45 protein-coding genes are annotated in these 57,671 nt (G+C 57.9%); 32 read left to right on the plus strand and 13 right to left on the minus strand.

The window, feature by feature from the left end:
- Positions 1–104: 104 nt before the first annotated feature.
- Positions 105–377: a hypothetical protein gene (locus ACQUSQ_RS09260; protein ID WP_435068502.1), complete on the minus strand. Its 273-nt coding sequence runs from the start codon at positions 375–377 to the stop codon at positions 105–107.
- Positions 370–822: a hypothetical protein gene (locus ACQUSQ_RS09265; RefSeq protein WP_435068504.1), complete on the minus strand. Its 453-nt coding sequence runs from the start codon at positions 820–822 to the stop codon at positions 370–372. Before ACQUSQ_RS09265 ends, ACQUSQ_RS09260 begins: the two co-directional genes overlap by 8 nt.
- Positions 823–1,089: 267 nt before the next feature.
- Here ACQUSQ_RS09265 and ACQUSQ_RS09270 point away from each other — a divergent pair, with 267 nt between their 5' ends.
- Positions 1,090–1,575 (plus strand): hypothetical protein, encoded by a 486-nt coding sequence (locus ACQUSQ_RS09270; protein WP_435068506.1) that lies wholly within the window; start codon positions 1,090–1,092, stop codon positions 1,573–1,575.
- A 225-nt stretch (positions 1,576–1,800) separates the two neighbouring features.
- Here the strand turns inward: ACQUSQ_RS09270 and ACQUSQ_RS09275 are convergent, their stop codons facing one another.
- The gene (locus tag ACQUSQ_RS09275; RefSeq protein WP_435068507.1) at positions 1,801–2,682 is read right to left on the minus strand and encodes a DUF4238 domain-containing protein; all 882 of its coding nucleotides are present in this window, start codon (positions 2,680–2,682) and stop codon (positions 1,801–1,803) included.
- Positions 2,683–2,776: 94 nt separating this feature from the next.
- Entirely contained in the window at positions 2,777–3,088 is a 312-nt protein-coding gene (locus tag ACQUSQ_RS09280; protein ID WP_435068509.1) for a hypothetical protein, read from the minus strand.
- A 217-nt stretch (positions 3,089–3,305) separates the two neighbouring features.
- Between ACQUSQ_RS09280 and ACQUSQ_RS09285 the strand changes: the two genes are divergently transcribed.
- A complete protein-coding gene (locus tag ACQUSQ_RS09285) occupies positions 3,306–4,034 on the plus strand; it encodes a recombinase family protein (protein WP_435068511.1) in 729 nt (242 codons plus the stop codon).
- 90 nt (positions 4,035–4,124) lie between these two features.
- Here the strand turns inward: ACQUSQ_RS09285 and ACQUSQ_RS09290 are convergent, their stop codons facing one another.
- From ACQUSQ_RS09290 to ACQUSQ_RS09300, 3 genes are all read right to left on the minus strand, one after another.
- Entirely contained in the window at positions 4,125–4,343 is a 219-nt protein-coding gene (locus tag ACQUSQ_RS09290) for a hypothetical protein (RefSeq protein ID WP_435068513.1), read from the minus strand.
- 92 nt (positions 4,344–4,435) lie between these two features.
- Positions 4,436–4,633: a hypothetical protein gene (locus ACQUSQ_RS09295; protein WP_435068515.1), complete on the minus strand. Its 198-nt coding sequence runs from the start codon at positions 4,631–4,633 to the stop codon at positions 4,436–4,438.
- A gap of 26 nt (positions 4,634–4,659) precedes the next feature.
- A complete protein-coding gene (locus ACQUSQ_RS09300) occupies positions 4,660–5,424 on the minus strand; it encodes a hypothetical protein (RefSeq protein WP_435068517.1) in 765 nt (254 codons plus the stop codon).
- A gap of 135 nt (positions 5,425–5,559) precedes the next feature.
- On the opposite strand from ACQUSQ_RS09300, the gene ACQUSQ_RS09305 reads away from it, so the two are divergent.
- The gene (locus ACQUSQ_RS09305; RefSeq protein ID WP_435068519.1) at positions 5,560–6,315 is read left to right on the plus strand and encodes a hypothetical protein; all 756 of its coding nucleotides are present in this window, start codon (positions 5,560–5,562) and stop codon (positions 6,313–6,315) included.
- A 19-nt stretch (positions 6,316–6,334) separates the two neighbouring features.
- On the opposite strand, the gene ACQUSQ_RS09310 is transcribed toward ACQUSQ_RS09305, so the two are convergent.
- Positions 6,335–7,744, minus strand: a complete 1,410-nt coding sequence (locus tag ACQUSQ_RS09310; RefSeq protein WP_435068521.1) for a ParB N-terminal domain-containing protein — start codon at positions 7,742–7,744, stop codon at positions 6,335–6,337.
- Positions 7,745–7,902: 158 nt separating this feature from the next.
- Here ACQUSQ_RS09310 and ACQUSQ_RS09315 point away from each other — a divergent pair, with 158 nt between their 5' ends.
- Genes ACQUSQ_RS09315 through ACQUSQ_RS09330 form a run of 4 tightly spaced genes read left to right on the plus strand, consistent with a single transcriptional unit; the run spans position 7,903 to position 16,842 of the window.
- The gene (locus tag ACQUSQ_RS09315) at positions 7,903–8,745 is read left to right on the plus strand and encodes a hypothetical protein (protein ID WP_435068523.1); all 843 of its coding nucleotides are present in this window, start codon (positions 7,903–7,905) and stop codon (positions 8,743–8,745) included.
- On the plus strand, positions 8,742–12,425 hold the full coding sequence (locus tag ACQUSQ_RS09320; RefSeq protein ID WP_435068524.1) for a hypothetical protein: 3,684 nt from the start codon (positions 8,742–8,744) through the stop codon (positions 12,423–12,425). The genes ACQUSQ_RS09315 and ACQUSQ_RS09320 overlap by 4 nt, the downstream gene beginning before the upstream one ends.
- Positions 12,422–13,003 carry a BREX protein BrxB domain-containing protein gene (locus tag ACQUSQ_RS09325; RefSeq protein ID WP_013878505.1) on the plus strand — a complete coding sequence of 194 codons (582 nt, stop codon included), beginning with the start codon at positions 12,422–12,424 and terminating at the stop codon, positions 13,001–13,003. The genes ACQUSQ_RS09320 and ACQUSQ_RS09325 overlap by 4 nt, the downstream gene beginning before the upstream one ends.
- Positions 13,000–16,842 carry a hypothetical protein gene (locus ACQUSQ_RS09330; RefSeq protein ID WP_435068525.1) on the plus strand — a complete coding sequence of 1,281 codons (3,843 nt, stop codon included), beginning with the start codon at positions 13,000–13,002 and terminating at the stop codon, positions 16,840–16,842. The genes ACQUSQ_RS09325 and ACQUSQ_RS09330 overlap by 4 nt, the downstream gene beginning before the upstream one ends.
- A 122-nt stretch (positions 16,843–16,964) precedes the next feature.
- Here ACQUSQ_RS09330 and ACQUSQ_RS09335 read toward each other — a convergent pair whose 3' ends face one another.
- Entirely contained in the window at positions 16,965–17,813 is an 849-nt protein-coding gene (locus ACQUSQ_RS09335) for a hypothetical protein (RefSeq protein ID WP_435068527.1), read from the minus strand.
- A gap of 275 nt (positions 17,814–18,088) precedes the next feature.
- Here ACQUSQ_RS09335 and ACQUSQ_RS09340 point away from each other — a divergent pair, with 275 nt between their 5' ends.
- Positions 18,089–18,688, plus strand: coding sequence for a homing endonuclease associated repeat-containing protein (locus ACQUSQ_RS09340; protein ID WP_435068528.1), 600 nt, complete (start codon positions 18,089–18,091; stop codon positions 18,686–18,688).
- Positions 18,689–18,838: 150 nt separating this feature from the next.
- On the plus strand, positions 18,839–19,882 hold the full coding sequence (locus ACQUSQ_RS09345; protein ID WP_435068530.1) for a hypothetical protein: 1,044 nt from the start codon (positions 18,839–18,841) through the stop codon (positions 19,880–19,882).
- A gap of 2 nt (positions 19,883–19,884) precedes the next feature.
- Here the strand turns inward: ACQUSQ_RS09345 and ACQUSQ_RS09350 are convergent, their stop codons facing one another.
- On the minus strand, positions 19,885–20,895 hold the full coding sequence (locus ACQUSQ_RS09350) for a Kiwa anti-phage protein KwaB-like domain-containing protein (protein ID WP_435068532.1): 1,011 nt from the start codon (positions 20,893–20,895) through the stop codon (positions 19,885–19,887).
- Complete coding sequence (locus ACQUSQ_RS09355; RefSeq protein WP_435068533.1) at positions 20,895–21,464, minus strand: hypothetical protein; 570 nt, start codon at positions 21,462–21,464, stop codon at positions 20,895–20,897. Before ACQUSQ_RS09355 ends, ACQUSQ_RS09350 begins: the two co-directional genes overlap by 1 nt.
- Before the next feature lie 152 nt (positions 21,465–21,616).
- Between ACQUSQ_RS09355 and pglX the strand changes: the two genes are divergently transcribed.
- From pglX to ACQUSQ_RS09380, 5 genes are read left to right on the plus strand one after another with little or no spacing between them, the layout of a single operon-like run.
- Positions 21,617–25,954, plus strand: a complete 4,338-nt coding sequence (gene pglX, locus ACQUSQ_RS09360) for a BREX-5 system adenine-specific DNA-methyltransferase PglX (RefSeq protein ID WP_435068535.1) — start codon at positions 21,617–21,619, stop codon at positions 25,952–25,954.
- Between the two features lie 9 nt (positions 25,955–25,963).
- Entirely contained in the window at positions 25,964–26,395 is a 432-nt protein-coding gene (locus tag ACQUSQ_RS09365) for a hypothetical protein (protein WP_435068537.1), read from the plus strand.
- 2 nt (positions 26,396–26,397) lie between these two features.
- Positions 26,398–28,590, plus strand: coding sequence for a BREX-5 system phosphatase PglZ (gene pglZ, locus ACQUSQ_RS09370; protein WP_435068539.1), 2,193 nt, complete (start codon positions 26,398–26,400; stop codon positions 28,588–28,590).
- A gap of 22 nt (positions 28,591–28,612) precedes the next feature.
- Positions 28,613–29,890 carry a hypothetical protein gene (locus ACQUSQ_RS09375; RefSeq protein ID WP_435068541.1) on the plus strand — a complete coding sequence of 426 codons (1,278 nt, stop codon included), beginning with the start codon at positions 28,613–28,615 and terminating at the stop codon, positions 29,888–29,890.
- A gap of 55 nt (positions 29,891–29,945) precedes the next feature.
- Entirely contained in the window at positions 29,946–32,864 is a 2,919-nt protein-coding gene (locus tag ACQUSQ_RS09380; protein WP_435068542.1) for a helicase-related protein, read from the plus strand.
- A gap of 38 nt (positions 32,865–32,902) precedes the next feature.
- Here ACQUSQ_RS09380 and ACQUSQ_RS09385 read toward each other — a convergent pair whose 3' ends face one another.
- A complete protein-coding gene (locus ACQUSQ_RS09385) occupies positions 32,903–33,490 on the minus strand; it encodes a hypothetical protein (protein WP_435068544.1) in 588 nt (195 codons plus the stop codon).
- A 248-nt stretch (positions 33,491–33,738) separates the two neighbouring features.
- On the opposite strand from ACQUSQ_RS09385, the gene ACQUSQ_RS09390 reads away from it, so the two are divergent.
- From ACQUSQ_RS09390 to ACQUSQ_RS09430, 9 genes are all read left to right on the plus strand, one after another.
- Positions 33,739–34,839 (plus strand): DNA-methyltransferase, encoded by a 1,101-nt coding sequence (locus tag ACQUSQ_RS09390; RefSeq protein WP_435068546.1) that lies wholly within the window; start codon positions 33,739–33,741, stop codon positions 34,837–34,839.
- A 139-nt stretch (positions 34,840–34,978) separates the two neighbouring features.
- Positions 34,979–35,767, plus strand: a complete 789-nt coding sequence (locus tag ACQUSQ_RS09395) for a hypothetical protein (protein ID WP_435068548.1) — start codon at positions 34,979–34,981, stop codon at positions 35,765–35,767.
- 306 nt (positions 35,768–36,073) lie between these two features.
- Positions 36,074–37,033: a hypothetical protein gene (locus ACQUSQ_RS09400; RefSeq protein ID WP_435068550.1), complete on the plus strand. Its 960-nt coding sequence runs from the start codon at positions 36,074–36,076 to the stop codon at positions 37,031–37,033.
- 83 nt (positions 37,034–37,116) lie between these two features.
- Positions 37,117–38,031, plus strand: coding sequence for a hypothetical protein (locus tag ACQUSQ_RS09405; protein WP_435068552.1), 915 nt, complete (start codon positions 37,117–37,119; stop codon positions 38,029–38,031).
- Positions 38,032–38,208: 177 nt separating this feature from the next.
- The gene (locus tag ACQUSQ_RS09410) at positions 38,209–40,305 is read left to right on the plus strand and encodes a phospholipase D-like domain-containing protein (RefSeq protein ID WP_435068554.1); all 2,097 of its coding nucleotides are present in this window, start codon (positions 38,209–38,211) and stop codon (positions 40,303–40,305) included.
- A gap of 158 nt (positions 40,306–40,463) precedes the next feature.
- Complete coding sequence (rdfA, locus tag ACQUSQ_RS09415; protein WP_435068556.1) at positions 40,464–41,102, plus strand: rod-determining factor RdfA; 639 nt, start codon at positions 40,464–40,466, stop codon at positions 41,100–41,102.
- A gap of 137 nt (positions 41,103–41,239) precedes the next feature.
- The gene (locus tag ACQUSQ_RS09420) at positions 41,240–42,157 is read left to right on the plus strand and encodes a hypothetical protein (protein WP_435068558.1); all 918 of its coding nucleotides are present in this window, start codon (positions 41,240–41,242) and stop codon (positions 42,155–42,157) included.
- Positions 42,158–42,493: 336 nt separating this feature from the next.
- A complete protein-coding gene (locus ACQUSQ_RS09425) occupies positions 42,494–42,664 on the plus strand; it encodes a hypothetical protein (RefSeq protein ID WP_435068560.1) in 171 nt (56 codons plus the stop codon).
- Positions 42,665–42,825: 161 nt separating this feature from the next.
- Positions 42,826–43,776 carry a DUF7342 family protein gene (locus ACQUSQ_RS09430; protein WP_435068562.1) on the plus strand — a complete coding sequence of 317 codons (951 nt, stop codon included), beginning with the start codon at positions 42,826–42,828 and terminating at the stop codon, positions 43,774–43,776.
- A gap of 328 nt (positions 43,777–44,104) precedes the next feature.
- On the opposite strand, the gene ACQUSQ_RS09435 is transcribed toward ACQUSQ_RS09430, so the two are convergent.
- Complete coding sequence (locus ACQUSQ_RS09435) at positions 44,105–44,866, minus strand: hypothetical protein (protein WP_435068564.1); 762 nt, start codon at positions 44,864–44,866, stop codon at positions 44,105–44,107.
- Between the two features lie 686 nt (positions 44,867–45,552).
- Here ACQUSQ_RS09435 and ACQUSQ_RS09440 point away from each other — a divergent pair.
- The 9 genes from ACQUSQ_RS09440 (at position 45,553) to ACQUSQ_RS09480 (ending at position 57,538) form a co-directional block, all read left to right on the plus strand.
- Positions 45,553–48,123, plus strand: a complete 2,571-nt coding sequence (locus ACQUSQ_RS09440) for a PD-(D/E)XK nuclease family protein (protein WP_435068567.1) — start codon at positions 45,553–45,555, stop codon at positions 48,121–48,123.
- A complete protein-coding gene (locus tag ACQUSQ_RS09445; protein ID WP_435068569.1) occupies positions 48,116–51,001 on the plus strand; it encodes a UvrD-helicase domain-containing protein in 2,886 nt (961 codons plus the stop codon). Before ACQUSQ_RS09440 ends, ACQUSQ_RS09445 begins: the two co-directional genes overlap by 8 nt.
- 325 nt (positions 51,002–51,326) lie before the next feature.
- Positions 51,327–52,751 carry a hypothetical protein gene (locus tag ACQUSQ_RS09450; protein ID WP_435068571.1) on the plus strand — a complete coding sequence of 475 codons (1,425 nt, stop codon included), beginning with the start codon at positions 51,327–51,329 and terminating at the stop codon, positions 52,749–52,751.
- A gap of 118 nt (positions 52,752–52,869) precedes the next feature.
- Positions 52,870–53,190: a hypothetical protein gene (locus ACQUSQ_RS09455; RefSeq protein WP_435068573.1), complete on the plus strand. Its 321-nt coding sequence runs from the start codon at positions 52,870–52,872 to the stop codon at positions 53,188–53,190.
- Positions 53,183–53,545 (plus strand): hypothetical protein, encoded by a 363-nt coding sequence (locus ACQUSQ_RS09460; protein WP_435068575.1) that lies wholly within the window; start codon positions 53,183–53,185, stop codon positions 53,543–53,545. The genes ACQUSQ_RS09455 and ACQUSQ_RS09460 overlap by 8 nt, the downstream gene beginning before the upstream one ends.
- Before the next feature lie 75 nt (positions 53,546–53,620).
- Positions 53,621–54,259, plus strand: a complete 639-nt coding sequence (locus tag ACQUSQ_RS09465) for a hypothetical protein (protein ID WP_435068577.1) — start codon at positions 53,621–53,623, stop codon at positions 54,257–54,259.
- A 298-nt stretch (positions 54,260–54,557) separates the two neighbouring features.
- On the plus strand, positions 54,558–55,070 hold the full coding sequence (locus ACQUSQ_RS09470) for a hypothetical protein (RefSeq protein ID WP_435068579.1): 513 nt from the start codon (positions 54,558–54,560) through the stop codon (positions 55,068–55,070).
- Between the two features lie 237 nt (positions 55,071–55,307).
- On the plus strand, positions 55,308–56,372 hold the full coding sequence (locus ACQUSQ_RS09475; protein ID WP_138651616.1) for a hypothetical protein: 1,065 nt from the start codon (positions 55,308–55,310) through the stop codon (positions 56,370–56,372).
- Entirely contained in the window at positions 56,372–57,538 is a 1,167-nt protein-coding gene (locus ACQUSQ_RS09480) for a hypothetical protein (protein ID WP_435068581.1), read from the plus strand. The genes ACQUSQ_RS09475 and ACQUSQ_RS09480 overlap by 1 nt, the downstream gene beginning before the upstream one ends.
- Positions 57,539–57,671 lie beyond the last annotated feature (133 nt).

A 57,671-nucleotide genomic window follows, 5' to 3' on the forward strand; every position in this document is an offset into this window, starting at 1 on the left:
GCGTGCGTGTCGCGCCTGAATCACCTCTGTAGCGTCGTTCTCGTCTGAAGCTCGCCGGGGGAGTCGAACCCCCAAGATGGCCGCCGGGTCGGCCGCGAGTGAGATCAGATGGTGTAGACGGAGTACTTCTGTATCTCGTCGTTACTCATCGTCCAGCCCGAATCGCCGTCGCCCATTCGCCAACCGATGTGCGGCTTCAGTTGAATGATGATCTCGCCATCGCACGCGCGATGGTGGACTTCGACGCAGTTGTTCGTCATACCGATCACCTCGTCAGCATCCGAGACGATGTTCCGTCGACCTTCGTCATCGCGCCGGAGCTGCTTTGCAATCTCTTCCATCGGTGGGGCATCCGGGTTCGTGTCGTAGTCACTCATCGCTACCACCGCTCTCGCGAGCGAGTTCTTCCCGCATCAGCTCGATGGCTTCACCTTCTCGCTGCACCTCGATGTACGATTTCTCGAGTATCGGCGCGAAGCTCGTGAGGACAGCGCGTACGTCGCCGACATATGTCGCATACTCGCCCATCGGGCCGACCGTACGCTGCTGGACTACGGCACTCTCTTGCAACAGGCCGATCTCGAGAGTGAGGTAGGGCTCATCACTCGTCGTCGCCGGGATCGACGCCGCCAGACGCGATCCCAGAGACCTGTTGAGGAGTTCGGTGAAGGCTTCGAACTCTGGGTCGTCCCACTCGTACTCGTTCGCAGGCTCGAGGCGGAACCGGATGTCGTCGTGAATTTGCTGGGCGGCTTCTTTCGCGTCGAGACCAGTCAGTTCGTTCTCGTGCTGTGCTTCTGGATTGTCGTCGTTGTCGCTCATAGGTTGTCACTTGTTTGGCAGCGTCACCTCCATCGCGGCGTCTTTCTCTTCACAAGAATCGATTGGGCAGGAGCGATGGATAAACGGATTGTTGATAGGGGTGTTTTGTGAAGGTACAGCTGCTATTGGAGCAGATTAAAGATTACTACCGCAGGGGTTCAGATCGTCTAGCTCTGGTGAAACCCGCAGAAGGTGACACTTCCTGACCCGGTTACGATCAATACCGACACTATACAGAACTATTTCCCACCGTGTTCTCTGTTGGATATGGCTCGAATCGAGATAGATTCCAACACAAAGGGAGCGATCGGGGAGTCGCTTGTTCTCGGAAACAGAGCACCACCGGAACCAATAGTCGACGAGCTCTTCGGGTACCTATCTGGCCTTGAAGACGTCGGAGAAAATCCCCGACCTACGGCACGGGTACGTCGAAATGTGTACTTCAACGCCACAGGCGAGGACGGGGAGAAGATGGTCTGGAACGCAGATGGACGAATTACAATCAGTTGGGCTTCGAAAGACGCTCAACAAGAAGTTGATCATGACTTCGCGCATCACGATGAGGAAGCAGTGTTTCCGGTCGATGTGAAAACGGGCCCCCACGCAAAACTTGAGCGAAATCAGCGGGAAGTCGCACGAGTAATCGCAAGAACGCCGAATAATGTATTTCCAACCATGATCGGAGTCACCATCGATGAGCTTCCGGAAGCATTCGACGCCGATACGAGGATCTTCGGTAGAGATTTCGACTAAGGGCGTGCAACTAATACACCTTCCTCGTCGCTGAATTAGCTGCTGCCGCTTCAGGTATAACGATGCCCCCTAGAGATCGCGATACTTGAATTTGAAAAGCAGGTAAATGGGCAGTCCTACGTAACGGCTGTTCCAGCGGTAGAAGTATCGAACCAAGAGGATTTCTACACAACCAATCGTCGATCGATTACCTCATGGACTGGGTTCCGGCTCGGCGGTCAGTCCCTACTCAACATTTGTTCTCTCCGAAAGAGGCTCCGCTACCTCTGGAGACGTTTTGATCCGCCTTTCTGCCTGATCAAAGTCGTCCCGGTAAGAGTACACGAAACGATTCGACCGCTGAACTTGCAGATCACGCTGGAAGACCACATTTTCTCGATCGGTAGTGTCCGAGACTTCCGGTAGATCAGGGTACACGCTGGGTTCTACAATCAAAAGAAGCATCCACGGACTCAACGGGAAGTAGATTTGAACACCGCGATTTCTCAATCCAAGGTTCCCGTAAGGCCCGAAATCAAGCTCATTATGCCTGACCACGGGAAAATCAGAGGTGTAGTATGGCAGATCAGTTTCGTTCAGGAACAAGTGCCAGTCCAGTGCCGCCAGAATATTCGCGAAGTCGCTACTGGCGTCCTTGATCAAGTTGTTCTGCAACTCTCTCAACGATTCCTCGTCCTTCATCTCATCGAGTTCTTCCTTGAACTCTTCAGCCATGTTCTCCCGGCCTACGCTCTCCTCAATACCTTCAACCATGCCCTGCATCGACGACCTCGACCCCCGCGTTCTAACCATCTGTACCCCGAGAAACAGGGCGATTGTCATTTTCTCCTTCTTAGTAAGACAAGAGATGGATTGGTTTTCAACTACCTTGTCGTAGGGAGTGCCAACGCGTCCTTCCAGATTCTCCAGAAAATTCTCCATCTCCGGCACCAGCTCGGTCTTGCCGTCGTAGAAGAAGTCTTCAGTTGCGGTACTATCGACACCCGTTGGGAAGCTGCGTTTATTCTGCTTGTCGTAACAGTAGACGGAGTTACTGTCAGGGTTGGTTGAGAATCTCCGAAGATGAAGACGGGGGACATAGTGCTGGGAGACCTTCTCGTCTCTCATACCCTGAGGTACTCTACGCGATTATGATAAAATCCGTTATGACTACCGCGTTTCCTCTTTGCGGGGACTCTTTGATTGCCTCTGTTGAGGACTCTCAGGCCTGCTGGGGTTCGACCAACACGAGATTCTGAACTGGGAACGGATTGTTCGCTTCGTCGTATTGTTCCTCGGGGACGTAGTGCCAGAGATGATCTTCTACTCGATATAGAAAGGACTCGCTGCCTTCTGCCTCAACTCTTAGACGCTTCCCAACACTCTCATCATCCTCCCAACCGAGGACAGTAAGCGGTTCGACTGGCCACTCGAAGAACTTCAGAGAATCCCCCGGCTCCAAGCCTTCAAATGCCTCTAAATCACCCTCCCGAGGTTCCCGAGCATCGAGCGACGGGTCATGCACGATTTCCATGGAATCGTGATAGACCCCTCCTCACTTAATGATGTCATCAAGGAACTCTGCGCGCCGGCGTTTATCACTCAGAAGACATCAGTATCAAGTGCGTGTTGGGCCAGAACCGGATGATTTTCGCCCGCGAGATGTTCACACGGGCGAGAAGTCCCGGTCTTTATATCGGCTCCCTCGGTGGGCAGCCGGGTAGCCCAGCACCACCCAGAACCAGCCAAATATGCGATACCCGACCACAATCTACGCACGCGTCTCTACCCCCGAACAGGACATCGCTCAGCAGAAGGAGAAGCTGTGGAACCACGCCATCGACGAACTCGAGATCGAGCCCTCGGACATCGACGTGCTCGAAGACGAGGCCACCGGCAGTAACACAGACCGCGACGGCTACCAAGAGATGATGCATCGCGTGCGCGAGGGAGAGACCGAACGCGTCATCGTCCGATCGATTACTCGCCTCGGGCGCAACATGCGTGACCTCAACGATGCCGTTCACGAGATCGTCGAGGACAACGGCTGCGGACTCGTCGTCGTCAACGACGGCCTCCACATCGAACCAGAGACAGAGGAACTCAACCTCGAGCAGAAGGCCATCCTCTACGGTCTCTCCTTCGCAGCCGACATAGAACACGAGATGATCAAGCAGCGAACTATCGACGGCCTCCGCGCCGCTGAAGAGGCCGGGAAGCGCATCGGTCGACCGATCTACGGCTTTACCTCTGAGGACGGGAACCTCCGGCCAGACGACGAGGAGTACGAGCAAGCTGTACAGGCAATCGTGGCCAAAAAGGAGCTCGGCTGGTCAGACCGCCATATCCAACGCCAGATTGGTGTGCCGCGACGAACAGTTCCTCGAGTCGTCGAACGACGCGACATCTACCTTGGAGACCGAGGCGACGACGACCTTGCCGAGCAGGCACGTGATGATCTGGAGGCGATTGGCCAGTAACAACGGTATCTGGCCATCTATGAGCATCACTCACTGATATTCGTAACCACTGCCTGAGTCAAAAGAGGGTCGACACCCTACGCTAATGGACTACTCTTCGGAAACTATCTCGACGACTTCCAACCGAGACTTATGTCGCGTGCAGGAAGGGCACTGTTCCCGAAACACGTCGCCTTCTTTCACCGGCGGTAGTTCGTCGGCGTCGATGAGAACTGTGTCACCACAACCGGGTAGCTTCTCGGAGTTTACCTCGTCGTTGTAGTCGGGCCGTTCGGGATTTGGGTGCAGGGCTCGGATGTAGTCTGCCATGCGGTTCCCCATATCCAATCACCGTATGTAAATGTAGAACCGGAAAGGCTGCTAATTCAGGACAGAATTCTTCCTTGCCCACTCGAAAAGGTCTACAGGTCATCAACCTGCTTCCAGCTATGGAAGAACGCGCCTTTCTCCGTTACGCAGACCCGAATACGTCCGATCGGCGAGCCCTCGTACCGCTCACCGGATTCGACGTGATCGTAGGCCTGTTCGCCACACTCGGGGCACTCGTCCACGGGAGTCTTATCGATTCCCATGCTCGCCATTCCCGTACGGAAGACCATAGAGGCCGGCACACGTCCGCAGGAGATCAGTACGACTCCAGCAGGAACGTCGGTACGTCCTTCCCCAACACCTCGTCGAATCTTGCCACGACCTGCTGGCTCTCGCGTTTGATGAATGGCCCCGCGGATGTGTCGTTGTACGTCTTGAGCAACTCCTTGCATAAGCCGTAGGACAGGTACAACCCCCACGTTAGCAACTCTTCTTCCAACCCCTCACTCCACGAACCATCGTCCCACGCCCCATACAATCGAACAGGGTGCGTGCTCCGATTGCTGACATAGTTGTAGTACTGCCTCACCTCCGGCCACACCTCCTTCGCCCTGCCACGCTCGTCCCGCCACACGTCGAACAGGTCGTCCACGGCATCGAACTCGTGCAGCGCAACTTCGCGAGCGTCCGCGTCAAGACCCAACTCTTCCACTTCTTCACGGTACGCGTTGTAGATGGCCGCCGCCTCGTCTTTGTCTCGGTTCAATCCACGGACGCAAAAGTAGGTCTCGAGGAGAAACCTAACCTCCCGGTGCGCGGCGTCGTACCGATACCGCTTTACCAGCCAGTGTAGCGAGTAGAGACTGTGTAGGCCTCGGGTGAAAAACACGTCCTGATACTGGTGTCGTTCGCTGGCCTCATTCCCGTACTCCTGATCGACAGCCCGGTGAATGCGGGCCAATTCCTGCGTCGTAATTAGGAGCGTCCGGGCCATCTCGTCGTTGGGGTGATCTCCGTCAAAATCTCTCGCTGATGAGCGGAACTGTTCCTCGATCTCGCGGTACCTGTCTTCCGTGTACATTCTTGCTTCGGGTTCGTACCCATGAGTCTTGTAGCCCGCCGTCACGACATCCGCGTCCGAGGAACACTATCCGCGCTGTAAACACCCCCGAACCAACCATACATTTAATCTGAACATCTGCTCCATCTGAACGTAATGCCGGTCACACCGCTTGGAATCGCCACAGGCATCCTAATCGGCGCAGTCGGGGGTATCATCGTCCAACGCTACCGCTACCACCTCGATCGCAAACAGACTGCGGAAGAATGGTATAGAGACGCCCTCGGCCTAATCTCCCGTACAGAACGTGTCGGCCGCCGAACCACCGAATACCAACAGGAAACCGACACCGAAGCCCTCCGCTCAAAACTCGATCCTCTTTCCGAAGACCTCAGAGAACAGGCCGCCAGCGCGCCTTCCACCATTCCCCAAGAAGCACGTGATCGGCTCAAATTTCTTTCCGACATTACCACCGGACTCGTCATCGTGTCCGAGAAGGACGACGAAATGACTGGTACCGAGATGCTTGCCAACCTCCAGAAATTCGTCGGCGAATATGCCGACAGTGAGGATAAAGACCTCCCCGACATCGATCTGGTCAACGAAATCATCTCCCCTGTCAACACAGATTCTATGGCCGAAGACCTCCCCGCCGAAGGTGTGGACTTCGACGAGAAGGAACTAGAAAGCCTTCTCGTACAAGTCAGCGATGATACCCTCCAAACACAGCAAATCCAATCCATCGACGATGTGCTTAACTTCCCCTTTGAAGAGGCGAACGAACTCCTTGACGAGGTGGACATCGTAGACGAGGTGATGGACGAAGGAATGCGCGAGTACACCCGCCTCTGGTTACTTGAGGTCTCCGACGACATCTATCGCGAGATGGAAGCTCGGAGAGAACAGATCTGATCACCAGATATTTTCGACTCTATCCTTGCCTCTCGTAGACTAAGAAGTATGAGTGGTTCTTTCGGGCCCGACGTTGTTCGTACATCCTCCCTATAGTGGGTGTATCAGGTCGGACGACGACGAACAAATCCTTGGCGTGGAACCCCATCTCCTCGTAGATATTCGTCACCTCAATGTGGGTAAGACGCTGCTCGTTCCGACTGACCTCATCCTGCATTTTCGCTATGAGGAGACCATCGTCACGTAGCACACGGCGGGCTTCCTCACCAGCCGCCGCGTACATCTCAAGAACCGCATCGTGGTAGGTCGCCGACTGCTCGCCGGTCGTCCCGACGTAGCGATCCTTGATCCAGTAGTCATTGTCCGATGGTTTGTCTGGCGTTTCGTAGAATCCCTCTGCGTACGGTGGATCGAGCACGACGCAGTCGAACGACGCGTCGTCGTAGGGAAGGTCTCGACAATCGACCCCGTCTGTAGAGTCCGGTGATCGCGAGGGGTCGATGTCAGTCGCAGTCAGATCGTACTTACCTGACGGAACTTGACGCCAGAAAACGCCCTCTCCATAGGTAACGTCGGCTATCTCTGAACCCGGCTCGACGTGTAGGTCAAGTACCTCGGGGAAGACCTCGTCGTTCGTCCCCTTATGCGCCGAGAGAGTGGCGTCTTCTGCCGCGACGCGTTCTGGTTCTTCATCTTCCGAGGACAAATCCTGCTCCTCGTTTTCTGAACTTGATGTCCCGTCTTCATCTTCAGACTCGGTCTCTGCTTGAACTCGGTCGCGAACCTTCTGGTACGCACCGTAGACAGACTGCTCCTCGCGGTCGAGTTTGTCCACCTCGTGTTGAGCAACCGTGTCTCCCTCTTGGGCGGCGTCCCAGACTGTCTTCGCCATTTCGTACGTACGGCCGGAGCCGATACCGACCGTCTCGGCGACTTTGTCTCGGGTCTTCCCGAAGTCCTCGTCGGTTGAGGACGCCTCCTCGTCACCTTGTGCAGAATTTTCCACGATGTCCGTACGCGTCCCCTGTCGTCGACGCGCGCGCTCGCGCTCGATACGTTCTAATTCTTCTGCCTCTCTGAGCTTCTGACTAAACGACTTGTCCCGATTTTGGTTGTGGGCAAGAAGTCGCTCGCGTCGCTTGAGGTCGGTCTCTAAGCGCACGAAGCGGACGGGGACTTGCTCCAGTCCGACCTTCTTAGCGGCCTCAGTCCGTCGATGACCAGAGATGATGGTCGGCTGGTCAGTGTTCTCTCCTGCCTCTGGTTGGGGATCGGCGACAATTGGCTCCACAACGCCAAGGTCTTCGATGCTCGCTAGTAGTGCTTCGTCGGGGTCTGTACGATCCCCGTAGACATCATCGTTCAACGGATGAGCTTCGAGAGAATCCGGATCGAGATATTCAATCTCCGATGGCACTGCCTCAGCCATTTATCAAACAGGTGGTGATGGCCACCCAATAACTGCTTCGTCACGAACCCACATTATCCTCGAAATCCGGTGACTGCGCGCACCTGTACACAGATTCTTGATCTCCTCGATTCGTTTTTCCATATCTACTAAGTGGTGTGGATGGTTCGAGATGATATATGACTCTCCGCACCGACGGGAAGGGGGCTTCCCTACCGTCGCTCGACTCGACATTTTCTCACGACGAGGTGTCGATGGCGCTCACTAGATGCGGGCTTCTCGTGGATAGAGCAGAGACGCTCGCTCGGCTATACGCCCAGCATCGGGACTGGACGGTCGTCGAAGAGAAGTGGATCGAAGAACGATTCGACGAACGCAGTACGCGTGGAAGTTCGAAGGGAATCTACCGCGCTCTCAGTTCTCGATTCAAGACCACTGGTAGCGAGCTTCCGTCCATCGTCCAACTACCCTCCGTCCTTGACCAGTGTGAGACGGTGCGCGACAAAGCACAGGTACTGTACTTCTACTTGCTGGAGGACGATCCTCTCGTGAAGTACACCGTTCACCGGTACGTCGACTGGCTTCAGGAGTCCGGCGTCGACGGTCTGGATTTCGAGCAGGAGACGGTCGAGCGCCACCTGAACGAGTTCCACTACGACGATGGGAGCGAGTTCGACTATGCGGAATCTACGACGCGTCGATGGGGAGAAGGACTTCGGTCGGTAATGCGAGAAATCGGTGTTCTCGACACACAGCAGGCACTTCAAGGACAAATTCCTAACCTCGGAACGACGCCTCTGCTCGTTGCGTCAGGTTACTCGTGGGAAATTCACGGGGATGACTGGCTCTCCCAACCGACTGGCTGGCTCTATCTCTTCCAGCCGGAACAGTACTGGGACTCCTTGGCCGAACGTGTGAGCGACGATCCAAACTGGGAAGCGAGTGGGATTCACGGAGAGTTGAGACTCCAACCGGTCGACGGGACATACGACTGGGCCGAACCGTGGGAGGGCGAAGTATGACTGACGAGAGCTGGTTCGCTGCCGATGTCGGAAGCGATTTCGAGGAGTCCGTCCGCATCGACCGCGAGGATGACGGTCGCGATCACCGGCTGGACTCGATCGATACCTACCACGTGACGGAGGAGTCCGAGAACTTCATGTCCGACTTCTTCTCGCGCCTGCTCGGCCGTTCCGAGGATATGCGGTCGGGTGCGAACTACTGGCTCTACGGGTACTACGGGAGCGGGAAGAGCCACCTCCTCAGCGTGCTTCGTGGTCTGTTGGACAGCGAGTGGCTTCGACAGCGAGACGATGTCTGGGAGCAGCTATCCGACGGTCGTGAGCTGGACACGCTCGAGTCCACGTGGTCGTCGATCCACGATGAGTACGAGGTCATCCCGATCTCGGTGAACCTCCTGAAGCATCAGGGGCAGAAGAAACTGAGCTTCAGCGAGATCGTTCTCCGCAGTGCTCACACGTCGGAACGACTCACCGGTGCCGATGGAGGGCTCTCGTCGCAACTCGACGTCGCCTTCTTCGAGGACTGGTACCGGACGACCAACGCGTGGGACGACCGGACTGCCAACACCCAAACGGCACTCCGGAGTACGGTTGACAGCCCCGAGAAGTACGACTGGGAGGACGTTCAGCAGTACAACGCTCTCGCGGACGCCGTTCTACCCACCCTCTTTGAGCAGGAGACCGGCACGGTGGATGGTCTAGACGACCTGATGCCGTCTGATCTCGACCCGCAGGCGATGGTCGAGCGCCTCGAACAGTTACGGAGCGACCGCGAAGAGGAACTCGGCCATCCAGTCAAACTCGTACTGCTGCTCGACGAGGTCAGTCTCTTCATCGGGACGGACTTCGACCGCCTCACCGAACTGCAGACCCTCGCTGAGAGCGTCGACGAGACCGGTGACGGCGACATCCAACTAGTGGCGACGGCACAGGCCAAAATCGAGGACGTCCAGCCGCAGTTTGCGGCTCGCGGGGCCGACTTCAGTATCGTCAAGGATCGATTCCCACACCGGTTTGGCCTTCCGAGTCGGCATGTCGGCGAAATATCGACACAGCGGTTGCTCAAAAAGTCGGGAGCCGGAAAAGAGGACACAGAACGCGTCCTCGACCGAACCAGCAACGAACCCGAGACGTTACTCGTGTACTCGGGCATCGAACAGAACACCGAACCGCCGCTCGACGACATCGACCGCGAGCGCCTCATCGAGTTCTATCCGTTCCTCCCGTATCAGCCACCACTGTTCCTCGAGATCCTCTCGAACCTCCGGCAGGAAGCACACGACCCGGCGAAGTCGATCTTCTCGGGAACCGCACGGGCGATTCTGGCCCTCGTTCACGGACTCCTGCAAGAGTGGATAGAGGTTGGCGAAGAGACCAACGTCATTTCGCTGGTCGACTTCTACGACCTCATCGAACCGGAACTCGACGACATCACTCCACAGGACGTGGGGGTCATCGAGGAGATCGAGGAACAGTACGAGGCAGGCGAACTGGAGGAGATCGACGTGGACGTCGCGAAGGCCGTGTTGCTCCTCCAGCACATCCCGGACACCATTCCGATGTCCGAGCGGAATCTCGCAGTCGCCGTGTTGAGCGACCTCGACGGCCCGACTCAGTTCCAGATGGAGAATCGCGTCGAGGATTCGCTCCAACGGCTTCGGAAATTCATCCGCCCGACGCACGACGAAACCGGGCCGAAGTACGCGTTCACGCATCCGGAAGAGCGCGAGATCATCGAAGCCTCCGAGGAAAACCTCGACAACCCGGACTGGCAGTCCATCGTCGAAGCCGTGGACGGGTATCTTTGGGAGGACATCGTTCGCGATCTCTCACTCCCCACGTCGGCTGAGTACGGAGATACCGGCGAACAGTACCCTGTACGGTACGAATTCAGTATCGACGGGATCGAACTCGATACGACGGTCGACGCCGAGGACGCACTCGATGTCGAGGTCGCCGTCGAAGGAATTTCTCCCGCTGCAGCGGACATCGACTACGACGGCGATCCGCTCGAATGGACGATCGGGCAGGACGGACTCGACGATCTCCGAGATAGCCTCATCGAGTGGTGGTCGCTCAGAGATGCCGTCGGAGACCACACGCTCCCACAGTCTGTCGAGCGTGACCTCTCCGACCGCGCAGCTCGCGTCCAAAGCAAACTCGTCGAGGCTCTCAAAAGCGGGGCGTTCGACGTCAAGGATCGCGGCGATCAGATCGGAGGTATGGTCTCGGGAGTCGAAGAGTATCTCGACGTCAACTACCCCGACGACTTCCACCCCATAATGCTGCAGGTCGGCGACGAACACTTACAGGAACTCCGAGGACTCTCCGCACAAGACCCGCTCCCGACGTGGGCCCAGCAGATCGATGTCGCGACGGAAGACCCGGAAACGCACGGTGGTTCGATTCAGAACAACGTGCGCGCCTTCACCGGCCGACAGTTGAAGCAACGCGGCGGGAACCTCGCGATGGCGACGATTCTCGATGGCATCGTGAAGAAGAAGCCGATCTACGAGGACGCTCGCCCCGCGCTGTGTGCGATTATCTGGGGCCTCTGCCGAAAGGGAGACTTCCTGCCCGTTGATGAGACGGGCGACTCCCTCGAACTCGATGCCGTCATCGACCTGAACAAACTGACGACGACGCGTCTCAAGATTGCGGGGAGTGGCGGTGTACGAGGTATCCTTCGCGATGGAGGATTCATCGACTCGACAGAGACCATCCCGGACGGAATCGTCAGGCTCCAGTCCGCAAACGACACACTCGCAGGTCGACTCGGTAGTCTCGTAGAAGACGTCAGACTAGTCGCCGAGAGTGACATCCAAACGAGACCCGTCCGCGACCTCCTTGAGTCGTTTGTCGAGGAACTCGAAGCCGAGCAGCAGAGCGCAATCGACCGAAGAGAGGCCGTCAAATCACGTGACACCGACTGGGAGGACGTCGTCGAAGCAACCAACGACGCGCAGGAGTGGTACGACGACGCCGAGGAAGTGTGGAGTTTGCGCCTTCCCGCGCTCACACGCATCGACTCGCAGTTGACTCTCGCCCAGCAGTCGTACGACTGGCTGACCGAGGAGTGCGAAACAGCCAGCCAGACGCTTCGCGAGAGCATCGACAACTACGAGGGCGAATGGTGGACACACGATGGCTGGGATCGGTTCAACGACGCCCAAACCACCTCACCGGCGCTCGACGACGCGATCGAGACCGCGTGGGACTCGTTCCAAGCGGAAACCGAGTTCGACGTGTTCGTCGACGAGTTGCAGGAGCATCCGTGGATCCAGCCCGCGAGTGAGTTCGGATCGAACGTTCGGCCGGCCTTCGAGAGCGAGTACATTACACCGCTCCGCCGGGCTGCATCGTGGCACGAGGACATCTCGGACGCGGTCTCGACGGTGATCGGCGGAACAACCAACACCGAGGCTGACGACTTCATTCGAGCGACGAACACACTCCTCGACAGAGAACCCCTCGCCGTGGTTGCCGGTAGCGACATCGACGAATTACGGGATACGTTCGAGGAGCTACAGACACTCGTTGGGGATCAGTCTCCCACAGACATCACGGCGATTGGGGTTCTCCCGTCGGATCGAGAATCGCTCGACTCCGAACTGGAACGGCTCGTCGAACGCCACGACCTCAGTATCGAGCGGACTGAAACGGGGGTGATCATCCGATGACAACCAAACGTCCCTTCCACGACTTCACGGAGCGGCTCGCACAGTTTGCCGACGGACGACGCGGCATTCGAAACCCGTTCGTGATCGTCCCCGTCCAGCCGAAGTACGAGCGACGGGTCGCCGAACGCCTCACCGAGTGGGCGACGAACCCGCATCGTACCGAGGAGTTCCCGGATGACGGAACCGTCCAAGTCCTCCGGCTGGACGAACTGTTCGTCGAAACCGACGTCTTCGAACTCGCGGTCGATCTCGGTGAGAACAGCCAGCCAGCGACTATCACCGAAACGATGCAAGACCGATTAGCGGAGGAACTCGTCGCGGTTATGGTCGAGAAAATCGACGCCCCAGCCCAGCAGCGACACGTCGTTCTCCTCACGCACCTCGGGAGCCTCTACCCGTTCACGCGTGCGTCGGAACTGCTCGACGAACTCGACCGCCGCAACGTCCAGTCGACGATCGGCATTCCGTTCCCCGGAGACATCGTCGGTGGGAAACTGAGCTTCTTCGGCGAGGAATCGCGCAACTACTACCCGGCCCACCAGATCGAAGGTCGGGTTGAGGGGGTGCATCTCCAATGAGCGACACACACATTCACGACATCTTCCAGCAGTCACCGACCCGCGAACTCGAGGAAGTCCAGAAGGTCAACGCCAGAGCGCGGGCCGAAAACGACGTCCGCGAGTTCTATGAGACCGACAGCGCCCGCGACGTGCTCACCACGCTCGGGAACCTCGTCGACAAGTATCCCCACGAGGAACCGCGCTTCCTCTATATTTCTGCGACGTTCGGGTCGGGGAAGACGCACCTCCTGAAGCTCATCGGGTTCGCTGCCGACACCGAATCGGACTTGGCCGACCTCGGCGAAGAATTGGCGAACAGATGGCCGGGCTTCCAGTCGTTCCGACAGAGCGTCGCTAACTCTCACGTCGACCGGCTGAAGCCCGTCTTCCTGAACCTCCTCAACCGGGACGCGTCACAGGAACCGCCGCTCCCCTACCTCATTTACGAGGCGATCGGCCGCGAACTCGGGTATCCGACCGACCCGAATTGGCTGCTTGAGTGGGCGTGGCAGCTCGACATGAACCATGGCGACTGCTGGGAGCGACTACAGGAAGTCGAGCACGATGGACAGACGTTCGAGGACGTGTACGACGAGCGGGCGTCGCTACGGAGCTGGCTCTACGACGCCGTTCCGACACTCGATGACTCTCCGTTCGCGTCTCGGGAGGAGGTCAAACAGTCGATCGACGACGCCATCGAGGAGGTCGATCCCGACGAGTTCGACCCGGACGAACTTGTCGACCGTGTCGAAGCAGCTCAAGAGTCGCTGAGCACGCCGGAGACCGAGACGGAGTTGCTAATCGGGCTCGACGAGGTTGCGCTGTTCATCGGCGATGGTCGCCACCGCTACAGAGAGTTCCAAGAAACGATGGAAGCCCTGACGGAGCTGGGCGTAGGGCCTAACCCTCCAGTTATCGGGACTGGGCAGTATCCTATCGAACGTATCCACGGCGAGTTCGACGATACCGAAGTCACGGAGCAGCCGTGGTACGGTGCTCAAGAACCGCTCGAGGGTGCCGACACCGAGATCATCGTCCGGAAGCGGTGGCTCCAGAAGGACGCCGAGGGTGGACAGGCCGTCGAGTCCGCGCTCCGGGAGATGCCCGACCTGACGCTCGACGCGTACTCCGATATTGCCGGCGCCGACCCGGACGCAGTCGAGTCGTACCCGTTCCGCGAGTACGATCTCGGGTTGCTCCGGACGGTGATTCAGCAACTGATGCCACGGGGACGCGTGACCGAAGAAGAGTACGTGCAGGGGCGGGCGTTGCTCATCCTCGTCCGCTCGCTGTTCACGCGGTTCGAGTGGGGAGACAAGCAGGTCGGAGCACTCGTCACGTGGGACGAGTTGTACGACCTGCTGGTGGAAGAGACGACGTACATCCCGCTATGGGTGCAGGAGATGGTCGAGAACAAGCTCGTCCCCTCGGCTGGCGGCGACGAAGGCGCGTTCTCCGTCCGCGTTGCGAAGGCGCTGTATCTGTTGAATCAGGTGCGTTCCGAGGTACCGTCGACGCCGGCGAACCTCGCCCGGCTGATGGTCAAGTCGACTGACGAGTCGTTCGAATCCGTCCGGGGAGATGTCGAATCGGCACTCTCCGAACTTCTCGAGGATCGGAAGGTACTGACGGAGACGAACGACCGCGGCGACGAGGAGTACCTGCTGGTCTCCGAAGAGCAAGAGGACATCCTGACGCGAGCGAAGACTCGGGCACAGCAGATTCCGTCGCATCGACTTTCAGCCAAGTTGGAGAACTCGATTCGGGAGGGAAGCAACCTCCTGCTCTCTGAGGGCAGTCGACACGAGGTGGATCTCGAGGGTGAGCGCAAAGTCCCGCTCCGTTTCGGCTACTCTGTTCTCGACCCTATCGAGCAAGCACCGACGCCGGAGTTTGACGCCGTTCGTGTGCGGCTGGTCGCGGGGCGCGACGATGAGGTTAGCGATCAGGTTGATGCATGGCAGTCGACGAACGAGGGGCGGGATGGGGGCGAGCACGTCCTCGTCGCCGTCGAGCTACAGGGATCGACGATCGACCGCCTTCGGGACGTGATGGGCATGCAGGAGGTGCTGTCAGAGGAGACGGAAACGTATCCTGACTTGGAGTCCGACCACCGCGACGAACAGCGTGCGCTCGAGTCGATGATTCGCGAGCAACTCGAGGAAGCGGACGTCTACGTCCGAACAGGTGGGACGAGAGGGCGATACGGGGACGTGTTCGAGCAAGTCGTGGAAACGCAAGTACGGTCTGTGTTCAGCGGGACGCGCTTCGTCCTGACCAACGGAATCACGGAAGTTGAGGACGCCAAGCAGATGGCGCGGTTCTTCCGCGGCGTCGACGACTGGCCGCTCTCGAGCGAGGACGCCGTCACGCTCGGTGTGGATACCGACCGCGCCGAACTCGCCGACGGCTGGTGTCAGGAATTCCTCGACGAGTACGAGGACACCCAGTCGCTTCGTGCTGAGGATTTGCTTACCCAGACTGTCCAGCGCGGAGGCACGTATCGCGGGACACCGCAGGAATCGATCTCGGCACTGTTGATCACGCTCGCAACGGCCAACGAAATCGCGCTGCGCCGTGACGACGAGTACATTACCGAACCGGACGAGATCGGGCGAGCGGTCAGAAACAAAACGAACCTGACCGACGTACAGATTCGGTTCGAGTCACTGGACGGAATCGATCCCGACCAGATTCGGGAGACCGTCGAGACGCTAATCGGTAAGGAGCCGGACGGAACCGACCCCGACGCGTGGCTCTCGGAGTTGGCTACATGGGTTGACGAGAACAGCGTGCTGGTGAAACGCGTCTTGCGAGGCGTCAGCAGAGAGTTCGGCGAAGGCGCTTCGCTGGACGAACTCGAGACGGCTCTCCAGCCCGCACTCGGGGGCGAATCTCTCGAAACAGACGACTTTGCGTCCGACGAGATTGCACGGCAGTCAGAGCGATTCGCTCGGGCAAGAGGTCTCTTCCGCTCGGTCGAGGATGGCGACAACCTCTGGAAGGAGTTCAGCCAGCGAACGACGGAGATGCAACGGCTCTACCCCGGTGCGGACGTCACCGGGGAGATGCAAGCCATCGTCGGCGGGGATGAAGTGCCTGATGCCGACCGACTCCGAGCAACGATCGACGAAGCTGACGCTCACAGACGAACCGCCGTCCGCCAGCAGTACGAACGCATCACAGGAGAGTCGCCGTCGGACGAGGAACCCGAGAGCGTGGTCTCCAGTCTCGCGACGTGGCTCTACGCTCACGATGGGAGCAGCAAGGAAACTGCCGACCGCGTCGCCGTCGAATTCGACGGTGTAACCATCGACGACCTCTACGAACTCTTCGAGACGGCGTGGAACGGTGATTCGTTCTCGGAGGAAGACCTCGTCGACCCGACGGTCGTTCAGCAAGCTAAGCGGTACGAACGGGCACGGCGACTCCTCGAAGCATCCGGTAGCGAGGCCTCGCTCTGGTCGCAGCTTCGGGAGGCATCGGAACGACTGGAGGAAGAACACCCGAACCACCCAGTTACGACCGATGTGAACGAGATGCTCAGTCGGTCACAGCCGCCGGGGGTCGACGAGGTTGAACAGCTCCTTGACGAGGCAGAGAACCCCTTCGAAGTCGACGAACGACTCGAAGAACTCGCCAACGACCTGCAGTCTGAGTATCCCGACCACGATCTCACCCGAGAGGTCGTCGAGGCAGTCGAGGGTACCAGCCCACCAAGTGAGGAACACGTGGGCGAATTGATCGAAGACGCCGAGCAGTTGCTCGACGGTGTTGACAAGCAGTTTCGGCGGATTCGAGAGACGATGGATGAACTACCGGATGGCTCTGTAATGATGATCGAACCGCTCGACTGACGGTCTGGTGTTGCAAAACACCGAACTCATTTATGTTCGATTCGTAATTACGCAACATAGAGACGCTATCACGGTTGAAACGACGTACTTGTTCGAAACTGCTCTATGAGAATCGGGTTGGCCTATCGTGTATCGAGATAATCCGGCGGATCATCGCGGAACTCCCTTAGCCACCGAAGTGCGGCCTCTGTTTCGGTGAATTCCTCCTCGTGAGTCCCTGCACCATCGCGCCATTCATCGTCAATACGATACCGGTGGCTTACAGTCAGAATCATCGTGTCGGGGTGATCTGATCCCCCTACGCGTTTGAGGTACCAGTCAGGCTCGTAACGCCGAAATACGGTCACATCATCTGTTTCCTCCTCAACTCGCGTTAGAAGTCGGTCGAGGGCTTTACTCCGGGACGCTCTCGCGAGGTGTGCCGTGATGCTCGTAGCGATCCGCTCGCCATGAGCGTACCTTTCGAGATTGAACTCCTCGTCAACGGGGTTCTCCACGTCGCGAAGGTGCTCTAACAGCTCCGAATCGAGGTCGCGGATCCATCTCTCGACGTCGCCCACATCAGCACCCACCTCGATCAAGACCTCGAACGAGGAGTCATCACGAGCAGCAAACAGGAGTCTCTCGTTCAGTCCGAGAGCACCGCGAGAGATCAACGTATCTCCAAATACCTGTATGACCGGAATATCCGACTCTCGTAGCTGGCGCTGCAGACGAACGATGTCGTATGAAGGTGCTTCTTCGACAAGTTCCACGCTGATCGAAGCTAAGGCCTGTCTCGAATAGAACTCGCCCAGTCGCGGATAGGATGCTCTCGTTCGGACGCGGATGTCGACTTCGCTGATAGTGCGCAAGTCTTCAGTATCAGGTAGATGGGTGGCCACTTCGTTGTTCAACTTGGCCTCGCTTCGATAGATGGCTGCTTTCGCTGAAGTCCACATCTGAGTGATCAAGCCAAAAATCTCCTTCATTCTCAGCTACTCCCAGCTGAAAGTTGTTAAATCGCGGTGAACGTCTATCTCCGTGATCAATCGCTAAACAGGTTACAAAACGCACCTTCGGTGTTTGTTCGAGCTTGTCCAAAATCAGCTAACACTGGGTAACCAGCGACCAACTTTCGAAACCAAAGTAATGAATTGAGAGAGTGCCAATTTGGGTACAGTATGGGAGAGGACAGAAGAGAGGATCTGCTTGATGCCCTTCATCGACTCGCAGAGGAACTCGGTGAAACACGACGACTACGGAAATGAATGACCGGGGAGAGTATTGGGCATCGCAATACCAAAATGAATTCGGGGGGTGGAATGAGGCTCTTCGGGAGGCCGGGTTCGAGCCGAATCAGGTGTGGAAAGTGCCAACGGATGATTTATTGAACGAGATCCGGCGGCTGGCAAGGGAGTTGAATCGAACGCCGAAGAAAGAACAGATGGATGATCGGGGTGAGTATTACGGTCGAAGTTATTTGAAGCGGTTTGGGAGTTGGAACGAGGCGGTTCGTCAAGCGGGGCTGGAGCCGAACCAGCGGATTTCACAGTCTGCGTTCCGAGAGCGTCCTGACGCATGCCGGTTGTGTGGTGATTCTCCTGACGCTGGGTTAGATTTTCATCATTGGCGGTATGGTGAGAACAAAGCCGGGTGTTATCTCTGTCGTGCGTGTCACGATGATATTCATGCTGGCGGTGCACGACCAGATAATGATCCCGGGTGGTTGATGGGTGCTGTCGAGAATTTAATTCGGTGTCATGCGAAACATTCTGAGGAGACGAGTGTGCAGGCAATCACTACTCGGTACAATATTCCCTCTGAGGGGCTCGTAGCGTCTGCGATGTCGAATGTAGAGGTGTGATTGAAGCTCTGGGTGATGAGTACGAGGCCTGTACTTCCCGAATAGTCTCCCAATCTTGTTAGTAGATGAGGGTTTCAATACGGCCTGCAGCTCTTCATTTACTGGTGGCTCCAAAAGATTATCATGCATCTGTAACTCTATCTCGACATCATGCTCAGAGTCGGGGACAAGGAAGACGTTTCCACGTTAGAAACGGTTTCCCTGAAGGACGAGGGGTTTCGTGAGGATGACCTCCGGGAGTGGATCATCAATAGTCCCGAGAGCATCCTCGGAGAGGACTTTCGACTTGTTGGACGGGAGGTCTCTGTAAAGCAGATTGGCGATGGGATCGACCTTCTCGCTATCGACCGAGACGCTAACGTGGTCGCCATCGAACTCAAACGAGGCGCGCTGAAGCCGAAGGTTGATTTTCAGGGTCTCAAGTATGCCGCCTACACCTCGCACTGGGATTACTCCAAACTCCGCGATCAGTTCGAGAAGTTCAAGTCCACGACGTGGGGTCGGACACTCTACGAAGAGGAAACCACGTTTACCGAGGTGCTTGACGAATTCTGTAACGAAGATTACACGCTCAATCAGGATCAGCGAATCGTCTTCGTCGGTGAGTCCGTCCGGGAGCGGCTGGACATCGTACTCCGGTGGCTCAGCGACAGGTCGATCGACATCTCCGTCATCGAGTTCCAGCTCCTCAAGGACGGCGACCGACTGTATCTCGATGCGGAGCAAACGATCCCGACGCCGGAGCATACCGTGACGGACGTGAGTCCAGACACCTCTGATGAGCCGTGGAAGGAGGACGGGCAGAGTTGGCACCTCAACGAGCGTTCCAACGAGGAAACAGCCGACCTGCTGGAAGACGTCACAGCTGCGCTGCAGGAGCTGGAGTTCCTCAACGGGCCGGAATGGGGGCAGAAGCACTACGTCGCGTTCAACAAGGGGCGAAAGCGACGCATCGCGATCCGGACGAAGCGGACGCTGTTCCACATCGACCTGTACGACGTCGATACGGCGTCGCTAGACGCTGCGGGGATCGCGGATGCTCTCGGAATCGATGCTGAGTCGGTTGCAGTCAAGGAGGATATGCGGGGAAGCGGCCGAAGCGGAGTAAGAATCACCTGTAAGCCGGATCAGGAGATCGATTTTGATGCGCTTGAATCACAGGCTCGGGAGATACTCGGCGAAACTACTGGGTGAGCCTATCCAGCATCTTGCTTTGAGAGCGAGATGTACTGCTCATTCGTAAGCGGCGAGTCGAGGTGATCGTCGTTGAAGAAGCGGAGAACAGCCCACACATCCCGCTTGTCGTCCATTCTAATGGACATCTCTCCGTCACCGTTCTCCTCGAATTTCACGTCGGTATCGAAATTATCGCGGATATACGTCGCATCGTCTAAGTCCATATCTTCGTAGACGCCCCGCTCGTGGACTTTGTACATCAGTCTCAGCACACGGTTGTTCCCATACACGGCATCCTTGAACATCTCAAAGTCGTGGAAGGGGATGTCCGTTTCCTCGATTCGGTCTATGACGTTATCCGCACACCGCTCATACTCCGCGAGATAGTCGAAAATCTTTTCGAACCGGGACTGATCGAAGATGTACATCTGTCCATCGTAGTAGATGGAATCGACGCGGTCGGGGATCGAGATTAACGAGTCGTCCACCTTCCGGTGTTTCTCGCTTCCGACCATCATACGAGCACGGGACGTTCGACCCATAATCTGGCGTCGGCTGTAGTTTAGAAAGGCAATCGCCATCTGGTCGTTGTCGGCATCTCGAATACGGATCGCTTGGAACTCGGGTTTCGGGGGCTCCGTATAGGTCGTGTGACTAAACCGCTCCCCCTCCAGCAGACGTTCGAAGTTCTCGAACTGAGGGATGTTCTCCGTGGGTTCGTACTGAACGAAGGTCTGGTCGCGATCGCGGTTTTCGATGCCGTAATCCGAGAATCGAATGTTGTCGCTTTCGAGCGCAGATTGCTTGTGTTCGACCTTATCACGCACCAAATTCTCCAAATCCTCGGGGAGTTCCTGATCCAACGAGATGCGCTCGAAGGAGTAGTCGTAGTCTTCGGCGCTCTTCTCGTCCAGACGAGCCAGTAGCAGGTCGATCCCAAGTTCGGTGGTGTCGACGTCCTCGATCCGCTGGAGGAAGGCGACCAGCTCGTCGAAGTGGTCTCGAGCGTCACCCCGGCTCGCTGAACTCATTATCTTGTGGTGATATAGACATCACTACTTATTCTTGCTGTATTGAGTGTCATATCATTCCCATCGAGTTGCTGTTTGGTGAGGAGGATTCGTCTGTCGTGCTCAGTTTCGATTTCGTAGACACGATAGCGGAAGCCGATCAGAACCGGATTGACGAACAAGCGGTTAGAGCGGATCACGATCGCGGCGACGGTGAGAAATAGAACGAGAAACGCCGCTACATCGTATATATTCGAGAATTCGAACACGATGAACGGGAAGATGTAGACCAAGAGGTACTCCGTGAACATATCTGACCGATTTCGATAGTGCTCGATTTCGCTCAGCTGGCCCTGCCTCGTGCGATTCATCCGTATCATCAGAGCCAAGAAGACGACACTAACCACGGTGAGAATCGAAAAACCGAGCGAAAGATAGGACAACTTGACTGGCCCGAGTCCGACGGGCTCCAGTTGGTATCCGAAAACCGAGTGGGTCGAATCGTGGGCGCGGAGGGCGACGATAGCGAAGAGCGGGCTATAGGAACTCAAGAACAGGACGATCTTCGCCCAACTCGGAATACGCCCCATTAGGTTCGCTATGTTCTATTCGGAGGTCAAAGTCAGTTTTGTATCCACTTTCCGGAGAACATCACGGGTGCTGACCCGGCCGCCGTCCGAGAGTATATGGACAATCTTCAAGACACCTTAATGACTCTGCTTGAAACATCACTGAGTTTCGCATGGACGGACAATCTACCCAACCCCGCAAGGCCCAGCTCGACAAGGAAGAGCGTGAGCATCTCGAGGACATTGTCACCGAGATGCGCGACCGCGTCGAGGCGAACGTTCGCTACCAGCTCGAGGATGAGTACGACCTCGACGAGAAGCCGGACGACGACGCGTCCCTGAGCGAGGAGCAGGAAGACCTTGTCGAAGCCATCGAACTCGAAGCCGTCGACGGGAACGATTGGGACGACGGCTACGAGCAGTACATTACGGGCGTTGGCTACACGATCGTCAATCGGCTGGCCGCACTCCGTTGCATGGAGGTTCGGGACTTCATCGACGGCGAGGTCACAGCCTTCCGTGATGACGGGCTCACGCCGGCCGCCGACCGGCTAGTCACCGAGGAGTTCATGCTGGAAGAGGAGGCCGTTCTCGAAGCCTACCGGAACGCGTGCGATGACCTCGCCGAGGAGATCGACATTCTCTTCGACCGCTCGACCGCCTACAGCCAGATCGATCCCGACGACGACACCTACGAAGACCTCTGTGGGATGCTCGATGAGGTATCTGACGAGGTCTGGCGGGCCGACGACGTACTGGGCTGGGTCTACGAGTACTACAACGTTAAGCTCCTCGACGATCTTCGACGGAAGGGTGACCGCGAAGGGTTAGAGCCCGAAGATGTGCCGGCGGCGAACCAGTTCTACACCCCGCACTGGGTCGTGCGGATGCTCACAGACAACTCACTCGGTAAACTCTATCTCGAAGATCGAGGTGAGCTCCAGAATACCGTCGAGCGACAGGACTTGATGTCGGCCGACGAACGCAAGAATCGCCCACTCTCTCCCGACGAATCTCCGGATATTGCGGACTTCTGTACCTATCTCGTGCCCTCCGAGGAGGAGGGCGAGCCGCCGGCGTTCGACGGCCCCCGTGACATCCGCGTCATCGACCCGGCCTGTGGGAGCGGGCACTTCCTGCTGTATGCGTTCGACGTGCTGGAACGCATCTATCGGGCCGAGACCGACCTCGACCACGCCGAGATCCCCCGAGAAATCCTGCGGAACAACCTCTACGGCGTCGACCTCGACATGCGAGCCTGCCAGCTCGCCGCGTTCAACCTCTATCTGAAGGGACGGACGCGTGCCGAGGCCGAGGGTGCGAACGGTTTCGACATGCCGGAGGTCGGAATCGTCTGCGCCGACGCGAAGGTGGCCGACATCGAGGGCGTCGAGGAGGTGTTCGACGAGGTGGCAGATGGAAAGTCCGACGTAGAGGACGCTCTCCGTCGCATCCTTGACGCGTTCGAAGAAGTCCATGGACTCGGGAGTCTGCTCGACGTCCGTGGGACGCTCGGTGACCTGTTCGAGGACGACAGCGAGCAAGCGGGTGTTCAGATCACTCTCGGTGACGACCCGCGCGAGGATCACACGCTCGGGCAGATTCTCCACAGTCTGCGTGATGCAGTCGACCAGCACCGGGAGGAGGACTCGTTCTTGGCGCAGGACTTGCGCAGCTTCGTCCGGCTGCTGGACGTGCTGTCGCAGGACTACGATGTGGCGTTGATGAATCCACCATATGGCTCGAAGAATCGAATGCCAGACATCGTTCAAGATTATATCGAAGACCACTATCGCTATTCTCCGGAGTTCTATATCAACTTCTTCGAGGTCTGCGACTCACTCACGAAGTCGGGGGGAAGAACTGGGATGCTAGTCCCTCGGACGTTCATGTATAAGCACACGTTTGAGGACTTCAGAGAGGAGTTCATCGGGGAGAGAGGTAATTTCGACTTTCTGTCAGAGTTTGGTATTGGAATACTTGATAACGCAACTGTTCGGACAGTCGGAACAGTTGTTCGCTCTGGGACTGAGCCGAATTCCTCGGGGACATTCATCCGCTTACATGACGTTGATACACCGGAGAAGGAGTCCGTCTACCTTGATGTACTCTCTAATGAAGGGACAGATGTTGATCGTTTCTTTGAGGTTCAGCTAAGCGAATTCGAACACATACCAAGAACACCGATTTGTTACTCTGTCCCGGGGCGGATACGAGATCTACATGATAATGAGGTGAAACTGGACGCAGAACGGGCAGGTACAGACGACGAGTCCATCTGTGATGCCTTACAGGGATTGGCGACTGCGGATGACGACCGATTCGTGAGGAAGCACTGGGAAGTTGACGATTATACCACCTTCAAGCCAATTGCAAAGGGTGGCTCTGAGGCTTGGGTAGTTCCACAGGTCACTGAGACGGCAGAGTGGAAAAATAGCGGAGAGATACTTCGGCGCTCCAGCAAACAAATCCGGACACGTAACGAGGAGAAGTATGGAAAGGAGGGGTTGACATGGACGTATATTAAGGAGAAGGGGCGTCGATTTGGCTACTATCCCCCGGGAGGCTTGTTTAGCCACACGGGGTTTATGTTAATTCCTAAAGACGATAGATCTCTATGGACATTGATGGCGGTCATTAATTCTGACTTGTATCACAATCTATTTTTATCGATAACGGTGGGCCGGCACTGGAATTCGGGAGAAGTGGGATGTATTCCTTGGATTCAGAAGCTGGAGGATGTTTCCGAGCTTGAATCACTCGCAAAGGAACAGTATCAGACAAAGTTACTTCAACAGGTAAGCAACCCTGTGAGCCCGTACTATAGCGGCCCCTCACTCCTCCCTAAGGAATCACGGTTCGACTTCTTCTACAATCACCCTCACACACACAAGATTGAAGAGCAGATTGAATTTAATCTTGATTTGGGTATAGAGCCGCCAACGCCAAGCCAGAAAATTTCATCGCAAGCCCGAAAAACACGGCTTACAGAACTGAAGCAGGAACAGCTTCTTGAAGATGTTTTTGAGGAAATAAACGACAACCTCTACGAAGCCCTTAGTATTCCTAAGGAAACCTCGGAGAAAATTCGTACAGAAATTTTCCTTCGAACAGCCGAAAATCAGGAAGACCGCGAAGTTCCCGACTCCGAATCCGTTCCCGAAGTCCCCGACAACCTCGACGAGCAGGTCAAAGATCTCGTCCATCACTTCGCGATGGAGGCCGTCCGCGAGGAACCTGACGGCATCATCCCGCTCGATGGCACGGACGAGCAGGCCGACATGCTCGACCGCATCGTCGAGCGATTTGAGGACGTATACGGCGAGCACGCCGAAGACCGTCTCGTCGAGGTTGACGATATTATCGGGGCCGAGTCCGCCGCCGACGAGGCGTACCCCAACCTCCGGTCGTTCATCAAAGACGACCTCTTCACGTACCATGTCGACACGATGGAGAACACACCCATCGTCTGGAAGCTCAGCACGAAGCGGCTCCTAGCCGACGCAAAAGGCGAGGGCTTCGCGTGCTTCGTCGACTACAACCAACTCGACGCCAGCCTATTCGACCGCCTGAGCAACCAGTACCTCGAACCTCGGAAGGCCGAACTACGCGACCGTCGGTCGGCAGCGAACCAGCGTCGAAACGACGAATCCCTCTCTACGAATGAACGTGCTAATGCGACTGACGAGTTCGAGTTCTGTTCGAGCGCGCTCGAACAGATCGCCGAACTCGAAGAGGTGATGCAGGAACTCGGCTCCACCAGCGAGCGCGAGTTCGACGACGACGATCGAGAGCGCCTCCGCGAGCTTGCCCCCAAAGTCGCCGCGTTCCGTGAAGAGACTGCAGAGCGCATCGAAACGCTCGAACGACTCCGCGAGATGAACGGCAATGAGTGGTTCCAAGACACCTTCTCCGATAATTTCTGGAACGCCGTCGACGAGTGGCGTGACGAGTGGGTGGACGCTCTTGAGGAACTGGAACACGCCTGCGAGGAGTACGCCAAACCCAGCGACGAGCCCGTCGAAGCCCATCTCGCCGACCTCTTCGACTACTTCAACTGGCGGCTCAAGGGCTCGGATCATTACTCCAGTACGGGCATCCTCTTCATGACCTACTACTTCGAGCGCGAGGGGAGCGACCTCCTCAACGACGAGGGGGAGCCCTTCGATAATCTCACCGATGACGAGAAACGGCTCGCCTCGCTCGCAATGGGCATCGACGACGCATCCATCCTTGACGAAGGGTACCTCCAGCAGATTGCGGACGATGAAGACGTCGAGGCCGTGGACGAGTTGCCACCGCTAGCGGAGTTCAAGGCGCTCGCCGAGGAGATCAACGATCGTTGCCAGTCGGTCTACAAGCAGATTCCTTCGGACTGGGAGGATCGTGCCCTTTCGGAAGTCACGACTGCCGGCTACCAGCCCAATCACAAACATGGCGTCGCGATCAACATTACACCGCTCGCGGAGAAGGACATCGTCCCAGAAGTCGTTGAGGACAAAGTGCTGTAAGTAAAAACGATGAGCAGCGAAGTCGAATTCCCGGTCGGGAAAGCGATTCTTTCGATGCTCTTCGGAGCATCGCTATTCCCGATTTCCTATCCGGTCTCGTACTTTTTTGGATACCTCGGCATACTGAGTTGGGACTCCGTCGTGATGTGGGGATTTCTTGGCCCGATGTTCTTCATCGGCATTCCAGTCGTGCTGTATGATTTCCCCGAGCGGTTTGCGGAGCGGCTGACTGGTTATTGGCTAATCGTAGCCAGCATCGGGTGGGTTACACTCATCATTACAATGCAGTTTTTCAATTCGGACGTTCCAGAGTCACGCATGAATGTCTACGCTATGGGGGCGACATTGCTCGTTGTTGTTTCAACTATCTCGATAGCAGCCTACCTTGACTACACCAACGCACCGGTAGACGAGTATCTCGACGGTCACCTCACCAACTGACTATGCAAGCGAAACAAACCCTCCCCGACGCGGCGAAAGACACCATCCGAAGCGAGTTCGACCGGGCAGAGTCGTCAGACCCGATTGTCCTCTGGTGGGACGACGGGAACTACCTCGAGGACATCATCGAGCAGGCCTGCAACGAACTCGGCGTTCACCTGAAGGTCGCCGAAGAGACGCCGCTGGAACTCCGTGCTGATCCAGTCGCCGGCGAACAGGTCTGGTACGTCCCACACGTCAAGGAGCCCGACGACACCGAGGGCGACTACGACTGGTTCCGTGATGTCGAGCACACGGGCGGCGAGGTGGAGATGAGCATCGAAGACCTCACCGTCCACGCGTTCGAGCGGGGGCAACTCAATGCATGGGAGCTGAAAACAGCGACGCAGGCGGACGACCCCGCAAAGCGCCGCGAGATCGCGCGGATTCTCCACGACCAGCTCACCGGCGGCCAGCTCCCGACGCTCGAACAGCTCCGCACGCAGATCGTCACCGGCGGCTACACCGACCCGGTCGCGTTCGTGCTGGAGAACGGCTGGGGCGACATCAACGACAGCCCCGACACGATCGAGCAGATGCAGGACTTGCTGACCAGCGAGGGCGTTGACGCGGTCGCCAGCGAGGACGAACCGGTGGGAATCGTCGCGGCGACGCGGCGGTGGGCCGTCGCCGAATGGCTGATCCACGCCGGCGCCGACCCCGAATCCTTCCCGAGGGAGTTCCGCGCCGAGACGGCCGGCGACCACGACCTCCCCGAACTCAAGTCGCTGTTGAACAACACCACCTCGGCCAGCCTCCTCGCCGACCGCTACCTCGGCGAGGCGATCTGGCCCGACGTCGTCGCGGACGTCGACGACCCGTGGGAACTCGCGGACTGTATCGTCGACGCCGCACTCGAGCGTCGCCTCTGGGAGGAGTGGCACGCGTCCTTCGACGACGGCGACTACGAGACGTGTCTCGAGCGCGCCGAGGAGCGGTACGACGCCCTCCTCGGGAGCGAGGACTTCCGCGGCAACTACCGAGGGGCCTTCGGCCCGGACAGCCCGTGGACGCGGACGTGGGAGCAGGCCGCGGAGATCGCTCGGCTCGCGCACCAGCTCGAGACGTGGGACGAGAGCGCAACCGACGACGTCGTCTCGCTGTACGCCGACCCAGACGACGGCACGTGGCAGATTGACAACGCGGTGCTCAACCTCGTCGTCGCCGGCGAGCCCGAGTCCGACCTCCCCGACGATCATCCCGCGACTGCTGCGCTCGACGACCTCCGCACCCAACTTCAGTCGGAATACGTCGAGTACCTCGAAGACCTCGGCGACCTCGTCACCGATACCGTCGAAGCCGGCGCTCCGTTCGTCGACGAAGATCACTCCTACCAGTTCTTCACGAAGGAGTCCGACGGTCTCGAAAGCGGTCAGACGGTCGCGCTGTTCGTCATCGACGCGCTCCGGCTCGATCTCGCCCGCCGGCTCGCGGACGAACTGCGCGACTACGTAGCGACGCTCCCGTCTGATGCCCCAGAGTTCGCCGTCGACGAAGACGTCTGGCTTGGAACGCTTCCCTCGGAGACCGAGTTCGGGAAGGCTGCACTCACGCCGGGAGAGATCCAGATGTTCGATGTCTCGCTGGTCGACGGCGAGTTACAGCCGCTGCGAAACAACCGTCGCGTGACGACCAACCGCCGCGAGTCGCTGTTGAACGGCGACGGCTGGACGGTCACTCGCGAGGAGGACGACGGCTGGCAGTCGACGCGTGTCGCCTACTTCAAGAACGACATCGACGACATCGGTGAGAAGGAACTCAGCGACCTTGAGGCGATGCTGGCCCGACGCGTGGACTCGCTCGCGGAGTTCATCGGCACGAAACTCGAACAGGGCGAGTGGGATCAGGCCTACGTGCTGACCGACCACGGATTCGTCCTGCTCCCAGACAACGCGTCGCCGGAGAAGATTTCGCGGCCGACGGAAGCGTCCGACTCCGGGCGCCGATGGATCGCTGGAGAGGATGTGGACGAGGATTCGCCCGGCGTTCTACTCGACTCCAGCTCTCGACTGGGGTACCTCGACGCCAACGTCAGCGTCCTTGCGAGCCCACTCAAACGATTCAGAAAGCAGGGGCTCGGTGACGCGCGGTTCTACCACGGCGGACTACTCCCACAGGAGTTCGTGCTCGACTTTATCAGCATCACGCAGGGCTAACCTCTCTCAAAACCTCTCATCTATGTCATCACAAGAAATAGAAGAAGCGACCACCGAAATTCGGAGCCACATCGTCGACTTTCTGACGACGCTTGATGATCAGATGGACGAGCCGCGGCTTAGTGAAATCGTCGAGGCAGACGGCACACTTCAGAGCAGGAATCTTGGCCAAACACCCGAGCGGTGTGTCGAAGATGCTCTCATCTGGCCGATTCTGGAGACGCTCGGTTACGAGTACACACCACGACCGTACTATCCCGTCGGTGACAGCGATGAACAGCCGGATTTCCGTATCGACAATCTCTCTGAAACGGTTATCGGGGAGAACAAATCAGTCAACAACTTCGAAACCGCGCAGGGTGACATCGAGGGCTACCTCGACTCGCGCCGTTACGAGTACGGGCTCTCGACTGATGGATTCCGTTGGGGAATGTACGCCGTCGAGACGGATGAACGCGGTCGAGCAGACCTCGTCACCGTCGTCGAGGAGCAGAATATCGCACCAGCAGTACGACGGATTGCCCGCAATCAAGGACTAGTCAGCTACACCGAGGAGCTGCAGGAAAACGGTACAGTCGAAGGAGTGTTGGGAGACTTCTACCAGACGTTCAATCACTACGGTATCCGACGAGCTATCGGGGGACTGTCTGAATTTTACGACCTCTACTTGGAAGTGACTACCGGCGGCGGTGAATACCAGCATCTGGATACAGCCCTCATTGACGCAATCGAGGAACCGCCAGACGCTTCGCAGCCGGAGAAGCTGGCCTTCGCTGTACTACTCGTGGATCGGCTCGCCTTCGTGAAGTTGCTGGCAGATCGCGGTATCCTCGACCGAGTCGCGCTCCACGCTCAGTGGAGCGAGCACAATCAGGGACTCAATCGGTTCCGGGGCAGCTTCTACTCTCAATATCTCCAGCCGTTGTTCTATGATGCGCTTTCGACGCCGAGCCAGCAGCGCGATGACGAACTTCCAGAGATGTTTAGCGACGTACCGTATCTCGGTGGAGGGTTGTTCGAGTCGATACTCCCATCCGAGCGCGCCTTCGATGTCCCAGATTCAGTAATGAAGCCAGTTCTCACCCAATTCATTGAGAACGAAGAACGGACGCTGGTCAACGAGGCCGCCGCGGGTTCCATTCTGGAGACGTACACTGAGGAGTTTGAGAGTCGGGAGCTGGCTGGACAGATACCACAGTACTACGCCGACATCGTGGATGCCTACAGTGCAGAGATCGAGTATGTTGAGTCGGAGATCGAACGCACGCTACGGTCGTTCGCCGCAACGGAGGCCCAATAATGCGTGGACTGTCAATCTTGAAGACAGCGTGCGGTCTTGACACACACATCACTCGATGACGGACTCTATCCAATTCTCTCCGGGACAGCGGGTGATTCTCAACGGAGCGCCAGCAGAAGTCATCAAAACCCAAACGGTCGGCGAGATCGAGTACCTAAGAGCATACATCGACGGCGAGGGCGCCAAGACGGTTTGCCTTGATGATGTCGAGATTCAGCCACATCGATCCGGAATCGAGGAGCTGTCCAACCACCGAATCGATGACCTTCACCCAGACCACGACGCGGTCTCGGCGCAGTGGTTTGATCTCCACACGCAGGCGACGAAACTCAAGCTCGCCCACGAGCAGGGCCAGCTCCTTAGCATCTCGAACTCGCTCGTTCGATTGGAGCCCTACCAGCTCGACGCCGTGAACTGGGTGATGCAGAAACTCCGGCAGCGGGCGCTCATCGGCGACGACGTCGGGCTCGGGAAAACGATAGAGGCCGGACTCATCCTGAAGGAACTCGCCGCCCGGAATCGCGCCGACCGCGTCCTGTTCGTCGTTCCTGCTCACCTCCAGAAGAAGTGGATCCGAGATATGGATCGCTTCTTCGACGTCGATCTCACCGTTGCAGACCGGGCGTGGGTCGAAGGTGAGCGCCGACGGCTCGGCGAAGAGGCCAACATCTGGAACCAAGACCAGCAACAGCTCGTCACTAGCATGGCGTTCCTGCGACAGGACGAGTTCCGGCCCGCACTTCGGGACGCGTTCTGGGACGTCGTCGTGGTCGACGAGGCACACAAAGCCGCAAAGCGGGGCGACTCGCCAAGCAAGACGGCAAACATGGTCGACACCGTCACGGGGAACTCTGACTCGCTGTTGCTTCTCAGCGCGACGCCACACGACGGGAAGGGGGATGCGTTCCGCTCACTCGTCGAGTACATCGACCCATTTCTCGTCGCCGAGAACCGGGAACTCTCTCAGGAGACAGTCGACCGCGTAATGATCCGTCGCGGGAAGACCGACATCTACGACGAAGATGGAGAACGCGTCTTCCCAGACCGGGAGGTCAACTCGGTCTCGGTCTCGATGACGCACGACGAGCGGCAGTTCTACCGGGCGGTCACCGACTACGTCAAAAACGTCTACAACCGCTCGGAGAAGCTGAACGAACCCGCGGTTGGGTTCGCGATGGCGCTCATGCAGAAACGGCTGGTGAGCAGCGTCGGCGCGATTCACGCCACGCTCCGTCGGCGACTGGACGACCTCCTCGACGAGGAGGCGGAAACGGATGCCCTTTCTGAGGAAGCGCGAGCCTACCTCGATGGCGAGGATCTAGACGAGGACGACAAGCAACACGCGGAAGACGAAATCGCCGGTCTGACCGTCGCCAGCACCGACGAACAGCTCCAAGAGGAGATCGATACGCTCCGCGATCTCGTTTCGCTGGCGGAGGATTTGCCGGTCGACTCCAAGGCCCAGAAGGTCAGGCGGTTCATCTCCCAACTCCTCGAGGAGCAACCAGACGAGAAACTCCTGTTGTTCACGGAGTACCGAGATACGCTCGACTACCTCCTCGAGTTCGTACAGGATGAGCCGTGGGCCGACGAGATCCTCGTGATTCACGGCGACGTGGACAAGGACGAACGGACACGGATCGAAGACGAGTTCAACCACGGCCAGTCGCGGCTTCTGTTCGCGACCGACGCAGCGAGTGAGGGGATCGACCTCCAGCACAGCTGCCACATCATGGCGAATTACGAGTTGCCGTGGAACCCGAACCGGCTCGAGCAGCGGATCGGGCGCATCCACCGCTACGGACAGGAGGAGGAGGTCAAGGTCTGGAACTTCCTCTTCGACGACACCCGCGAGAGCGAGATCTTCGAGATGCTCCAAACCAAGGTCGAGGAGATTCGCTCCCAGCTCGGGAACACGGCGGACGTACTGGGCATCCTCGACGACATCGACGTGGACTCGCTCATTATGGAGTCCATCGAGAACGACGAACCGCCGAGTGCGACCAAAGAGGAACTCGAGGAGATGATCGAGGAGCGTCAGCGAACGCTCGAGGAGTGGTACGAGCGGAGCCTCGTCGATACGAGCACGTTCGACGCGGAGAGCCGCCGGCAGATTCAGGAGGTCGTCGACGACTCGGAGGACGTCTACGGAAGCGAGGGAGACATCCGTGAGTTCTTCGAGCAAGCAGTCGAGGCCTTCGGCGGAGAATTCGAGAAGCGCGGCACCAACCTCTATCAAGCCGAGCTACCGGACGGGATCAATTCGCCCGGCCAAGACGCAACGTTCGGCCCGTTCACGTTCGACCGCGACTTCGCGATGGATCACGAGGACATCACCTATCTCGCACCCGATACGGACGTCCTGCAACGGCTCATGGCACGCGTGCTGGAGGACGAGCGCGGAGAGGTTGGACTCAAACTCCTTCCGTTCGTCGACACGCCGGGGATCACCTACAACTATCGCGTGGCGTTCGAGGACGGTACCGGCGACGTGATTCGCGAGGAGACCATCCCCGTCTTCGTCGATGCTGCACAAGAGGACGCCCAACAGGCACTCGGTGAACGTGTCGTCGAGGGCAACTCGGTGGCAGCAAAGCCCGATGTTGACGATCTTCGGACGGTACTCGACGCGCAAGCCGACTTACGGACGGCCGCCGATCGGTATGTGAGCGTGCGAGTCAACGAGATCAAGAACCATCTTCAGGAGAAGCGTCACGAGGAGACCGCTCGGGAGCTGGAGAATCTTGAGGAATACGCACAGGCGGAACGAGAACGGATCGAGTCCTTCATCGAGGAGTACGAGCGTAAGGCTGACGCTGGCTCGGATATGGACATCGCGATCCGTGGCCAACAGGAACGTCTCGAACAGCTCGAGGACAGAATCGAGACGCGTCGCGAAGAACTCCGACGTCGAGAGCAGATCATCTCCCTTGCGCCCGAGGTCGAGAACTACTGTCTCACGCTACCCCTTTGAATTCCGCCACGGATTTTCTAATCGTTAGTCACTACGAGTCACTTGTAGTGGACGATAATCGCATACCACGAGTCGGGAGTCAGGAACTCACGAGGTTCTTCGAATTCCCTGACTTCGAGTTCTTCCACACTTTCGTTCAACATCTCGTTGTACGCAGTTTCGATATGCGGCTCCAACACCTTCGCAGCTTCTTCGGCCTCCACCTCGGTCTCGAAGTGTTTCAGCCATGCCGCACCGCTGGTATCGAGAACTTTCGGGACGTGGATGCCGGTCTCGGTGAGAGCCTCGATGACGGCCGCTTTGTTCACATCCATTCCGTAGGGAGTCTCGTAGTAGTCCGACTGGCTGATAGGACGAACAACAACGGCTCGTCCTTGGTCGGTAGGCCGGGGGACGATGTCGTAATAGCCGGTGTCGAACGTCCGGATCACGTCATCCCTCAGAAGGCTGATCCAGAGTTTGTTGACGTGGCCGACGAGGACGCCGTCTTCCACCCTCCGGACTTCCATCGGCTCAGAATCGTGCTTTTCACGCAGCGGAGACCATTTCCGCTCAACCAGCTCTTCGAGCCGCCGTTCGATGCTGTTCAGCCGGTCAGCGTTGACAGAGTCGGATTCGGTCGACATGCACACTGATGTACGATTGGATGCTTAAAAACGCAGGAGAGGGGGGCTGCTCAGATCAAAACGGGGATTGTACAGGAATCAGGGTTTCTATCGCCAATACCTCGTCTGAAGAACTCAACAAGACAGCCGGGATTGCGAGTCGAGAACATTCATAGGCGACGACTGAAAGTTGCGAGATAGTGTCGCATCGCAATCGTCTCCTTGTGGGTGATGCCGGTAGTCGGCTGTCGGAATTGCCCGACGAGAGCGTGCAGTTGACGGTCACCAGTCCGCCCTACAATCTCGGTAAGGATTACGGAGGGAGTGATGACGATCGGCGACCGATCGCGGAATGGCGTGAGTTGATGGACGAGGTCGTCACGGAGTTGTTCCGTGTAACGGCACCTGACGGGAAGGTCTGCATCAACGTGGCAGCGTCGTTCGACTCTGAGGACAAGGGACGATACCGACGCATCCCGCTTCGGAGTCACATCATGGAGTTGTGTAGAGACGCCGGCTTCGACTTCTTCGATGAGTTCGTTTGGATCAAGGATCAGTATGCATCCCACGGCGATGGTGCCCTGCTCGGGTCGTACCCCTATCCGACGAACGTCCCAGTGAACCAACGCCACGAGTACATCCTGATCTTCCGCAAGTACGTTTCCGAAGACTACCACCAGCAGCGTGATCGGCCTCCGGCTGGCGATGAGCGGCGTGAGGCCTCGAAACTGACTGCCGAAGAGTGGCGAGAGTTTGCACAGAGCGTCTGGGAGCTTCCCCGTCCGAGTCCATCGGTGGAGACCGATCATCCCGCAGCGTTTCCGCTAGAGTTGCCCCGACGCCTGATTGCTCTGTACTCATTTGCGGGCGATCTCGTTCTCGACCCGTTCGTCGGCATCGGGACGAGTGCCGTCGCCGCCAAGCAGGCGGGACGAGATTACGTCGGGATCGACCGATCAGAGTCATACGTCGACACAGCACGGCGGCGGCTCGAAGGAGTTACCGATGAGCCGGAGGGCGAGATCGCGAAGTCGCCGTCGCCGTCGGACGACATCGCCCAGTACATCGTCGATGGTCTGGAGCGTCAGGAGCCGACCACGCTCCGTAAGATCGGTGAATACGCGAATGAGTTGGCGTCCCATCGCGAATTCGTCCCCACGGATGAACTCGAAGAGTGGGCGGACGACAGCGAACAGATCGCCGGGGTGACGCGTGCCCATAATGGAACGATCGTCCTGAAAGAGGTACCGTGCGGCAAGGAGAACTGTTCGTCGTGTCCACACGGCCCGTACAAGTACCGCGTCTATCGAGACGGGGATTCTGTAAAGACAGAATACCTCGGTTCGACAGACGGCGTTTCGAATTCGTAGGTAAGACGTCCACATTCTCGCCCCAGACTCCTCTGTAGAGTACTCATTCTCCACTAGAGTGGCTTCGCGAGATTCAGGGGAGACGCGAACGCTGCCGAGCAACCCGTTATAAGCCACCCTTGGCTACGGAGCGAGCGCCGTGCCTAAGACACACCCAGAACTGGCAGCAGTCGTGGAAACGCTCGTCGAACACGGAGCGACGTACGTCGCCGCGAACACGTGGTCGCTCGTCGACGAGCCCGCACAGCTCTACTACCATCTCCCCGCTGGCGTGCCGGATAGTCAGAAGGAGGCTCTCGCCACGTATCTCGACGAGGAGGTCGGTCACCGCCCTTACGAGCGACAGGTCGGAACCATCCGTATCGGCGGTCAGGCGACGCCCGCACGCGTCCACTTCGTTCACCGCAACGGCCTACACCTCTATCGCCGCATTCCGGTGTACATCGCCGAGGGCATGGCCGGACTCGATCCCGTCGAGATCGATGACGGCGTGGACAACGCTCGCGAGGTCGTTGCAACCGAGCCGGACATCCCACCGCGGCCGAACGAGACGGTTCCGCTCGAACTCGTTGTCGAGCGGCTGGCAGACGCAGGTGCTGTGTCCGTCGAGATGTACCACGAGCCTCTCGTGGTCGGCGAGACCGCAGTCGACCTTCGGATTCCGATGGTGCCGGCCAAGGGCGCACCCATCGTCGGCCCCATCGACGCCGTCGAAGTCGGCGACGAAACGTATCCGCTCTACACGACGCTGACGATGGATGGGCCGTACGGATCCACGCCGGACTGGACGGCTCTGTACGTTGATGACAGCGTCAGGGGACTCAACCCGATTTCGGTCAAGGGCGGATGTGAAGCCGGCCGTGACGTGATCGAGCGGGCCAAGGAAGTCGACACGGTACGTGAGTTGACGCGGTCGCAGGAATCCTGAGAAACGAGAGGCCAACTACAGTCTTATCCACATTTTCTAATCCGAGTTTCCCGCATAGACGCTCATAGGTCGCATTCTCGGCCGTAAAGGCGATAGCAGGTTTTCAGGCAAATCCCCATTTATTAGGGTTGGTTACCGGGGGAGTGCGATGTCGACGAAACCAGACAACCCTGAAAGGGTGAATCGAACGAACAAAGAAGCGGCTGACGGCCAGACCAGTACCATCATCGGGTCGACACTCACAGCTACAGATACTGCGGGACAAACGCTGCACTGGACTAGCGGGATGAACGGAGGTGAGAACGCGTGAGCAGCGACTCCGAAGTTGACCGGTACCGCTGTCCCTACTGCTCGGCCGAGCCGTACACGAGCACGAAGGAGCGGGAAGTTCGGCTCCATATCGAGGAAAGCTCGGATGGCGACCACAGCGGTCGAGAAGGGTTCTCGCCGATGACGAGCGTCGACGCTATCGACTCCGACGGCGATCGCCTCGACAACATCACCGGGGAGGAATTGAAGCGGGAACCCGACGAATTCGACGACATCTGCAATCCTGATAAAGAAGACTTGAGCCAAGTGCAACGTCGCATCGTCGCGACGAAGATGATGCACCCCGATTACTCGGCCAAACAAATCGTCGAGTTCCTCGACAACCGGGATGACTGTCCCTCTGAGGAGCATACACGACGGACTATTCGCGAGTACTTCGGTACTACCCAAATCGCACGTGGGGCGCGACCGTTTGAGGAATTTAAGGAACGCCAACAGAAGGCGATTGATGCTGTTGCCCGTTACGAACTCGGCGAATTCGACTCGTACCGCGAGGCAGCGGAATCGATTGATGAAAAGCGAGATTACGTGACGACGTGCCAATACGAGCACGAAAAGGCCATTCAACGTCGTATGACGGTTCTTGAGGAGAAAATGGAACCGGAGGATAGCGAAAGCGATGACACCGTTCGTCGCGAGAACGGCACCGGAACGTACGCCGGCCCCGAGAAAGGCATTGACGCGACGATGCAGCACATCTCTGAACGGCCAACACGTATGGGTACTGGTGAAGAATCCTCTAGCAACAACTCCGAGCGCGAACAGTCGGAACCCACCAAGCAGCGAGTCGAAACCCTCCAAGAGAAAATCGAACTTCTGCGAAAGTTGGTCGTCGAGGACGCATTGGATGCGGACGTTGCGTTTAACGAAGTCGAGCGAATGGTCGCAGAAGTTTCGCCCCACAATGGCGGTGCGGGCGGACAGGTCAACTCTTGAAGCGGCTCCCGAGATGAGTCAGTAGCCGGAATCTTGAGACTTATGTAACGATTGCCACTAGATAATCGCAAGGTGGCTAGCTGATGGTTGATGCTCAGGTAGCGATGGAGAACATGTCTGAAGCTGATGAGGCATTTGAGACGTACTACGTGACGGATAACCTTGAGAGTAACACGTATAATTCGAAGTTGATCGAGATTCCTGACTTCGATTCGGAGGGGACTCGCGTTATTAACCTGCATGTTGTAGAGGAGAGTCCATTCTACACGTTCGAGGAGTCTGGAATTGGTCTGTCCGAGGGGGAACTGGACGAGGCAGGGACAAAGATGGTCGGATATTCCGCAAATGAAGCTAAGCTGGCCTTAGGACTGCACCTCTCCCATTTGGAGATCCACGGCTTCGATGAAGAGGAGTCGTGGAGGACGCTCCGTAAAAATCTCGAAGAAGAGTTAGTAGATGGCGTCCGGGCGGAACTGGAAGAAATTTCACGGAAGGAGAGAGCGCGAAAGATGATGACGCAGGTAGAGGAGAAACTCAGTCTCGTGCCAACCCCGATCTGGAAAAAGCCAATTGAAGACGGAAAATGGCGAGATACCGACCTTGATGCTGATGGAGCCGGGTTGGCTCGAGATATACTCAGTCGCATCACCGTGGATCCGCGGACGTGCTATCTCACAGCTCAACGAGCATACAGGGAAGCTGACGACTACGACCGGGTGGACTACTGTGAAGGGCTGGCATTTCCAAAGCAGACCGGACGCGTTGTGAGGCATGCATGGATTGAGATAGATGGAAGCGTCGCCGAACTCACATGGCCATGGCACCAAGTCGATGGAAGAGAGGCGCTATACTACGGTATGAAGGTTCCATATGATGTGTTCTATGAACGGCTGGAAAGGCGTGAGGACGCGTCGATGTTGATGCTGGACGACGAAGAACGAGATCAGCTACATGAGATGCCTAACCAAATGGCCCAGAAGGTCGGCGCGGACAGATGAGTCTCCACTGATCTGACTTCGTGGAAAATCAGCCACGAAGTCGTTCATTGGAGGAATTCGGCGGCGGGTCTTCCAGTTGATTCCGCGCACTAATTCTTAGTAGCCTTCCCTATAAGGCGCTAACATATGGATTGGACGACGACTATCAATTTGGGCGGATTCGGGAATTCGGCCGAGATGGAGTGGGAAACGGTCAAGAGTTGGGATTCGTTTACCAATTACTTCGACGGCGCCGTCCACATCGATGCGGTCACGTACTGTGAGTCGCCTGAGCTTCTCCTCGATCTGTTCGACCGTTCTGACTCCCAATTGGAGGAGATGGACGTTCTCGTCGGAAACCGAGAGGAGTACCAGTCGTCCGTCGACGACGCGTCCGTCGCTCGGCAGCTCGAGCGATACTACCGGGAAGACAAGCTGATTGTTCGGCTAAAGAATCGAAAGGTCGTCCACTCGAAACTCTATCGTATTGTGAAGGAAGACGAGCAGGTAACTCTGATCGCCGGTAGCGCCAACCTCTCTTACAACAGTTGGAAGAATCAGACCAACAGCGTGGTGGTGTTTCGGACGGAGACTGGTTCGCAACTCGACCAACAGTTCCAGCAGTGGATCGACGATCACCGAGACCGATATGCTGATGAGGTGTTCATGGAGGATTTGGCCGAGGAACTTGAGGCGCTCGACGACGAGGAGGAGAAAGAGCGTCGCATCGAGCTGTGGATCGATAATCGAGATACGCAACTGTCGGAACAAGGCGAAATCCACGCCAACGTTGGCGATGAACTGGAGGAGCTTGGTAACGAAGTCGACCGGGTCGTTAGTGTCAGCGACGATTCGGACGAAGCGGATGAAGTCGTGACCATCGAGCCCGAGGAATCGGCAGGCGAAAACGGATCGGGTTCGGTCGCCCCCGACGCGGACGACGGTGTAAGCAACGGCGGAGAACCTACTCCGGAGGGAGTCACCGCGGCGAAGACGCCCGAATACACGATCACGCTCTCAACGCAAGGATACGAGAACGACGGGTACGTCGACCAGATGAAGACCGACCTCAAGCGCCGCGGTGCGGACGTCGGCGCCGACGCCATCACGACACCTGTGGAGGGATACACGAACTACCTCCAGACCCAATACGACGTGCCGAAGATGTGGGTCGACGAGGACGTCGGACGCGTTCACCTTCAGCACGGCGAGCATCACCGCATCCTCACCGCTGATCACGAACCAGACCCAGAGGTTCTCGACGCCGCCCTCGAAAACATCGAAAACTACGTCGAGACGATTGACCGCTGGGGCGAGACAAACAACCCGCGAGCAGTGAAGGCCCACATGTATGAGGGGATTCTCTACGGGCTTTGGTCGCCGTTCGTCAACCTATATGCCCGACAGTTCTACGGCAGCGTTACGCTCGACAACGCGCTCCAGTACCTCTACATCTTCGGCGAATCCGACGCAGGGAAGGACAAGTTCTCCGAGTTCGTCTTGCGGCTCGTCTCCGACGATCTGGTCAGGGGCGGCGCCGACGCCGATGACGTCGGTAAGAACCAGATCCGCTCGCTGCGGAACATCGACACCGTGTTCCCGTACGTCGTCTCGGACATCTCCAAACAGAAGATCGAGCGCATCGACACACTTCGGAACTTCTGGCAGGACTCGTGGCACCCGTCGAATGAGGTCGCATACCCGACGGTCATCTTCACGAGTAACGACTCTCGGCCCAACGACTGGTTCCGCAACCGAGCAAAGATGCTCCACTTCGACGTCGCATTCCCGTCGAACCCCGAGGATGAGGGATTCTACAAGGCACAGGAAGACTTGAACGAGATTCTCGACGCTCGCAACCCGATCTTCTCATACGTCTCGCGGCGGATTCTGAACGACGAGATGTACCTCGATGCCGGAGGAACAGTCGACGACGTCCGACAGGTGTTTCTCGACTTCTACGAACGGGCTGGCCGGGAACGACCGAAATACTTCCCGAAGGAGCCGGCGAACCGCCGATTCAACATCGGGAAGCGCAAGTGGCGACAGGCCTGCGAGCGCGGTGACGTGGAATTTGAACGGCGTGAAGATCACCTCATCGCCGACTTCGATCTTGAACCGCACGAGCTGTACAGCTATCGCAAGACGCTCCCGACGAAAATGCGCCCCGAGAAGAGCGGGCGCAACATCATCGTCAAGAATCCCGATGATTTCGAGGAATGGCTCGATATGGACGATTTGACCGCTAATAGAGACGATTCCAGTAGCGGTATCTTGGGGCGCCTTCTCGGATAGATTCGCTGTCCGGTTTGAATAGATGCCTCTACCTACGAGAGCGAAACGAGCCCCCTTCCAACTGCGGATTGAGTAGGGATGTCGAGCAAGCATCTCGTGAAAAGCGGGCACTGCTTCCGGGCCGGCATTCAAGTAGGAGCAGTGGCGCCAGATCTCGTATGGCCGCACACGAGGGGTGTAAGGTCGAACGCGTCACCGAGAGGTACGACCTGCACGAAGCCGATGATCGCCTGCTTCGCCGCCGAGAAAACGAAAACGCCAGTCTCCGAGAGCTCGAAACCCATCTGAACCGGCGGCTGCTCAAACGGGCGATGATCGAACAGGGGATGAGTCCCCTCGATGGCGAGGTCGAGAACTATTATCGACTCCTCACGGATGACACGGTGATGACCACCGTGCGTCGAGAGGCACGCCGAAAGCTGGAGGAGGCGGGAATCGACGTTGACGAGGTTGAGACCGATTTCGTCTCCTACCAAACTGTTCGTAAACACCTCAACGAGTGTCTCGACAAGGACACCAGCGAAGAGTACACGCCGAAACCAGAGAAAGACCTCAGAAACATCGAGAAGCTTCGGGGGCGGCTTCGGAACGTCGTGGAAAAATCAGTCGGGCGACTGACGGAGCACGGCGTTATCCAGATCGGCTCGCCTGAGGCCACCGTCTCGGTGAAAGTCACCTGTGGCGAGTGCGGACGTACCTACGGGATTGCCACGCTGTTCCAACGACGCAAGTGTCGATGTGGCATTAGCGACGATGCTGCTACTGATGACCGTGAAGTCACTTCCTGCACCAGCTAATGCATGAGTAGCATACTCGACGCCAACCGGTTGGAAGAGGTACTCGGCGACAATGCCCATAACTATCCAAAATTTTATATTTCACTTTCACTCCGGATGGCGGAGCACTATGGCTCTTACTCCCGAAACAGGTGAATATGCTATCAGAATATATACCAGAGTTATACCCCGTGGGTCGGGGGGATCGGTATAAGCTCAAAGGCATTCTCAGAACGAAGGCAGCAACCCGGTCACCGCAACAGACCCCATACTCATTCTACGTCCCACAGTCTACTGTGTATCCCGTAGCCGTTTCCAGCCGTGAGATAGCCAAGGTGATTGACTACTCTGTGCTGCCGGACGACCATCCTCTTTCGAAGCGATCCAGAGACGACCCGGTTGATGAGCCGGAGCTACTCGGCGAGTACACGAGAATCAAGGGAACGGTCACGCATACGCTTGCAGCCGAAAGTTACGACGACGCACAAGCGGTTCTTGATGAGGAACTCGCAAAATTGGATAACCCACGTGAAGTCCAACGGGCTGCGGCTGGAGAACCTGACGCACCCCGTCTCCGAGAACTTGCCGATCCACTCTCTACAGAACCGAGAAATGATTTGCGAGAAGCCATTATGGATGAAGCGTACGGGTGTACAACCAACGTACAGATGGTCGAGAGAGGGCTCAATCTTCGGAATCTGATGACGGAAACACTGCTCGTCGATACCGTCGACTGCGTCCCTCTCGCAGTCAAGCCTGACGCAATCAAGTACGCTGAGGAACTCTTCGTAACCGAGATCAAGGCTACGCATATACTCAAACCCGAACACATCGTCCAAACCGAAGTGTACCGGCGAGCAGTTGAGGAACGTCTTGCCAAGCCCCCACACGCCCTGATTCTACGGGTAGATGTCGATAACTGCGAAGTGGTGCATCTCGCTCCTGATAGCCAGCTCTGTTCCACCGCGTGGGAGCTATTTCGACAAAGGGCTGGTACCCCGGGCGGAGATGAGGGCGTCTATAACCAAGACCTCCTCAGAATCATCCGCGACAAGCTCGACCGAGAACGCCGATGATTTCGATCCCCTCTCAGCTCCGATCTCGCGATTCTGTCGGGTCAACCGCGAGATCTGGTGAGAGTACAGCAGCCACCACGCCGGCATTCAAGTCAAATCTCGCGTGTCGACGATCGTGATGGCGACGATCACAGACGATTGCGACGCGTGCGGTGCGGAACAGGAGTGGACAGTCGAACGCAACCTCCGTCACGACAGTTGCTCCGAATGTGGGAGGCGGCACATGATCTCCCTTTCTGAAAAGGAGGCGTTCGAACACAAGCAAAAGAGCCAGTCCGAGCGGCAGGAGATGTTCGACAAACTGCGGAAGTGGGACGAAGGGGAGGTGGGCGTGTAATGCCGGTCGTCAAAGCGGAATGCGGCCGACGCGACCGCGGCGGCGAAATTACCTACACGGGCGTCGATCCCGATGGAGAACTCAGAAACTGTCCTGACTGCGGGTGCGAGGTCGCAGTCGATCCGCAGGCTGGTGACGGTGGCAAAGTGATCCACGTCGAAGCGGAGTGATCAAGACGATAATTCACGAGTCCCCACCCGGATGAGGGTGGGGCAATGGCTCCTCCTGAACCACCGCCCGGTATCAACCGGGCACCTGACTGGCGGGTACCGCCCCCGCCGTTTGCAAAGGGTACCTCCGGGATTGTAAAGCCAACGCAGAAGCCGCGAAAATGCCCATAGCTATCTTTGAGACCGTCAAAGCGACTATGCCAGCGGCGGCCATGGATAGCAGTATGCTCGACGATCCCCCCAACATCGGCCCTGACGGAAAGTGGCCCGACGACTGGTCTCCAGAGGAACGCGTCGAAACGATCGCCGACATGCTACACCAGCCTCGGGACGCCGACTGGATCGCCGACGAGGCTGATGTGGGCCCCGAATTCGCTCGCTCGGTGCTCGCCGAACTGGCGGAGTCTAATGATGCATTCGTTCGCGTCGATGAGGGATACTGCTGGGACGAACGAAAACTACGCCAACTGAAGCGGGAGCGTCTCGCGGAGAAACCAGCCGCCGAACTGCGCGAGGAACTGAACCGAATCAACGACGAAATCGCCGAGTGGCGCGACCAATACGACGCTGACAGCCCCGACGAGGTCGATGACTCGCGAGTCGCGTATTACTGGCGTCGCTCTCGCTACCTGCGGCGGATGATCCGCGGTCTGCTCGCAGACGACGCGTTCCTCGAGACCGTTGGCGCCGTCGCGTGCGGCTACGAGTCGCTGCCCGAAGCCGCGGATCGACGAGGGGTCGATGCAGAAGACGTCGCCCGTGCTCTCAGCCGCCATCAGCACCGCGAAGATTACTCGAGCCGACTCTGGGCAGATCGTCGATCCGACGATACGGACGACATCGACGAGCAACCAGACTACTCAGACACGCGGTGGTCGGATGATGGTGAGGTCGTCGAGGAATCTATCGAGGCGATGTCGGAGCAGGAGCAGGCAATTGTTGATGACCGTATCGAGGAGATTGAGGACGACGCTCGCCGCCACTCAACTGAAGATGTCGCTGACGACCTCGGGATAGACCTTGGCGATCGCGTCACGGAACTCGAGAATGAGGAGGCACTCGAAGACATCGACGACCTTCTCGATGATCTTCCGGACGAGGAGCAAGACTGAATCGGACGCGATGACTGTCCACTGCCGGCGAAGACGTGATACCCACACCCCCTCGACTTCCGATGAAAAACCGCCCTACTAAACGGTGATCCACGGTTACGCGTACACCCCCCTCGGCTCCAATGGACGAGCCGGGGGAACACCCCACGTCTTGAATGTAAAATCAGCAGATAGAGAACCTCCCACCCCCTCGACTTCCGATGTAAAATCACCCTACTGAACGTCGATTCCCAGCCACACGCACACACCCCTCGATTCCGATGAACGGTTTGGGGGAGACACCCCACGTCTTGAATGTAAAACCAGCAGATACGGAACCTACAAGCCGTCAATCCTCTCCCCACGTCCACTCTCGGAACTTCCGACTAATCTTCTCGTGCCGTTCCTCGTCTGGGCCCTTCCTCGCTACAACACCGCGAATTTCGGCCCGCACGTCCATCCACGGCAATCGCTGTCCGTTGTCGGGGTTCCGCACGTTATCAATCCAACTACCGACTGTCCATGCCCACGCCTCCTCCGCGATTTTCTTCGTCTTCTTCGACCGCTCCTCGTTCGCGTCGACCCTGTCACTCAACTCCTTAACCTCCCCACGGAGTTCCTCGTTCTCCTTTGCCAACTCCTTCACGCGGTCGCGCAACTGTCCGAACTCGGACTTGAGGTTGCCACGCTCATCCTTAGCCTCATCTTCGACAGCCTTGATTGACTCTTCGAGTTCGGATTGGTTATCCCGAATCTCGTCAAGGAGATCGCGAACGAGACCCATCTCATTATTCATCTCTCGGGCGGCGTCGAGTACCTCTTCTCGGAGCGCGTAATGGGCGAGGTCACTCCACTGGTCGCTCACGTACCGCTGCCCCTCGGTTGTGAGCTTAAACACCCGAACGTCATTACCAGAGTGCGGGCGCGTTCCACACTGCTTGACGAGCCCTGCGGGTGCGAGCCAGTCGTCGATTCTATGCTTGATGAGACGCGGCTTCCCACCGGTCATCCTATTCAGCTCTGTCGTGCTACATCGACCGCGTTTGAACAGTGCAGTAAGTGTCTTCTCAGCGAGGAGATCCATTTTCTCCGGTTCCTCGTACTTCGCCATATTCGTATTGTTTAATTGTCACTAATGCGGTAAGAACCCCTCGGAACAGGGGTGGGAATGTTCGGCCTTAGGCGGAATATTTCGGGGGTTGATTCTGAGGGTATTCGGCCTAACCGCAACGCCGTCCGAATACCGCATGCGGGTACCCCTTCCAGTAGTTGCTCCCGGGACGTATGCCCCACCGAGGCGACAAGGGGCGCTCAGGCGCCGCGCCCCTACGAACCCCCGGCTCCAACGTATTGGGGAGTTGTGGATTCCGGCGACGACGGCTCTTGAGCAGACCTGAGAAGTTCCGGAGTACAGACCCACAACAACGAGAGGATGCATTCCTTGGCGGGAGAGCTTCCCCGCCACGAAAAGCCAGTTTCATCGGAACCGAGGGAGGAGTGGGAGAAGTGTGTGAACTCCACCCGAACTAAGGGGGTCTCCATCGGCTTCAGCGGTATCGAGTTTTCATTCAAGACGTGGGGTGTCCCCCACGTGGCAGCAAGATCACCCCACTAGTAATGTGTAGTCTCTCCTCGAGCTACTCCCTCGCATATTCAACCCCAATGTGACGTACATAACGCCGGTGAGGAACTGATCTCGACTATGGATGGTACGCAAGTAACGAGAGAAGTGTAAGTAACGTAGTAGTGAACCTAACTATACTCAACCTTTTTGAGATATACGCGAAGAGTACCAGTGTGTCATTCAAACGGTCTCGTTCTATCGACTCTCTCTATGACGCAGTTGCGGACTACGATCTGGTGTTGACCACTGATGCGCCACTGAGCCACGCCCTGAATCGCCGACTTGATCGTCCACACCTCGGTCGATTTGCGGCCACTCCACGGATGCTCGCGTCGGGTGAGTTTGACCCACAAGACGATCGAACCCTGTTTTTGCGTCTCATCGACGAGACGGATTTGAGTTACAAGCACGCCGCCTATCTCCTCGAGAACATCCTCGGTTGTTGGGAAGAAACCGGAGACCTGCACGCGATTCTCGACTACGACCGATTCGATACCGAAGAGACGCGTCAAGCGATCTCGGTGATCGAATCCGCCGAGAGTTCCCACCGAGACCTTGCCGAGTATCGTATCGAGGGTGGAACGTCGGTCGCCGTCATCGGCGAGGAGCAGTTCACGGCCCTCGACAAGGCGGTACTTCCGGACTCCTACGACGCGATCGATCCGTTTGCTGAGGACGAGTTCGACCTGCCGGAGTTCCACGTCTTCGACGGCCCGACCGCAATCGTCGACGCCGTCGTCGAAAACGTCACGGCGGAGACTGCCGATGACGTCGCGGTCATTATGGACAGTGGAGGGGAGTATCCCGCCCTCGTCGAATCCGCGTTCGAAGCGGCTGACATCCCCTTCTACGGCGGGCCGGGATTCACCGACGACGAGACCATCCGCACGTACCTTCGGTTGCTGCGCACGGCGCTCAGCGATTCGCGGGCACGCGTCAGCGACGTTCGACCGATCCTCACACATCTCGGTCGTCCGCCATCCGTTGTCGACGACGAGAAGTTCCTCCACGAACTCGACCACAACGATCTCCGTCCACTGCAAGAGTTCTGTCGCACCATCGACGACTACACGTTTGGCGAGACGGTGGCCACATTCGAAGACTGGAGCGGGAAGACGCTGGACGCGTTCCACGAGGAACTGCGGGAACTCGGGCTACACGATGATTGGGTGACGGGCAACTCAATTGATGACCTCGAGTTCTACCTCCAGTCGTTCGACGTGCCCGTCGACCGCGACGACTCGGGCGTACTGTTGGCCGATGCCACCGCCGCGGCCTACGTCGACCGTCCGGTCGTGTTCTACCTCGGAATGGACGTGGACTGGACACACCGTGTTCTCGACCGGCCGTGGATCGACGCCGACGCGAAGGACGAGCAGTACCTTCGACAGTTTCAGATTCTCCTCCAGAACGGTCGCGATCAGTACTATCTGGTACAGGAGACGAGCGCCGGCCAACCCGTCACACCGTGTCTCTACTTCCACGACCTCCTCGACGTTGACTTCGAGACGATCGGAGACCTGCCGCACACCCCTCACACTCGGCTTAGTAGAGACGGCGACGCCGGCTTCGAGAAGGAGGATGTCGATGTCGCGCCAAGCGAGATCGATGTAGTCAGCCAGTCGAGCCTGAACACGTTCGTCAACTGCCCGCGGGACTACTACTTCGACAGGATCGTCGACAACCCCGACCGAGACTACTTCCAGAAGGGGAATCTCTTCCACGACTACGCCGAGTTCTACGTCAATCACCCCGACGTGGTCAAGGGCGCCGACCGCTCGGAGCTGGTCGACCTGATTCTGGCGGAGATGCGACCATATGTCCCCGATGTCGAACGGGAGCCGCTGGAGACCGAGTTCGAAATCGGCCTCGACACGATCGAGCAGTTCGTCGCCGCTGATCCACCTACCGATCGGGAGTACAGCCACTACGAACAACAGGAGGGAGACAACTTCTTCGCCGACCATTTCGAGAAGTCGATCGACTCCCCGATTACCGAGCGTTGGTTCGAGAATCCCCAACTCGGCGGCAAGGGGAAGGTCGACCTGATACACGCGCCTGAAACGCTTCTCGACTACAAGAGCGGCGGCCGCAAGTCGGCGTCCAAGGTCGTTTCACGGTCGGACATCGAGGAGATCAGCGACGAACCCGACTTCCAAGCGTTGCTCTACCTCGCTCACCATCGACAGGAGCATCCGGACGAGCGCCTCGAGTTCGTCTTCTTCCACTTTCTGGAGTTGGTCGACGACGTCGTCGCCGGAGAACCGGATCTCGAGGATGCACTCGTCCGAGTCACCTACCACCCGATGCCGTTCGGGACGTATGCTAGCAGTCGTGAGGCGTTCGATGCACTCTGTGAGGGCGTCGCCGAGAGCAACGACCGGCGGAAGACGCTGGAGCGGTTGGGGTACGACGCGTATGCGTCGTTCTTCGAGCGTCACGACTTCCCGGAGACCGACGACATCGACGGGCTGCTCGCCACCGAGTTCGCGGCCTGCTTCACCGAGTGCGCGAAAGCGGAGGTCGGAGACTACGTCTATGTCGAAGACGGCACCGAAAGCGCGCTCAAGAAGCTCGTGCGGATTCGCGGTCACAACTACTTCGAGGGCGAGGTCGACGCGTTTGAGGACTTCCTCGACGCACAGATCGACCGTATCAACCAGTATCGTACGTCGCAGTTTCCCGTCGAGGAACCGAACTTCGACCGAGTCACCCACCGCGACCTGATCCGAACCGATGACTGAGTACGAGCCAAACGAGCGACAGCAGGAACTGATCGATGCGACGAACGGCATCCACGTCGTCGACGCCGGTGCCGGAACTGGCAAGACCTTCACCATCACTCGCCACTACGCGAACCTCCTCGAACAGGGAGACGTCGAACCAGAGGACATCCTCCTAATCACGTTCACAAACAACGCGGCGGGCGAGATGAAGGAACGCGTTGTGGCCAATTGCGACTACTCGATGTCCGCGTTACGGGATGCACCCATCAACACGTTCCACGGGTACTGCCACGACCTGCTCATCCGCCACGGATTCGACGCGCCGACGCGTCTCGGCATCGACGACCGGATCACGTCGTCGACGCAACTCCTCGAGAACGAAGTCATCGAGGAAGACCGCTTTCGCGAGTTCCTCGACCAGTTCATCGAGGCACACTCTGAGTACCACGACTACTTCAGGACGCTCAACGACGCGACCTCGCTCCTCGATCTGATCAAGGAGCTCGCTGCCAAGGGAGTCTTCCCGACCGACGAGGGCTGGTTCCGCGATGGGGAGTCCATTCTCGATGGCGACTACGAGGGGTTCAAGACGCTCTTCGAAGAGGCCAACGAGCCGAACGAAGGCGCGAACGGCGCGACTCAGTCGGACTTGCGTGACGGTCTGAGCGGGTTCGAGCGCGATCGGTGCTACGAGCCTGACGCCCCCAGTGAGAACGAACTCCGGGACGGCTATCCGCAAATCGATGACGCGTGGGCCAGCCGAGCGTTCGACGAAGAACGTGACGAGCTGAAGGCGTTCGTCCACGACGTCTATCTCGAGTACATCGCGTTCGCGCTCCAGCGGAACTATCTGAACTTCAGCTTCCTGCTGATGTTCACCTTCGCGATGCTCTGCGAGGATCACTCGCTGCGGGAGTCGGTTCAGTTCGACCACGTGCTCGTCGATGAGTTTCAGGACACGAGCGAGATTCAGTTCAAGCTCGCGCTGTTGCTCGCCGGCACGGACAACCTCTGTGTCGTCGGCGACTGGAAGCAGAGCATCTACGGGTTCCAGTACGCCTCGGTCGACAACATCCGACGCTTCGAGGAGCGTCTCCAGACCTACAAGCGGGAACTCAACGGCGACCACGCGCGGGTCGACTTCCCAGTCGACGACGTGAACGAGATCTCGCTGGTCGAGAACTACCGCTCGACACAGTCCATCCTCGATTTCTCCGAACACAGCCTCACGCTGCCGGCGACGGGAAGCGAGGAGGTCGGCCCGGAGATACAGGACGACATCACATCGCTAGCAGCGACAACAGAACACGACCACAGCAACATCGAGGCGTTCACGTGCGATGACGAGCAGGAGGCAATCCTGACGCGGATACAGGAGATCGTCGGGAATCGCGAGTACGCCGTCGAGGACGAGGGCGAACTTCGAGCGCCGACGTACGACGACGTTGCGGTGTTGACACGGACGCGTGACTTCGGGCGCGAGTTACAGGCGTGTGCCGCAGACTACGGGATACCCGTGGCATACGAAGGCGGCGTCGAGCTGTTCGAAACCGAGCAGTCGATTCTCCTGCTCGCGTGGCTGCGCATCCTCGAACACGAGGACTCCAAGCGCGGCTGGGCGGTCGTCCTCGAGGAGGCTGGCTACACGCTCGACGAGGTAAAACACGTCCTCGATACCGGCGCGCATCCCGCGAGTATGGTCGAGTTCCGCGACCGACTCGCGGAGGCGGAGACCATCGGCGGAATCGCGCGTCGGGTGTTCGATCGATACGGATTCGACGACGCGTACGCGGACGGGCTCGTATCGTTGTTACAGGGCACCTTCGACAGCACCCACCACAACCGGGGGGACATCGTGCGATTCCTCGAACAGAGTCTCGACGCCGACGCCACCCACGAGGTGGAGGACAACCCCGGCGGCGACTCGGTGACAGTACAGACTATTCACGCCGCCAAGGGTCTCGAACATCCCATCGTCATCATGGCGAACATGAACCAGCACCGGTTCCCGCCGTCCGGCGGTGGCGCGGATCGGATTCGGTACGAGGAGCCGGTCGGTCTGCGACAGAGCAAGCGTTACACCAATGCGCACGGTCGGCCTCACCTCTACGATAACTGGCGGTATCGGATTCTCTCGAAATGTCTGGGCCGAGAGTACGACGAGGAACGGAGGCTGCTGTACGTCGCCATCACTCGTGCAGAGAGTCACGTGCTGTTCTCTGCCGGAGAGTCACCGAGCCCGCTCTTCGAGAACCTCCCGCTCGAGCCGTCGACGGTCGAACCAGATGTCGAGGACGCCGCTGTCGGTGGGACGGAGCAGACGCAACTCCAGATTTCGGTGCCGGTTCCGGAGACGCCGTCTGGCCAGTCCCCTCATTCGCTGATGGACGATAGCGTGTTCAGCGACGTCGAGGATGGGAAAGGGATGGAGTTCGGCACACGCGTCCACGATTTCGCCGAACGCTATGCGATGGGGGAGGTCGTCGAGCCAACAACCCCCGACGAACGGAACGTGCAGACGTTCCTCGATTCGCTGCCCGGCGATTTCCGCGTTGAGGAGAACGTCTACCTCCCAATGTCGGTTGACGGGCAACAGGTGACGATCTCCGGGATCGTCGATCTGCTTCACGTGACTGACGACTGGGTCGAGATCGTGGACTACAAAACCGACCGTGGCCGCCATGCGGAACCCGAGTACCGGAAGCAGTTGAGCGTCTACTATCACGTCGTCCAGCAGGAATACCCCGACCGCCGAGTCTCGACAAGCATATACTACACAGCTGACGGTGAACAGGTCGAGATCGATCCGATGCTACTGGGGGAACTCGGGGAACTTGTCGACATCAATGTAGACGAAACGCACGAAGAACGCGTCGAATACCCGCAAATTCGCTGAGCAACCGCATCGTCTTCGGCTAAGACCGTCCACGCGTATCAGGTGGGTCGTGACCCAATCTGTCGAAGCTCCAGCACGAATTTATTTTTGAGGTAGTTTTCCTGACCGTTCCGAGGTGCCGAGCTGCTGGAGGGCCGCCATTGCGGGATGAGGCGTCAGAGACGTGGTTCTGTCACGACCATCCTCGAGCAGCCTCTCCTATCCTTGTCGAAAATCTAATTCTACTACATACTACGTCTACAAATTGTAAACCAGAGTTAATTCAGTAGGGGAAGGTGCCGGGACGAGTGGCTTATATTCACAACTCCGTCAGTCAGTGGCGCTGATGGGTGATAGAACCCCGTTCCAACAGCGCGTCGACGAGGACTTACAGCAGTTCGTCGACGCCGTAGCGCAACAAACCAACCTTTCGAAGGCGGACGTGATGGACGAAGCCCTCCGCCGACTTCGCGAGAACTCGACGATAACCGAAGAGGGGCAGTTCCTCGTCGACGACACGTATAGCGCGCAGGACGCCGAACACGGCGACAACCTGCTCGAGGAGCTGCTGGCGAATCAGCAGAAGATGCTCTCGGCGATCGAGGAGGGCATCCCGACAACGGGTCGCGTCGAGGTCAAAAATAATTCTCAGACACGCAGTCCGACCGTTGACTCGACGACCCACAACGGCGAGGATGAGGCTGGCTCAGACGGTATGCCGGTGCGTGACGACAAGAGTGAGGGGAAGATGCCGAAGGTCGCGACTGCCGAAGCCACAATCACGTCGCTGTCGAACGAGATGAACCACGACGAACGCCTCGATCCCGACGTGGTTGCGGAGATCAGTGTCGGCGGGCCGGATAGCCGGGTGAAGAAGACACCGAGGCACCTCCTCCCAGCACTTCAAGCGATGATCAACTACAAGCAGGCAGACATAGGTGGTCAGCTCGATCGGGAGACGATAGAGAAACTGATCACGGAGACCCTCGGGCTCTCGGCCGGGTCTGCTCGAAACTATCGAAAGCGACTCGTGGGCGAAGGAATCGTTCTTCCCTACCCAAGCAACGATGAGTCGGTCGTCGGTGATGACGCGTACGAAGACGTACTCGTTGCCGCGGCAAAGCAGACTGACCCGAGTGTAACACACCCCTCAGACATCTCCGTTCCCAAGAAGTGCTACCCGGATTCCGTTCGTGGTTTCGTCGACTGGGCTGTCGAGGTCAACGAGTGGGACAGCAACGAATGGTTTGCGGACGACGACATCTGGCTGAGGCAGACGTGGAAGCTCTGCAGTGAGATCATCAAATCGGTGGTATTGCGGAAGCCCAACGATAGTCGATACGGCCGGAAGATGACGAACAACGAGAAGATGGCTGGCGCCTGTGAAGTCGTGGTGAAGATGGCCCGTCGGATGGGAGACGTCTCCGGCGGACGTGTGGAGGCGGGTAAGGTCATCACTCTCGCTAAGGAGGCTACCGAGGTCGATCCGACGGATGATGACGATCTTGAGGAGTTCGCCGAGTTGTCGAACGACATTCGAGTAGAGGTCGAGTCAGCGGTCTACGGCAATGATCAAGATGAGTTCAATCGAGAGGCCGTCGCGGAACTGATCGGCGTGGACGCTGATGTCGATGATGACGTTATGAAGGAAGCGTGTGCCGACTACATCCGCGAGTATCATCCGGACACAGTCGACTCTCAGGAGAACGCTCTCTCCGCAGAGGAACTCCATCTCCTCTTGTCGGCCAAGGATAGTCTTAGCGAGGACTAGGCACCTTCGTCACAGGGTATTATCTTCCAAAATCCTCGTAGAGAAGTGCTGGTGAAGCGGAGCAGAGTTCGCGTACCTGCCTTTATCCCCGTGAAGTACAATCCCGTTTGAAGTGCAGATGGGATCTACGACGCAATCCGACGGTGCAACCGCGAACAACACGGAAGATGAGGAGTACCCCAACGTCAATGGCGAGCCGCTTGCCTGTCCCGAGTGCGGCCAGTATGTCGTGGTCGTGCATCGTTCGGGGCACAAGTACGGGGCGTATGATGCTGGGTTCTATCTCCAGTGTGACTGCGCCTTTGGAGGCAAGCTCGGAAGGGACGTGACCGAGGACTTCTGGGGCGGCTGGATTGCCGACCGTGTCGATGATGACATGCTGGATTACTACCTCCACGACGAACTCGCCGAGAACTGGCGGGGTGATGACGATGAGTGACTCGCCGGAGGAGATCTTCGAGACCGTCCGTAAGTCGTTCGAGGAAGGCTTGTGGCTCCGCATCGAGATTGAGGATGGTCGGGTGGTGGAGACGCGTGTCGCCGACATCGACGCTGACGAACCGCTCGCTGAGGAGACACACCGCGAACCGCCACACGGCGAGTTCCGTGCCCACCTGTTGCCCAAGGGAGTGATGCACGTTCAGGGAGGGACGATTTACGCAAAAGAAGACTACAATGGGAATTGGCGTCCGGTTGAGGTGTACTGGACGACCGGGGTTGACGAGCACGGGAGTCCTGTGGAAGATGATGGTGGAGAAATCGCCTCTATCGAGATGTTTGACGGCGACGAGTAAACGACGGAACTCCTCGGCGCACTAATCTGCGGTATATGTAGATGGATACTAACGTCGATACACACTACGTCCGGTATGACGCGGACGCTAGAAACGCTTGATCTCGCTATTGAGGCAACTTCGGAGTCATACCTACAGAACCCGGCTAACTACAGCGACGAACGAGCGCTAGCGGAGGATGTGCGGCAGCGGATGTGTGCGGTGCTGCCTCCGGCGTCGGTCGGTAACGTCACCGTTGATGAATCATCAGGGGCGAGCGGCAACATTCCCGACCACGAGGCCTACACTTCTCGATACCGGGAGGTCACCGAGATCGACCGTGTACAGTGTGAGATTGGAGGTGCTGACTTCCCATTTGGAGCCAGCGAACGTCTCGACTTGGGCGTGTTCGCCGACGATTTACGAATGACGGTCACAGGAGGAACGCAGGAGTTCGCCCCGAGCGACTTAGTCGCCGCGGCCGAGTTCAAGTACGTCAAGAACATCAACTACCTCCGGTATCGGCCAGATGACGATGCTAGCAAGTATCACGACATCGCCACCGACATCAAACGGTTGGGTAAGCTTCCCGATGATGTCAGTCGTCGGTGCGTAGTTTTCGCCAACTACGACCTACTTCGGCGGGACGCGGATGTTGCCGCTGAGCGAGAGTTACACGAACTGGCCGACCGGTGTGACGTTGACCTCCAGTTCGTATTGCCGTCCCCACGCTAGCCCCGGAACTGAAGCGGACTCTTCCGGAGTGGGTCGTTCGCGTAGTGCTTCAAACGCGAGGTCGGACGGCTAGACGACGCGCTGGACGACGAGGAACTCAAAGAGTGGGCAGTCGATCGGTTGGTGGAGTTCCATGAACAACTGACCCCCGTCTTGGAGGAAGAACTGCGATAGACGCACCGGGAGGGTATCTACCCTACCTTGGGTCTCCACATCGGAACCGAAGGGTGGGCGGATCAACGAAAAGCGACCCCCGAGGCGATGCGGCTAAATCGGCGAGTCGGCCACGCGTGGGTGGATGGAAAATCCCGCTACCGAGTACGTCCACGCGTCGCGCGAGTTGTCGCCGGTTCACACGTACATCGCCGACCACGGTGAAGCCGTGGACAGTAGCACCATTACACAGGAAACCATAGCCGGGCGTTCCGTCGCGGTCACAGGCGCCCTGACGGAGGACGAAAGAGAACTCGTCGCGGATGCCATTCGAGCGACCGACCCTCAGATGAAGGCCTGCTTCGCCAACGCCCTCCAGATGTGGGCGTACGACAGCCGGTTCAAATACGCCGAGGGCTTCGCTGTCGTTTCAGACCTTGACATCGGGGGTATTGAGCATGCTTGGTGTCTGCTCGATGGGTCGAAACTCGTAGACGTGACGCAGCCGTTCGACCATTACCACGGCGCCGTCATTACGGACGACGAGACCTTGCAACGTTATTATGAGTATGGGATGGATCGAGGTAGCTGGGGAATCGTCGGCAATCATCTCAACCAGTTTCAATTCCTCCGGAACCGTGGCTACGCCTACGGATAACCCGACTTAGGGAGTAGACGCCCTATTGGATCGGATTCAGGAACTGGTTCTTAGTGATGTCTGCCGTAATCATGGAGATCATCTCCGCGGCGGACGAGGATGACGTGGAAGTGGCCTCGTGCCCGTAGAGGTGTGATTCCGAGATGTCGATCGCCCTTAAAGATATAAAGGGTGGTTCCGTTGGTCAGAAACAGAACTGACGTAAGTGCAGAACGAAGAACCTCTGACAGGTGAACGATGGAAACCGACCCACGCATCGGCGCAACTACGCTCGACGACTTCCTCCTAGCCGCTCGCGAGCGGATGCACGATGACGGTCGGATCAACTTTCGCGTCGTCTGTCTAACCACGGAGCTGGACTGGGAGGACTTCCTCACCAGATGCAGGGGATGGTTCGACATTGAAGAACAGGGCGACTTCTACGAACTCCACGCCTCGTACACGAAGCACAACAAGAAGTTTGACGTCTTCCTCTATCTCTTCCAGCACCCCGAGACAGGATCACCAACCTTCCTCACCCTCAATTCACACGATGACTTCCGACGGACTGCTGATTCGATGATCACTCGCGGCGAGGGTATCTACTACATGTGGTTCCCGCCGGAACAGATGGCCCTGCTGCAAGAGCGGATCCTCGACGAGGAAGGCAGTCGGCTGGTCAAGTTCGAGGGCGAGAAGTTTGGCAGAGACCGAAAATACGAGGAGGAACGGCGACCGGGAACGCGACGCGAAGGGGAGTACGCCGGCGACGACGCCGCGGATACGCTCGAGGAGCGAAAAAAGGAGTATGGGATCACGCCTACGCACCTCTACTTCGAGTGGCCGACGAAGGGCGACTTTCATTTCCGCGACGAGGGAGAGTTCGTTCTCACCCGTGGCGATCCCGAATACTTCTTCAACGAGGTAATCACGCCCGGACTCAACGAGGTGGAACCGTTGAACACCGCGATCAAGGCCTCTGAACTGCACATCGTCGAGCGGCAGGGAATCCAACAAATCCAGAAGGAAACGTTAGAGATTGAGCTGACTAAGCCGCTGGAGTACGAGGAGGCCGATGACCTCATTAGCCAGATGAAGGACGACGGGTTCTATCCTTACTCCTACCAAGCTGCCGAGGGGAGCCTCCTACTCAACGGCCGTATCGTCGATGAGTCGAACGGCGGGATGATCTCGCTCTCGACAGACGGCGAGATTCTGTCAATCCTCCCCCGGTACGAGTCGGGATTCGACTCCCTGTTGCGGTTCTACAGATTCGTCGTGGAGGAGGTTGACGCCGACGCCACAGTCATGGGGGTGGCCTGATGGCCGGGAGAGATCTCGATGAACGGATCGAGAACCTCCCCGAAGAAAAGCGGGAAGAACTCGAAGGGCGGATAGAACCCTTCGAGCAGGAACTGGAAGAGGAGCTGTTCGACCAGCACCACAGCGAGATCGACAACCAGATCACCGATGACGAGGCCGAACTGAGCGACTTCAACGTCATCGTGTCGGGGTTCTTGGAGCAGGACGGCACCGACTACACGTTCATCCGGACAGAACCCCTCATCCATGAGCAGGACAAGAACTTCGACGTTCTGGTGGCGGCCCCATCGAAAGGGGTTGCCGTCCTCGTCGAGATCGAGCGGACGCTCCTCGACCGCCTCCCGGGCAAGGTCTCGAAGTTCGAGGGGAAGATGGATGTCGTCAAGTCGAACGGCGCTGACTTCGACGTCGACGAGTACTTCGAGAGGGTCATCTCCACCCAGCCCGACGAGATTGACTACGTCCTGTCCTCCCAGCACCTCGCCGAGAGCGACCTCCAAGATGCGGCAGCCGCGGAAGGCTTGAACTTCATCGCATGGTTGCTCGGCTCGCACGGGAACACCTGCCGAGTCAAGGACTTCATTGTCAAGGAGGACGAGACCGCTCCGTTCGACGGGCACGCTGACGACGACCTCCGAGACTACATCGAGACCGAGCTTGCGAGTGGCGTCGAGAAGCAGGACTACGTCAGCTTCACCTACTCCTCGTCGAAGTACCTGAAGCTGAAGCACATGTCGATCACGCTGGTGAACCGCTTCCAGCGGCACTCCGAGGACGGCTCGTTCACCTACAAGGACTGGAAGCAGCTGTTCGAGGCGGACGTCGACCTGTACAACTACCTCGAGGAGGAGAAGCAGACGCTGTTCAAGCGATACATCAAGTACGCGAAGGAGGTTGGCGTGATCGCGGTCGAGGAGAGCAACGGAGACGTGTTTGAGAACGAGTACCGGGTGAAGTCGCGGGCCACAAAGGATCAGGAGAAGCTCATCGACGAGTTGATGGAGAAAATGGCAAGGGCGAGGATGGAGGAAGACTTCGAGGAGGCGGTGCGGGAGAAGAAGGAGGAGGTTGTGACTGAACTGGAGCAGGATCACGCGACCGGCGGCACAACCCTGTTCGACTTCGAAGAGATTGATTCCGAGGAGGAAGCGGCGGACGACGATTGATCCAAACGGGCGGTTGGACTTCCCCAGCTTATTTCCGGCGCTTTCTCGCCGACGGAGCGGGGTCACTCCCACAGCTCCTGCATCGCGCGACGCTGCACCTCCTGCTCGGCGAGTAGAGTAGACTGACCCCCTT

It is taken from the genome of Haloplanus sp. C73, assembly GCF_051195115.1.
GTDB lineage: Archaea > Halobacteriota > Halobacteria > Halobacteriales > Haloferacaceae > Haloplanus.

Excerpts from the sequence above, each read along its gene's own strand:
- ACQUSQ_RS09470 (WP_435068579.1), top strand. The coding sequence starts at position 54,558 with ATGGAAAATCCCGCTACCGAGTACGTCCACGCGTCGCGCGAGTTGTCG.
- ACQUSQ_RS09420 (WP_435068558.1), top strand. The coding sequence starts at position 41,240 with ATGCTATCAGAATATATACCAGAGTTATACCCCGTGGGTCGGGGGGAT.
- ACQUSQ_RS09300 (WP_435068517.1), bottom strand. The coding sequence starts at position 5,424 with ATGTACACGGAAGACAGGTACCGCGAGATCGAGGAACAGTTCCGCTCA.
- ACQUSQ_RS09315 (WP_435068523.1), top strand. The coding sequence starts at position 7,903 with ATGACTCTCCGCACCGACGGGAAGGGGGCTTCCCTACCGTCGCTCGAC.
- ACQUSQ_RS09335 (WP_435068527.1), bottom strand. The coding sequence starts at position 17,813 with ATGAAGGAGATTTTTGGCTTGATCACTCAGATGTGGACTTCAGCGAAA.
- ACQUSQ_RS09260 (WP_435068502.1), bottom strand. The coding sequence starts at position 377 with ATGAGTGACTACGACACGAACCCGGATGCCCCACCGATGGAAGAGATT.
- ACQUSQ_RS09290 (WP_435068513.1), bottom strand. The coding sequence starts at position 4,343 with ATGGCAGACTACATCCGAGCCCTGCACCCAAATCCCGAACGGCCCGAC.
- ACQUSQ_RS09475 (WP_138651616.1), top strand. The coding sequence starts at position 55,308 with ATGGAAACCGACCCACGCATCGGCGCAACTACGCTCGACGACTTCCTC.
- ACQUSQ_RS09280 (WP_435068509.1), bottom strand. The coding sequence starts at position 3,088 with ATGGAAATCGTGCATGACCCGTCGCTCGATGCTCGGGAACCTCGGGAG.
- ACQUSQ_RS09455 (WP_435068573.1), top strand. The coding sequence starts at position 52,870 with ATGGGATCTACGACGCAATCCGACGGTGCAACCGCGAACAACACGGAA.
- ACQUSQ_RS09275 (WP_435068507.1), bottom strand. The coding sequence starts at position 2,682 with ATGAGAGACGAGAAGGTCTCCCAGCACTATGTCCCCCGTCTTCATCTT.
- ACQUSQ_RS09355 (WP_435068533.1), bottom strand. The coding sequence starts at position 21,464 with ATGGGGCGTATTCCGAGTTGGGCGAAGATCGTCCTGTTCTTGAGTTCC.
- ACQUSQ_RS09375 (WP_435068541.1), top strand. The coding sequence starts at position 28,613 with ATGTCATCACAAGAAATAGAAGAAGCGACCACCGAAATTCGGAGCCAC.
- ACQUSQ_RS09330 (WP_435068525.1), top strand. The coding sequence starts at position 13,000 with ATGAGCGACACACACATTCACGACATCTTCCAGCAGTCACCGACCCGC.
- ACQUSQ_RS09460 (WP_435068575.1), top strand. The coding sequence starts at position 53,183 with ATGAGTGACTCGCCGGAGGAGATCTTCGAGACCGTCCGTAAGTCGTTC.
- ACQUSQ_RS09345 (WP_435068530.1), top strand. The coding sequence starts at position 18,839 with ATGCTCAGAGTCGGGGACAAGGAAGACGTTTCCACGTTAGAAACGGTT.
- pglZ (WP_435068539.1), top strand. The coding sequence starts at position 26,398 with ATGCAAGCGAAACAAACCCTCCCCGACGCGGCGAAAGACACCATCCGA.
- rdfA (WP_435068556.1), top strand. The coding sequence starts at position 40,464 with ATGGCCGCACACGAGGGGTGTAAGGTCGAACGCGTCACCGAGAGGTAC.
- ACQUSQ_RS09430 (WP_435068562.1), top strand. The coding sequence starts at position 42,826 with ATGCCCATAGCTATCTTTGAGACCGTCAAAGCGACTATGCCAGCGGCG.
- ACQUSQ_RS09305 (WP_435068519.1), top strand. The coding sequence starts at position 5,560 with ATGCCGGTCACACCGCTTGGAATCGCCACAGGCATCCTAATCGGCGCA.
- ACQUSQ_RS09295 (WP_435068515.1), bottom strand. The coding sequence starts at position 4,633 with ATGGTCTTCCGTACGGGAATGGCGAGCATGGGAATCGATAAGACTCCC.
- ACQUSQ_RS09425 (WP_435068560.1), top strand. The coding sequence starts at position 42,494 with ATGCCGGTCGTCAAAGCGGAATGCGGCCGACGCGACCGCGGCGGCGAA.
- ACQUSQ_RS09465 (WP_435068577.1), top strand. The coding sequence starts at position 53,621 with ATGACGCGGACGCTAGAAACGCTTGATCTCGCTATTGAGGCAACTTCG.
- ACQUSQ_RS09435 (WP_435068564.1), bottom strand. The coding sequence starts at position 44,866 with ATGGCGAAGTACGAGGAACCGGAGAAAATGGATCTCCTCGCTGAGAAG.
- ACQUSQ_RS09410 (WP_435068554.1), top strand. The coding sequence starts at position 38,209 with ATGGAGTGGGAAACGGTCAAGAGTTGGGATTCGTTTACCAATTACTTC.
- ACQUSQ_RS09365 (WP_435068537.1), top strand. The coding sequence starts at position 25,964 with ATGAGCAGCGAAGTCGAATTCCCGGTCGGGAAAGCGATTCTTTCGATG.
- ACQUSQ_RS09340 (WP_435068528.1), top strand. The coding sequence starts at position 18,089 with ATGAATGACCGGGGAGAGTATTGGGCATCGCAATACCAAAATGAATTC.
- ACQUSQ_RS09310 (WP_435068521.1), bottom strand. The coding sequence starts at position 7,744 with ATGGCTGAGGCAGTGCCATCGGAGATTGAATATCTCGATCCGGATTCT.
- ACQUSQ_RS09270 (WP_435068506.1), top strand. The coding sequence starts at position 1,090 with ATGGCTCGAATCGAGATAGATTCCAACACAAAGGGAGCGATCGGGGAG.
- ACQUSQ_RS09320 (WP_435068524.1), top strand. The coding sequence starts at position 8,742 with ATGACTGACGAGAGCTGGTTCGCTGCCGATGTCGGAAGCGATTTCGAG.
- ACQUSQ_RS09405 (WP_435068552.1), top strand. The coding sequence starts at position 37,117 with ATGGTTGATGCTCAGGTAGCGATGGAGAACATGTCTGAAGCTGATGAG.
- ACQUSQ_RS09480 (WP_435068581.1), top strand. The coding sequence starts at position 56,372 with ATGGCCGGGAGAGATCTCGATGAACGGATCGAGAACCTCCCCGAAGAA.
- ACQUSQ_RS09325 (WP_013878505.1), top strand. The coding sequence starts at position 12,422 with ATGACAACCAAACGTCCCTTCCACGACTTCACGGAGCGGCTCGCACAG.
- pglX (WP_435068535.1), top strand. The coding sequence starts at position 21,617 with ATGGACGGACAATCTACCCAACCCCGCAAGGCCCAGCTCGACAAGGAA.
- ACQUSQ_RS09265 (WP_435068504.1), bottom strand. The coding sequence starts at position 822 with ATGAGCGACAACGACGACAATCCAGAAGCACAGCACGAGAACGAACTG.
- ACQUSQ_RS09350 (WP_435068532.1), bottom strand. The coding sequence starts at position 20,895 with ATGAGTTCAGCGAGCCGGGGTGACGCTCGAGACCACTTCGACGAGCTG.
- ACQUSQ_RS09385 (WP_435068544.1), bottom strand. The coding sequence starts at position 33,490 with ATGTCGACCGAATCCGACTCTGTCAACGCTGACCGGCTGAACAGCATC.
- ACQUSQ_RS09285 (WP_435068511.1), top strand. The coding sequence starts at position 3,306 with ATGCGATACCCGACCACAATCTACGCACGCGTCTCTACCCCCGAACAG.
- ACQUSQ_RS09450 (WP_435068571.1), top strand. The coding sequence starts at position 51,327 with ATGGGTGATAGAACCCCGTTCCAACAGCGCGTCGACGAGGACTTACAG.
- ACQUSQ_RS09380 (WP_435068542.1), top strand. The coding sequence starts at position 29,946 with ATGACGGACTCTATCCAATTCTCTCCGGGACAGCGGGTGATTCTCAAC.
- ACQUSQ_RS09445 (WP_435068569.1), top strand. The coding sequence starts at position 48,116 with ATGACTGAGTACGAGCCAAACGAGCGACAGCAGGAACTGATCGATGCG.